The following is a 57,671-nucleotide window of genomic DNA, read 5'->3' as shown; positions in this document are numbered from 1 at the left end:
CGCGCGGGTCGAACGCGGCGACGACCCAATCCAGCAGCTTGCGGACGCGCGGGATCTGGGCAGCTTCCGGATGGTAGGTCAGCCAAATGTCGTAGGGGAAGACATGGTTGATGTTCACCGGAATGACGCGCGCGCCGATCGCCATCGCGTAGGTCGGCAGCCAGCCGATTCCGGCGCCCTTGGCGATCGCCCAGTAGTGGGCGCTCGAGACATTGTTGATCATCGACACGAAGCCGACCTGCGACACACCGGGAAAGAGCTGGTCGTAATAGTGCTGGCCACGGGTCTGGTCGGCCATATGAAACACCATGCGGTGCTTGAGCAACTCCTCGTGCGAGGTCGGGCAGCCATAGGTGTCAACATAGGAGCGGGACGCGAACAGCGAGATGTGCAGGCGTCCGAGACGCACCATCTTCAGGTCGGGGGAGGTCGGCCGTTCGAGCTGGATTGCCGCGTCGGCCTCCAGCCGCAGCACGTCGGCGGACCGCATCGCGCAGTTGAGATCGACCAGGAGTTTCGGATAGGCACGCTGCAGCTCGACGAGGCGCGGCACCACCCAGAACGTGCCGAGACCTTCGGTGACGGTGAGGCGCACGCGGCCCTCAATCGGCTTGCTGCGCTGGCCGGCACGCGTGAAGCCGAAGGCAGCGGCTTCCATCTGCGCTGCAACCGCGAGTAGCGGTCGGCCCTCCGGTGTCACCTGCACACCGGTCACATGCCGCGTCAGCAGCTTCAACCCGAGCGCGTGCTCGAGATCCATGATGCGTCGGCGCAGCAGATTGATGGAGATGTTGGCGTGCTCGGCAGCGGCGCGGAAGCTGCCGTGTCGCGCGACCTCCAGGAACCAGCGGATGCTCTCCCAGTCGGGAGACATTTTCCGAGGAGGCTCGTTGTGTTCTTCGGGCGGAACACGCCGTTGCTGATTTGACTGCATACACTCCCCCGCATTGGGAAATATCTTCGCAAACAATTGCGAAGCCGACAACTGGGGATGGCGACAATGACAGCCCACGACCTGCGAGTGACTGCGGCGGTTCGGTTGATGGCAATGGAACCGCGGCCGGTTCAGTACCCCCTTCAGGACCTTGAAACCCTGCGGCTTGCCCGTCGGCTGGTCGTATTCACGCCCGGCGGCAGCGACATCGACACCCTGGTCGCCCGGGCGGCAGCCGATATTCCGGGCCTGACCGGTTCCGATGTGGTCAAGCGGGTGGTATCCCACAATCCGGACTGCCTGTGGGCCATCGCTCGCCGCGACCATTTCGACGCGGCTGACCCTAAAGGCGAGGGACTGCTTGCCTTTCTGCCCCTGACGGACGAGGGAGTCCGGCAGCTGATCGCAGGAACTTTCAACGCGGCGGATCCGGACCTGCGTCTGGTGACCAGCCAGAACGAGAAGCCGGCTGGCATCTATGTGTGGGCGTGTCATGCCAAGGGCGCGCTGGCGGCCGGAGTTCCACTGGCATTCCAGAAGGTGTGGACACCACTCTACCGTGACGCGGACCTCTACACCCGCTCGATCAATCTTCCGGCGATTCGTTTCGTGGAAAGCATGGGGTTCCGCCGCGGCCCTTGCGTGGGTGGCGTGACCGCCCTGCACCTCCACGTGTTCCGCCGTGCTCCGGCGGCCGAGGCAGATCTGCCGGCCTACGACACCCTTACTGCGAAGCCGAAGCCGCGGGCCCTGTCGGTCTCGGTGGCCCGCTCGATCGAGGACCTGATGCGGGTGATTGCGATCCGCAGCGCGGTCTATATCGCCGAGCAGAACTGCCCGTATATCGAGGAGTTCGACGGCAACGATTTCGCGGCCACCCATCTGATCGGCTACGTCGGCGACGAGCCGGCAGGCTGCCTGCGCATTCGCCACTTCGCTGACTTCGCCAAGATCGAACGCCTGGCGGTTCGCCACGAATTCCGCTCGACGCGCCTGGCCTTCAAGCTGGTGAAGGGGGGAATCGAGCTGTGCCGGATGAAAGGCTATCGGCGGCTGTATGGTCATGCCCAGAAGCGGCTGACCAATTTCTGGAGCCGCTTCGGCTTCAAGCCGCTGCAGGATGCCCCCGAGTTCGTCTTCTCCGACTTCGACTATGTCGAGATGACCGTCGACATCGAACGCCACCCGGAGGCCGTGGCGATCGGTGATGATCCGTTCCGTGTGCTGCGCGCCGAAGGCAAGTGGCACGAACCTGGAATTCTGGAGCAGTCGCGCACGCGCGGCGTCACCCGGCCCTCCGTGGACACGCATTCCCCATGAGTTGCCCCATGAGTTGCCCCATGAGTTTATGCCCCAAGAGTTTTGTCCCATGAGTTTTGTCCCATGAGTTCGATTGTCGATATCCGGAGTTTCTTTGCCCCCCGCGCTGCGCCGACACTGGTGTTGATGGACATGCAACAGGAGTACGTCAGCGGTTCGCGCATGCTGGCGATCAAGGACAATGGAGGCGCGCTGCGCAATTGCCGCAGCGCCCTCGATCATGCGCGGCGCATGGGCTTTCCCGTCGCGTTCGTGCGCTGGTCGGGGCGGTCGACCTTCTTCAATGCCGCCACGCCCTACTATCGCTGGATCGATGATTTCTCGCCGCACGGCTCGGACATGGTGTTCGAGCGTGACCGGCCATCGTGCTTCTCGAGCCCGCATTTCGCCGATGTGATGGCCAATGCGGGCGGCCCGATCATCCTCGCGGGCTTTTCGGGTGAGGGCGCCTGCCTGTCTTCCGCCGTCGACGCCTTTCACCGCAGCATCGATTTCATTTTTCTCGCCGATGCGTCTGCGAGCCACGCGATCGGCGACAAGGCGGAGCATGAAGTGCATGCGATGCTGGCCAACATCATCGGGCTGTATGGCGCCGTCAGCAATACGGCTGACTGGATCCAGAATACGCTTGCCCTCAAATCTCATGAACGTCGCAATGGATTGGCCCCGACCAATGGATGACAACAGCACAGCGATCGTCGCGCGGATGATCGGCGATCTCACCCGCAATATCGAGGTGGCGAGGAGCCAGTCTCACGACCTCGTAGCCCGTCTGCTCGATATGGCGCGCATCGAGCTTCTGACGCGTCACTACGGCATCGACGAACAGGAGTTCGAGGCCTTCTGTAAGGGGATTGAAGGCGAGATGAAGCGGCTGCGGGGCGTACCGATCAATCGGCCCGCGTTCGGGGGCGCGCGTCGGCGCAAGGCGCAGCCGAAGCCCCGGCTCAACGGTCACCTGTATGCGCGGCGTCCGGGGGCGTCGCTCGGCAAATGACCCGTTGAAACCCGGCCACTGATCACGATTTAATATCCCTCTGGCGTGCTGATCGCGAAGTTCGTGTGATTGTGCGGCGAGCTCATTTACGAACTTCGCGATCATAATGCACACTAGAAGCTTAAAGTTGCTAGTGTCCCGATCGCTTCGCAAGTTCGTACAGAGTCCGGCGAGAATTCAACGAGCTTGCGAAGCGGGACACTAGGATTCGGGGGCTATCTCGTGTCATGGGCGGTTTTTCTGGCCGCGCTGGTCAGCGCGGCATTGAATGCAGGCTGGAATGTGCTCGCCAAACGGCAGCAGGTGCCGAGCGAGGCTGTGCTCGGCACGCTGCTGGTCACGGCGTCGGTTTTTCTGGTGGCTGTCCCGTTCATCGGGCTGCCGGCATCTGCGGCCTGGCCATGGTTGGCGGCGGCCGCGGTCTGCAATGTCGCCTATTCCCGGGCGCTGATGGCCGCCTATGATCGCGCGCCCCTCAGCATGACCTATTCGGTCGTGCGCGCGATCATCCCGCCGATGCTGTTCGTGCTCGGGACGTTGTTTTTTGGAGAAAGTGCGACAACGCTGCGCCTTCTGGGCATGGCGCTGGTGGTGATCAGTCTGGTGCTGTTCGGCTGGCCCGGGCGTGGCCAGAGCGCGGGTCATATGTCCGGCTTCATGCTGGCAGGGCTTGCGGGATTGGTGGTCTCGGTGGCGTATGCCTGCGACATCAAGGGCGCGCGGGTGGCCGGAGGGCACGTCCTGGCGATCGTGCAATATGGGGCGGCCAGCTCGCTGCTGTCGACGGCCGGCCTGCTCGCGGTGTCCCTGTTCGAGAAGCGCGCGCCGGTTGCGATCCTCAGGCGAAACTGGCGGCCCTGCACCATTGGCGCGGCGCTGCTGATGGCGTCCTACTTCCTGGCGCTGTGGGCTTATACCCGCGGGCCGGTCGGCCTGGTGGCGCCGGTACGCGAGACCAGCATCCTGTTCGGCGGACTGCTGGCGTTCGTCGTGCTGCGCGAGCGTATTCGTCCGCGGCAGTGGGTCGCGATCGGCCTTGCTGTGCTCGGCGCGATGATTGTCAAGATCCAGTAGGTGAGGCGGGCCTCGCGGTCCGCCTCACAGTGTCAGGGGCGTGGCCTCAGTCGTCCGCCTGCTTCTCGGCCAGCTGTTCACACAGGAACACCACCATGTTCTGCACGCTCGGGTCCTTGATCTGCGCGAAGTGTTTCAGCAGATTGATCGCGCGTGTGCTGGTGATGAATTCCTGCACGTGAAGATCAGATGCTTCCCCGTTCTTGCGCGAGCCGTTGTCGCTCGCATAGCTGTCGTGCCCATAGAATGACACGATGGGAAGTTTCAGGGCGTTTGCGATTTCGCGAAGCCGCGCAGCGGTGACGCGATTTCCACCCTTTTCGTATTTCTGAACTTGCTGGAAAGTGATCCCAAGTCGCTCGGCGAGATCCTCCTGCGACATGCCGCGAGACAGTCGCTGTGCACGGATCCTTTGGCCAATCTCGACGTCGTACGCTCCAGTTTTGCGTGTCATCAGGACCAGCGTATCCTCTCGATGTTCAGATTGATGTTGTGTCGGCACCTCATTGAGCTGCCCGTGATCATTCGCGATCACGAGCGGCAGCTCGATACCGATCTTGTTGAACAATTGAATTTTGTCCAGACCTCGCGAGTGTTCGTTAAAAATATATAGTGTTCCACCAGTGGAACGTTCGCGCCTGCTAAACGACGGGTTGAACAGGCGCGACAGGCGGCGGTCGGCGAAAGCGGTGAGGTCATTGATCCGGCTGCGGAAATATCCGCAGCCCTGACCTCCGGATCATACCGCCCTCGGTTCCACGATCGCGAAAGACGGGCTGAAGCTGTCGAACATCCCCAGCAATTCCACGAGGCGAGCAGGGGCGCCGTCGATGATCACTTTGCCGGAGGCGACGGCCTCGGGAAATGTCGTCTGCTGCAGCATGATCGCGTTCAGTGTCTTGCGTGTGAGCGTGAGCGTCGCGTCGGCATGTACGGCGCGCTGCCCGATCCGATGTGTCAGCGCCGCGTTTTCCAGGTTCAGCGCGATGATCTCGTCGACGTCGGTGAACACCCAGTTCAGCACCATGCGCTTGCCCTCGGCCTTGGCACCGTTGAGGCGAACAGCAAGCAGGTCGAAGAAGGTATCGAGCGGCAGCGCCGCGAGCGCATCGGCGGGAATGCCGCTGCGGCCTGCGAGCTTCGGCGGCCCGTGGCGCAGTTCGTGCGCGGCGAACAGGTAGGAGTTGCGCCAGGTCGCGGCCTCGGCGAGATAGCCGAGCTGCTCATAGGCGTCAGCAGCGAGGTTGCGTGCTTCCTGGTGGGTCGGATCGGCAAAGACGAGGTGATTGGCGACTTCCGCGACCCAGCGATATTCGCCCTTCGCAAAGTCAGCACGCGCCTTCTCCAGCACGGCATCGAAGCCGCCCATATAGGCGACGAATTTCTTCGCGGCCGCCGTCGGCGGCAGCGGGTCGAGATGGGCCGGGTTGCCATCGTACCAGCCAAGATACTTCTGGTAGATCGCCTTGGCGTTGTGCCGGACCGTGCCGTAGTAGCCGCGGGCATGCCACTCGTGCGCGAGGCTGTCGGGCAGCTCCAGCAATTCGGCGATCTCGTTTGGGGTATGGCCGAGATTGATCAGCCGCAGTGTCTGGTCGTGGACGTATTTGTAGAGATCGCGCTGCTTGCTCAAATAGGTGCGCAGGCGCTCGCCGCCCCACACCGGCCAGTGGTGCTGGCCGATCAGCACGTCGGCCTGCTCGCCGAAGTTTGCGAGCGCGATATCGATGTAGCGCGCCCAGGCCCGCGAATCCCGCACCTCGGCGCCGCGGAACGGCAGCAGATTGTGGAAATTGTGCACCGCGTTCTCCGCCATGTTGAGGCATCTGAACGCCGGATAGAACATGTGCATCTCGGCCGGCGCCTCGCTGTCGGGCGCCATCAGGAAAATGATCTCGACGCCGTCGATGGTGCGCCGCTCGTGATCCCGGCGGATCAGGTCGGTCGGCGCGATCAGCGTCACGGTGCCGTTCGACAGCACCTTGCCGAGGCCGGCGTCGACCTGGCCTTGTGGCCCCTTGGGCAGAAGCGGGCCGAACTGATACTGCGCGCGCCGCACCATGGCGTTGCCGGCGAGCACGTTCTCCTGGGCGATCGCCTCGACGAAGCCTTCCGGCGCGATCACCGGCACCCGGCCGCTCGCGACGTCCTCTTCGCTGACCACGCCCTTCACGCCGCCCCAGTGATCGGTGTGCGAGTGGGTGTAGAGCACGGCCATGACCGGGCGGTTGCCACGATGCTGGCGGTAGAGCGCGAGCCCGGCGCGGGCGGGCTCGATCGACACCAGCGGGTCGATGATGATGACGCCGTGCTCACCCTCGATCAGCGTCATGTTGGAGATGTCGAAGCCGCGGATCTGGTAGATCCCGGGCACAACCTCGAACAGGCCGTGGCGGCAATTGAGCTGTGATTGCCGCCACAGGCTGGGATTGACCGTCTCCGGCGCGGCATCATCGGCGAGAAAGGCGTAGTCGGTCATGCTCCAGACCACGCGCCCGGCGTCATTGCTGATGGTGGCGTCCGGCAGGGTGCCGAGGAAGCCCCGTTCTGCATCGGTGAAATCCTGGCGATCGGCGAACGGCAGCTCGGTGAGGACGGAGGCGTTGTGGGCCTTCACCGTCGGTTCGGCGCTCTTGCGGGACATCGGGCGTTCTCCGTGGGGGTGGGAAGGTGGGGCGTTCATTGCCGGGCCATCTGCGCAGCGCCGACGCCGTCGCCGTCGAGCGCCTGGTCGGGATGCATGGTGACATCGACCCGCAGCAGTGTGCCGGTGAATGCGAACGGCGCGTCGTAGTGCGACACCGGGCTGCCGCGGTCGCGGCCGATGTCGAGGCCCGACCATGAGATCAGGTTGAAGAAGCCGAGGCGGGTCTGCAGCGACCCTGCTGCCTCTCCATCGATCAGTAGCGTGTACTGGCTCAGCCCCATGACGAGGCCGGTCTTGCCGAGCGGCTCGCGGGTCAGCCGCTCGACCCGGACGCCAAGCCGGCGTGCGGCCGGCGGCACATCGCGATCGGAGATCAGGATGTGGTGGGTGCCGCCGATGTTGAGATCGTGCACCAGGCGGTTGTTCCTGACGTAGAGGCTGTAGCCCGAGGTGGCGTCGCCGTGCGAGATCAGCACGCCCTCGCAGCCGGCCGCGTCAAGCTCGACGTCGGCCTCGATGGTGTAGCTGCGGCTGCGCACATCGGGCGCGACATCGGTCGGTACATGCCCCATGCCCGCATGGAAGGTGAAGTGATGCCGGGCGCCATGAAACCGTGCCGCGTTCTCGGCGAAGCGCAAGCCGAACCGATCGTCCAGCGGCAGGACATTGTGCTTCTCCGCTTCGCTCCACCACGCCTTGACCATGGTGGCGAGGCGCTCGGGTTCGGCTGCCGCGAGGTCATCGACTTCGGAGAAGTCGTGGTCGAGATGAAACAATTCCCATTTGTCGCCGTCGAACGGCGTGCCCGGGGGATGGTAGGCGACTGCCTTCCAGCCGTCCTGCCACAGCCCGCGATGGCCGAACATTTCGAAATATTGCGGGCGCTTGCGCGGTGGCGCGGTGGGATCGGTCAGGCTACGGGCGAAGCTCTCGCCTTCGAGCGGCATCTGCGGGCAGCCGGCGATCTCCGTTGGCGATTCGACGCCGATCAGCTCCAGCAGGGTCGGCGTCAGGTCGCAGGCATGGATGAACTGGTGGCGCAGTTCGCCGCGCGCCGGAATCTTCGCCGGCCAAGAGATCACCAGCGGATCGCGGATGCCGCCACCATGGGTGTTCTGCTTGTAGCGGCGTAGCGGCGTGTTCGACGCCATGGCCCAGCCATGCGGGAAGTTGGAATGGGTGTCCGGCCCGCCGATGTCGTCGAGCCGCGCGAGCTTCTCCGGCATCGGCTCAGGACGAAAGTTATAGGGGCCCATGGCATTGACCATGCCGAGCGAGCCACCTTCCTGGCTGGCGCCGTTGTCGGACAGCACCAGGATCACGGTGTTGTCGCGCACGCCCGCGCTGTCGAGAAAGGCGATCAGGCGCGCGAGGTGCTGGTCGGCATGGTCCAGCATGCCGGCGAAGGCTGATTGCAGGCGAGTGAAGACCTTCTGTTCGTCGGGGCTGTGCGCGGTCCAGGGCTGTACGCCGTCATTGCGCGGCGGCATCTTGGTGGCGTGCGGGACGAGGCCCATCGCCTTCTGCCGTGCGAGCCGCTGTGCGCGCTCGGCATCCCAGCCGTGGTCGAACAGCGCGTCGTAGCCCTTGATCAGCTCAGTTGGGGCCTGGTGTGGCGCATGGCAGGCACCGAACGCGAGCCAGGTCAGCCAGGGCAGGTCGGGGCGGTCGGCGAGATGGTCGGCGATGAAGCGGATCGACTGGTCGACGAGGTCGGCGGTCAGGTGGTAGCCGCTGGCGTGGGTACCCGGCGGGTCGATCTGTGAATTGTCGCTGACCAGCTCCGGTGCGTATTGGTCGGTCTCGGCATCGAGAAAGCCATAGAAGCGGTCGAAGCCGCGGCCGAGCGGCCAGCCGTCGAACGGTCCGGTCGCGCCGCTCTCTGTCAGCGGCGTGACATGCCATTTGCCGACCATGTAGCTGCGATAGCCGTGCGGTTTCAGCATTTCGGCGAGCGTGCCGGCCTCGCGGGCGATCTTGCCGCGGTAGCCGGGATAGCCGCTGTCGAAGTTGGCGAGGCAGCCGACGCCGACGGAATGATGGTTGCGCCCGGTCAAGAGCGCCGCGCGGGTGGTCGAGCACATCGCGGTGGTGTGGAAGCCGCTGTAGCGCAGGCCCTCCGCGGCAAGGCGGTCGATGGTCGGGGTGCGGATCGGCGAGCCGTAGCAGCCGAAGTCGGAAAAGCCGACGTCGTCGAACAGCACCACCAGGATGTTGGGAGAGCCGGGCTTCGGCTTGGCCTCCGCCGGCCACCACGGCCGGGAGTCGGCGATCGTGGTTCCAATTCTGCCGCCGAACGCGGCACGGTGGTTGCTGGTCATGGTGTCGCTCCCTTTCGGCGCTGCGGCGGTTGCTCCGCCGGCTGGTCGGTCCGGCCCCTCAACGAGGTCCTTGCCAAAAAGATAATTGGAATTATCATTATGATTATTCAAGTCCGGACGCAATGGCCATGAGCTTCCAGTTTTCCGATCTCGATGATCTGCCCGGCGTGACGCCGTCGCGCCAGAAGCGCAGCCGTGAGACCACCGCGGCGCTGTTGCGGGCTGGCGAGGATATGCTGCGTCGCCACAGCCTGGACGAGCTATCCATCGAGGCGCTGTGCGCTGCCGTGGATGTCACGGTCGGTGCGTTCTACAGCCGCTTCGAGAGCAAGGAGGTTTATTTCAATGCATTGCTGGAGCTGGCCGCGCGCGACAGCGAGGCCAATCTCGGGCGCATCCAGGATGCGGTGCTGAATGAGGCCGAGCTCGATGCCGTCTGTCGTGCGCTGGTGCGCGAGATCGCTGCCTGGATGCGCAACCATGAAGGCGTGGTGCGTGCGGCGCTGCAGCACGGTGACACCCGTCCGACGCGCTGGACTCGCTTCAAGGAGCTGGGGCGGCGCACGGTGACCCATGCGACGCCGCTGCTGCTGCGCGCCATGGGCCGCGATCGGAAGGCCGCGAAAACCCGGGCTATCGGCTTCGGATTCCAGGTGGTGTTCGGCACACTGGTCAATGCCGTGCTTAACGATCCCGGACCGCTGAGTATCGCTGATGCCGAGATGGCGGAGCGTCTCGGTGATTGTCTCTATCTGCAGCTCGCCGCCGCTGCCCAGGCGGCGCCAGCCACCAGGGCGCCGCCGGCCAGGAAGGCGGCAGCGCGGTCACTGCGTCGAAAATAATCCGCCATCAGAGCGGAACGACGACATCAGCGACATCAATGATACGACGGGAGCGAGACGATGGACGGGCGGAGAATCGAACCGGGCGGCTGGCTGGTCGTCGGACTGCTGTTCTTCTTCATGCTGATCAATTTTGCGGACAAGGCGATCATCGGTCTTGCCGGCGTGCCGATCATGGAGGAACTGCACCTCACGCCGAGCCAGTTCGGGCTGGTCGGCTCGAGCTTCTTCCTGCTGTTTGCGCTGTCGTCGGTGGTCGTCGGCTTCATCTGCAATCACATCCAGACCCGCTGGGTGCTGCTGGCGATGAGCCTGGTCTGGGCGCTGGCGCAATTTCCGATGATCGGCACGGTGAGCTTCGGCACGCTGGTCGCCTGCCGTGTCGTGCTCGGCGCGGGTGAAGGGCCGGCTTATCCGGTGGCGCTGCACGCCACCTACAAGTGGTTTCCCAACGAATTGCGGACCCTGCCGACCGCGATCATCGCGCAGGGCGCCGGCATTGGCATCATGGTCGCGCTGCCGCTGCTCAATCTGATCATCGTGCGCTGGTCCTGGCACGCCGCCTTCGCTGCGCTCGGCATTGCCGGGTTGGTGTGGTGCGCGGCGTGGGCGCTGCTCGGTCGTGAAGGACGGTTGATCGAGGCGGTCACTGCGCAGGGGGCGGGTGAGCATCTCCCCTATGCCCAGTTGCTGCTCAATCCCACCATTGTCGCCAGCTGGTGCGCGTTTTTCGGCGCCTACTGGGCGTTGTCGCTGAGCTTGTCGTGGCAGGCGGCCTATTTCGTCAAAGGGCTCGGCTTCGCGCAAGGTAGCGCCGGATGGCTCACGGCGCTGACATCGGGGCTCGGCGTCGTCATCGTCATTGCCCTCGGCTGGTACTCGCAGCGGCTGATGGCGCGCGGCGTATCGAGCCGCATGGCCCGTGGCTGCCTCGGCGGCGCGTGTGTGGCGATTGGGGGCCTGGCGATGGCGGCGCTGCCGGTCATCACCGACATCCCGATGAAAGTGGTTGTCGGGATGCTCGGCATGTCGCTGCCCTCGGTCATCTATGTGATTGCCCATGCGGTGGTCAGCGAGATCACGCCGGCAGGCCAGCGCGGCGCGCTGCTCGCGATCGGCAACGCCATCGGCACAATGGCTGGTCTGCTGGCCCCCTATATCATGGGCAGCCTGGTCGAGAATGCGGCAACGCCGCTGGACGGTTTCAATCGAGGCTTCGTGGTCTGCGGTCTTGTGATGCTTGCCGGCGGGATCATTGGTATGATCTTCATTCGGCCCGAGCATGCGATCGGCCGGCTGGAGCTCGGAGCTTCATCCGCCGTCGCCAAGGGCTAGCCAGCGAACCAACACGTCCTCCCCGAACCGGAGACCGACATGGATCAGCCGCTCACCCAGCCGAAGACGCCCGAATTGGACAGTCTGTTCCGCCACCAGTTTGAGCTTTCCCGCACCGCGCCGCCGCCCTCGCTCGCCGAGCGCCTTGATCGCCTGGCTCGGCTGCGCGCTCTGGTCAGCAACAACGAGGCGCGGTTCGCGGCCGCGATCTCCGCCGATTTCGGCCACCGCTCGCCGACCGAGACGCTGATCGCAGAGACCATGTTCGTGCGCGGCGAGATCCGTCATGCGGCGAAACATCTCAAGGCGTGGATGGCGCCGCGGCGCGTCCGCACCCAGCTTCAGTTCCTGCCTGGCAGCAACAAGCTGCTGCCGCAGCCGCTCGGGGTGGTCGGCATCATCGCGCCGTGGAATTATCCGCTGCAACTGACGCTGGCACCGGCGGTGGCGGCGCTAGCCGCCGGCAACCGGGTGATGATCAAGCCGAGCGAACTGGTGCCGCGGTTCGCGGCGCTGCTACAGGAGCTTATCGCAAGCCGTTTCGATCCGGCGGAGGTGGCGGTGACCGGCATCACCGACCACATCGCGGAAGCCTTTGCCACACTGCCGTTCGATCATCTGATCTTCACCGGTTCAACACGGGTCGGGCGGCTGGTCGCCGCAGCCGCCGGCCGCAATCTCACCCCGGTGACGCTGGAGCTCGGCGGCAAATCGCCCGCCATCGTCGACCCCTCGGCGGATCTCGCCCAGGCGGCGGCCCGGATCGCCTATGGCAAGCTGCTCAACGCCGGCCAGACCTGCATCGCACCGGACTATGTCTTCGTGCCGGAGGGGGCGGTGTCCGATTTCGCTGGCCGCCTGCAGGCGGCGATGACCGCGATGTATGGCGCGGATCCGGCCAATCCCGACTACACCTCGATCATCTCGGACCGTCACTATGCCCGGTTGGAGGGGGTGGTTGCGGACGCTGTCGCACACGGCGCGCAGGCGCTGCGGCCGGGCGATCCGGCGGATGCCGCCTGGAAATCGCGGCGCAAGTTTCCGCCGACGGTTGTGACCGGCGTGACGCCCGACATGGCGATTCTGCAGGAGGAGATCTTCGGTCCGGTACTGCCGGTGCTGGGCTATCGCGATCGCGCCGAGCCGATCGCCTGGATCAATGCGCGCGAGCGTCCGCTCGCGCTCTACTGGTTCGGCGAGGATGTCGCGGCGCGCGATGCAGTGCTGGTGCGCACTGTGTCCGGCGGCGTCACCGTCAACGACTGCCTGTTCCACTTCACTCAGGCAAACCAGCCCATGGGCGGCGTCGGCGCGTCCGGTTGCGGCGCCTATCACGGCGAATGGGGGTTCAACTCGCTGAGCAAGCTGAAGCCGGTGTTCTACCGTTCGCCGCTGAACCGGTTTGCCGATCTCTATCCGCCTTATGGCGCCAAGATTGCGCGGCTGCAGAAGCTGTTGCGGCTGATGTCCTGACCATGCGCCGATAGAGCGCGACACTGCCTCAAAGGGGAGGGCAACGTGACGGAAACCTATGACTATATCGTGGTGGGCGGCGGCTCGGGTGGCTGCGCAGTGGCGAGCCGTCTGTCGGAAGCGCCGGATGTGACGGTGGCATTGCTGGAGGCCGGCGGGCGCAACGACAACTGGGTGGTGACGACGCCCGGTGCGTTGATCCTGATGGTGTCCGGCAAGGTCAACAACTGGGGGTTCGAAACCGTGCCGCAGCGCGGGCTCGGCGGTCGTATCGGCTATCAGCCGCGAGGGCGCGGGCTCGGCGGCTCCTCGGCGATCAACGCGATGGTCTACATCCGTGGGCACCGCACCGATTACGACCACTGGGCGGCGCTCGGTAACACCGGCTGGTCCTATGCCGATGTGCTGCCCTACTTCAAGCGTTCGGAGGACAACGAGGAACTCGACGGCGCTCTTCATGGCAAAGGCGGCCCGCTCCATGTCGGCGGCCTGCGCAGCGGCAACCCGGTGCAGGACATCTATCTGCAGGCGGCGCGGGAAGCCCAGTTCCGGATCAATCCAGATTTCAATGGCGAGGAGCAGGAAGGCCTCGGCATCTATCAGGTCACCCAGAAGAACGGCGAGCGCTGGAGCGCCGCGCGCGGCTACATTCATCCGTTCATGGCGAGCCGCCAGAACCTGCATGTGGAGACCGGCGCGCTCGCCACCCGCCTGCTGTTCGAGGGTAAGCGTGCCGTCGGCGTCGAGTATCGCCGCGGCAACGAGGTCCGCACTGTGCGCGCCCGACGCGAAGTGATCCTGAGCCTTGGCGCCTTCCAGACGCCGCAGCTTCTGATGCTGTCCGGCATTGGCGATGCCGCGGCCCTCGGTCAGCATGGCATTTCCGTGCTGCATCACCTGCCCGGCGTCGGGCAGAACCTGCAGGACCATCCGGACTTCGTGTTCGGCTTTTCTTCGGACAATCCCAATTTCACCGGGCTGAGCTGGTCCGGAATCAAGCGCATCTTCAGCGGGATCGCGCAATACCGCCGTGAGCGGCGCGGGCCGATGACGTCCAATATCGCCGAATGCGGCGGATTCCTGAAGACCCGGCCCGATCTCACGGTGCCCGATATCCAGCTGCATTTCTGCATGGCCATGGTCGATGACCATGGCCGCAAGCCGCGCTGGGGCGCCGGGTTCTCTTGCCACGTCTGCCTGTTGCGGCCGGAGAGCCGTGGCAGCGTCTGGTTGCAGAGCGCCGATCCGACCCAGCCGCCGGCGATCGACCCGAACTTTCTCGGCGAGGCGGCCGACATGGAGGCCATGGTGGCTGGCTTCAAGACCACCCGCCGCTTGCTTGAGACCCCGGCGCTGCGGGCGCTGCAGACCGCCGACATGTTCACGGCGGATGTGCGCTCGGACGACGACATTCGCGCCGTGCTGCGCTCCCGGGTCGACACGGTCTACCATCCGGTGGGAACCTGCAAGATGGGAGTCGACGATCCGCTGGCGGTGGTCGACCCCAGCCTCAGGGTCCATGGCATCGAGGGGCTGCGCATCGCCGACGCCTCGATCATGCCGACGCTGATCGGCGGCAACACCAATGCACCGACCATCATGATCGGCGAGAAGGCTGCGGACATGATCCGTGCCGCGGCGCTCAACTGACCTTGGCGGCGACGGTGACAGCGCCGGAGGCGATTGAGGTTGCGGCGCCTGACGTTCGAACCTATGAAGCTGGCGGAAGCGTCCCGAACCGATCGGGGCGCGCCAGCCGTCTGATCGTTCTGGTTCGGGGATTGCAGGTGTTGAAGCTTCCGGGCGTGGGCCGTTTCATCAGCCACGTCGGTGCGAGCGGGGTGACCACGACACTCCGTGCGCTGCTCCGCGGCAACGAGTTCTTCCTGATTCCCCTGGCGCTGCTGGTCGGTGTCATCGCCGGCGCGGTGGTGACGCTGATGAGCGAAATTGCCCAGATCGCTCATGTACTGATCTACGGCATTCCCATTGACGTCCATCTCAGCGCCCATGAGCGCGTCACCCCCTGGGCCGCGCTGCTGGCGCCGACCTGCGGCGGGCTGCTGCTCGGGGTGATGGAATGGTCGCGGCGGCGCTGGAAGATCTCCAGCGCGGTTGATCCGATCGAGGCCAATGCGCTGCGTGGCGGCCGCCTGTCCATTCGCGACAGTGTCGTCGTCAGCGGCCAGACGTTGATTTCCAACGGCTGCGGCGCGTCGGTCGGGCTGGAGGCGGGTTACACCCAGATCGGCGCGGGCGCGGCCTCGCTGCTCGGCCGTTTCCTCAACCTGCGGCGTAACGACCTGCGGCTGATTGTCGGCTGCGGCGCGGCCGGCGCGATCGCGGCCGCCTTTGGTGCGCCGATCACCGGTGCGTTCTATGCCTGCGAGCTGATCGTCGGCGTCTATTCGGTCAGCAGCGCAGCCCCGATCCTCGCCGCGTCGCTGTCGGCGTCGTTGATCGCGCGCTGGCTTGGCGGCGCGCCCTATTCGCTCGATGTACCGCAGGTCGGCATGGTCACGGGTGAACAGTATCTGGCGCTGATCGTGCTGGCACTGATCGTCGCGGCGATCGGCATCGTGGTGATGCGCAGCTCCGTGCTGTTCGAGCGCGTATTCCACCGCCCGTGGCTGCCATTCTGGCTGCGGACAGCGGTCGGCGGCCTGTGCATCGGGGGCCTCGCCATCATCACGCCGCAGGTGCTCGCCGCCGGTCACGGCGCCATGGTGCTCGATCTCCACCGCGACATGGCGATGGGGCTGATCGCCATGATCATCGGGCTGAAGCTCTGCGCCTGCCTGATCTCGCTGGCGTCCGGATTCCGTGGCGGTCTGTTCTTCGCGTCGCTGTTCGTCGGCAGTCTGATCGGCAAGCTCTACGCCATGGTGCTGCAACTGCCGATATTCGACGTCGCGCTCGATCCGCTGGCGAGTTCGCTCGCCGGGATGGCCGCGCTCGGGGTCGCGATCGTCGGCGGACCGCTCACCATGTCGTTTCTCGTGCTGGAAATGACCCGCAGCATCGATGTCACCGCCGCGGTGCTGGCGGCCTGCATCGTCACCAGCGTCTGCGTGCGCGCGCTGTTCGGGCATTCGTTCTCGACCTGGCGCCTGCACCTGCGCGGCGAGACCATCCGCAGCGCCAATGATGTCGGCTGGCTGCGCAACCTGACGGTCGAACGCATGATGCGTACCGACGTCGCGACTACCTCGCCCACGGCGACGATCGCCGAATGCCGCAGCGAGTTCGTGCTGGGATCGCGCCAGGCGATCATCCTGGTCAACGACGCCAAGGATTATTGCGGTCTTGTGACATTGCCGGAGCTGTACTCCGGCGAGCTCGACAGCATCGCCGACGACATCCAGGTGGTCGAGCTTGCTAGGCACTTCGACGACGTGCTGCTGCCTGCGATGAACGTGAAGACCGCGATGAAGATCTTCGATACCGCGGAGGCGGAGGTGCTCGCCGTGGTCGAGGCCGGCGGCAGCCGCAAGGTGATCGGTTTCCTCACCGAATCCTTCGCCCGCCGCCGTTATGTCGAGGAGCTCGACCAGGCAACGCGCGGCATTCTCGGGCCGATCTGACGCCAGCGACCGAGAGGGGCGGGCCGCTGCTCATACTTTTGCTGTGCATGGGCGATGAAGGCTGCAGGGGCGACATTTCGTTCCCGTGGGAACCTGCTATCGTTCGCTCAGCTCGGAACGATATGCGGGCGCCACCGGATCTCGGGAGGCGAAGTCGCGGCAGATCGACGAACCGATGGCGACCGGACGGCAGGCGGACACTGGTGTGGCCGCTGAGGGGCCGGTCATGCCGCAGCGGGGCAGGCCCGGATGGTTCGTGCTCGAGAAGCGCGCGCCCTTTTCCCAATCCCTGATCTGGCAGTTGCAGCAGCGGTACTTTGCAGAACGCGGCGTCGACGCCTGGCGCCAGGGCGAGGTGCCGCATTATGTCACCAGCAATCCCACCATCGCCAACGCCTACGCCGAGATGGCCCTGGCATTCTGGCGCGACCGCCAGCGCCTCGCGCCGCAGTCCGGGCCGCTGACGATCTGTGAGCTCGGTGCCGGCTCCGGCCGGTTCGCTTTCTATTTCCTGCGCCGGCTGGAGAGCCTTTGCGCGGAGGCTGGCGTTCCGCCCCAGGCCTTTCGCTATGTCCTGACCGATGCCGCCGACGCCAACCTCGCATTCTGGCGTAGCCATCCGTGCTTCGAGCCGTTCTTTGCTGACGGTCGTCTCGATCTCGCGCCCTTCGATGTGACGGTGCCCGGGACGCTGGCCCTGCAGGTCAGCGGCGAGGTGTGCGGGCCGGGGAGCCTTGCGCATCCGCTGCTGGTCGTCGCCAACTACCTGTTCGACAGCGTTCCGCAGGATCTGTTCCACTTCAGGGATCGGCGTCTCCAGGCGTGTCGTGTGTCGCTCGCAGTCGATACCGAGCCAGGGGCGCTCGACCTCGCCGAATTGATCGACCAGTTGCAGGTGCACTTTGACGACGAGGACGTTACGGCGCAGCCGTATGACGAGCCCTGGCTGCAGCAGCTGATCTCGTTCTACCAGCGCCAGCTGCGCGACGCTTATGTCCTGTTTCCCGCTGTCGGGTTGCGTTGCGTGCGCGCGCTTGCCGCCCTCTCAGCCCACGGGGCGATGCTGCTGTCCGCCGACAAGGGCCATCATCGCCTCACCGAGCTCGAAGGGCTTCGGCCACCGGGGCTGGTCCGGCATGGCAGCTTCTCGCTGTCGGTCAACTATCACGCTTTTGCTCAGGCCTGTGTCGACGCGGGAGGGCTGGCGCTGCTGCCGGCCGATCACCATGCCAGCATCGACGTCGTCGGCCTGTTGTGGGTCGACGACGCATCGGCGCATGGTGAGACGCAGTCGGCCTATCGCCGTCATGTGCTGGAGTTCGGCCCGGACAGCTTCTATCGCATCACCAAGCATGCGCGTCAGACCATCCCGGACATGACGGTCGACGATATCCTGGCCTATCTGCGTCTCGGCCGGTACGACAGCCACCAGTTCGGCCGTTACCTGCCGCGGCTGCTGGAGCTTGCACCGGCCATGGACGCCGGCGCGCGCCTGGACGTCATGGCGGCGGTGGAGCGGGTCTGGGAGATGTATTTCCCGCTCGGCGAGGATCTCGACCTCGCCAACCGCATCGCCGCCCTGCTCTATGCCATCGACGACCACACCGGAGCACTCGATTATTTCGAACGATCGATGGCCATCTACGGCATTGACACCGGCACGCTGTATAACATCGCGGCGTGCCACCATCTGTTGGGCGCACACGACGTCGCGGCGGCCGTGCTGCGCAAAGTCCTGGACTATGAACCCGGGAACGATGCAGCTCAGCGACTGTTGTCGGAGTGCGAGGCTGTCTCCGAAGCAGCTTCCATGCCGGCCACCGCCGAGGAGGGCCTGTGATGGGCGGCTATGCCAAGGCCGAGCCGTCGCCAATGCGCCGGGAAACCGTGGGCGAAGACGATCATCATGTCGCTACGTTGTCCGTCTCCAACAGTCGCTCGCCCGTCGAAGGTGCCGCTGGCGCGGGGGCGAGCCGGAGCTCGCCGGTCCATGTGCTGACGGCCCAGCAGAGTGCGCTCGATGGCAGGGCCATCGTGCGGTCGCACGTATCCTTGCAGCGCACACTCGATCACCGTGCGAGCGCGTCGCGCCCCGTCGTGCAACGAAAGATCAGGAGTGGCGCTCAGGTTTTCGACGGGACCGCGGCTGCTGCGTCGTTTGGTGAGCCGATGCATGGCCTGCTCACCAGCAATGAAATCCATGTCACGAACAGGGATGGCGGCCGCAGCCTGGAGCATGGCCTGAGAGGCCCCATCAAGATTTTGAGCGCTCACCACCACCTCATCGGTGAGCAACATGACAGAAGCCGTGTCGCATCGATCGAAGGCGATTGGGCGGCGGCGGTCCCCATTCTGTACGAAAGTCTATTTCCGCCATTGGCCGGACCCAGCCTCAAGAGGCCGGTGGCCGACCCCAGGGAAGTGCCGAAAGCAAAGCCGCTGGAAGACATCAGGGTGCGAGCGATCTATACAATCGCTCACGTCTCTGATCTCGTTGCGAAGGCTCAAAAGAAGTTGGATCCGGAACGCCGGACGCTTGTCAGCGCCCTGGCGTGGCTGGCCGAGACATTCAACAGATACAGGAAAGCGGACTTCGACACCGCCGCTGTCCTGGGAGATCAAGGCGATGCAGCGCTTGCTCACGGTGCAAGTGTGCAGAAGATTCGCGATCACACCAAGGATCTGATCGGAAAGCTCGTTGATGAGGCAAAACAGCTGCGGGCAGGGGGGACAGATCTCTCACCGGTAGTTAAGCTCCTCGTACAGCTCGATCCGGTGAAGGAAATGCTTCTCGCCGACGTCGCGGCGGACAAGCCGCAAAGCGTGGCAGGCGGTGGAAACAAACCGAGCCAATGGGATGATGCGAAGACGACTGAGCCGCTGTTTCAAGACCTCAAGCTAGGCCATTCGCCGACCTACGAGCCGCACTACAAGTACAATGCCCTGCGCGATGAACATATGGTGAAGGCGATCCTGGCTGGCGGCCGCCCGTCGATCGCCATCATGGGGCAGGCGCACCTGCGGGCGATTCAGGCGGACTGGAACCACGCAAGCTTCAAGTTCTATTCCGATGTATCGGCCTTCAACAAGGCCATCACGGTGATGATTCCGCTGGCACCGCAGCCGGTTGCTCTCGCCGCAGCGTCGCATGCGGCCGGTGGAGATGCGAAGAGTGTCGTACCGTCGGCAATCGCGGCGGGTGGGGGCGCCGGGGCTGTTCCGCCCGCAAATGCAACGACATCGGCGGCGGAGCCGGCGAAGGCGCCGCAACCCCCTCCCGTGCAGTTCGTGAGACGGACGAACGTTGGGTACTCGTCGATGGAGTCTCGGGCCGCGGTCGGTTCGTCCATGGGAGCGCAGGCCATCGGCGGCTTGCCATTCCGGCTCAAGGTCGGGATCGAGCATTTGTCTGGCTTCGCCATGGATGACGTGCGTGTCCACTACCATTCGCAGAAGCCCGCTGCGGTGCAGGCGCACGCCTACGCGCAGGGTACGGACATCCATCTCGCCCCGGGCCAGGAGAAGCACCTACCGCACGAAGCTTGGCATGTGGTGCAGCAGATGCAGGGACGGGTGAAGCCGACGCTGCAACTGAAAGGTATTGTCATCAACGACGATGCGGGGTTGGAGCGCGAGGCCGATGTCATGGGCGCGCGTGCGGCGCACGGACATGCCGGAGCCGCGGGGATGGAACGGGCCACACGGGCCCGACCTCCGGTTCAGCGGCTTGTCGATGCTCATACCGATAAGGGTCACACCGCCGGTGCTGTGCAAACCATGGATATCGTCCAGCGCAAGCGCGTCGAGACCAACGGTGGTGTGTTCAACTATACGGAATATGCCGCCGTCGTCGACAAGCCGGCTATTGGCGCCAACATCAAGATGACGTTTCTGCCAAAGGGCGCTGGCAAGGGAGGCAATGCGGCCGCCGCCGCCGCGGTGGATGCCAAGGCTGCTGTGAAGGCGGACGTCAAGGCAAACGCCCAGGTCGTCGATCCGGCCGTGCGGAAGGTGGGAATGATCCAGACCAACCGGCGGACGATCATGGTTCATGGCCATGACGAAGGCCCACCGGATCGTCAGCCGTCGATGACCGAGATCGAAGCCGCGCGTGCTGTGGATCGGACTCATATCGACCGTCTGGACTATGACGAAGCGACGTCGACCATGCGACAGAATAACCCGGTCTATCAGTCGGCGGACAACACGCCGGCGAGCGGCGACAAGGGGGCCTGGGTGGCGCAGTCGATCGCCGACATTCCCCAGCCCAAGCATGGTCAGCTCTGGAGTGCGGACAAGCCTCAGGACCCCGCCATTCTGATCGACAAGCCTCGGTATTCTGTCGAAATGAAAAGCCGCACCTCACACAAGGTCATCGACGAATTCGAGACGGCGGCGGTGGTGCTGGAGGGCCAGGCACAGAACACCTATCTGGGATCGGTGAAGTGGGGATGGGAGGCGCAGGGGCTCCAGGTCGCGCTGCGGGATTTCAAGCTCGGCAAGCCGGGCAACCCGAGCGCCCGCTTCCTGGCTGCCGGGAAAAAATGGAACGAGCAGAAGCTCGACGACAAAGATATGAAGATGCCGACCATCAAGGTCCCCATTCCAGGCGAGTGAAGGGGCCGATGTCCCGCGGCGCGGAGAGGGTGCCATGCAGGAATTTGCCAAAGCCACGATCCGCCCGGTTCCGCCGGCATTGGCAACGCCTGAGGCCGCCGCGTCGGTCGACGGCTATGCATCCGGGACACCGTCCATGCAGTTGCTGCAGATGCGTGGTGCTCTCGATCGCGGCCCGTCCGTTCGACCGGGGCTGGTGCTGCAGGCGGCGCTGAACCCTTCTTCTACGATTGTGCGCTCACGACCGTCGCTCCCGGCCGGGGTAACATTGGCCACCTTCGCGCGGGGCATCGTGGCGCCGCCGGACGTGGCAGATCGGGGATGGCGCGGCGGCGCGTTCGTTCCGCGGCGGGAACGGGATCGTCGTTTGAGCGGATGGGCTCCGCTTGTCGATGCTGCTCGATCACAGCCATGGCAGAAACCTGTTCTTCAGAAGAAAGGTTTGCCTGTCGGCAGCGAAGCCATCGGTATCGATGGTCAGGCAGGACCCCTGCAGCTGACGCGGCTCAATTTCGGCAAGTCAGACAAGATTTCCGGCATCTCGGACTGGATACGCAGGCCGAGTTCGAACGCGAAGGGGCAGGGGCAACATCTGACGGCCTATGTTGCGTTCCAGGATATGATTCTGTCGCATGTTCGTGGGCGCACCATTTCGCAGGCCGCGGCGCAGCTCCTGATCGTCATCGACGCTATCAAGGCTCTCCCCGGGGCCGAGCATCTGTATGGGGGCTACGTCGTTGCGTTCGAAAAATGCAAGGAGCGTCTCAAGGAAGCAACGACGATGCTCGATCAGAAGGAAGCCAGGGAGACGGTTGAAGCCGTCATCGGGGATATCCTGTCGTTGCGCAACAAGTTGCCGGATACGGCGCTCACGACGTCGGAGAAGACACCTGGCCATGGCGAGGCCAAGTCGTCCGGAATCCTTAATGTCATGGAGAATACGCTGAGGAAGGCCAAACCGTTCCCGGCAGATTGGGGAGACGACAAGGCAATCGCCAATTCGTTGCTCTTCAGCATGTGGCGGCTGCTCGATTACCAGCCGTCGAGCGGTGCAAGCTCGAACGCTTTCGCGAAGACGAAACAGCGCGTGTTGCGCCACGTCATGCAGATGCGTCTGTCCTATCCGCTCGTGTCGAAATGGCTGACCGAACATGACTGCGACCTGATGACTTATCTGGCGAAGAATTACCGGAAAGGCGAGATGCCGCTCTCCAAGCTGTCCGCCGAAGAGATCGCCGCGCTATCGAGCCACGTGGTTGAAAATACGTCGGACGCGGCGGATGAGAAAATGGCGGAAGCCAGCACCAGCACCACCACGACCACTACCAGCAGCGGTCCGAGCCAGCACACACGCAGCAAGACAAAGGTCACCAAGAAAGGCGATGAGATGGATCTCTGACGCGAGCCGGGACGGTTGCGTCACCCCACGAACTTGCCATCCTTGCGCAGTTCCCGCCGGACACCGGCGACGAGATCGGCCTGCGTGATCGCCTGCGACTCGCGTGTCACGGCCCTCAAGCAGGCGTAGCGCAGCACGTTGACGATGCTGCCGCCCGACAGCTCGTGGTCGCGCGCGAGCCTTGCGAGATCGACGTCGGATGCCAGCGGATAGGGCTTGTCACGAAAGTTGTCCTCCCACAGCCGCAGGCGCTGCTCGGCATTGGGCAGCGGAAACGAGATGATGGTTTCGAAGCGGCGCGAGAACGCCTCGTCGAGATTGCTGCGCAGGTTGGAGGCCAGGATGACAAGCCCCGGAAAATCCTCGATGCGCTGCAGCAGGTAGGCGATCTGCTGGTTGGCGGCGCGGTCATTGGCGGTGCGCGTCTCGGTGCGCTTGCCGAACAGGCTGTCGGCCTCGTCGAAGAACAGGATCATGCCGCCGTGCTCGGCGCGGTCGAACAGCGAGGCGAGGTTCTTTTCGGTCTCCCCAATCCACTTCGACACCACCCGGGAGAGGTCGGTGCGGTAGACCGGCCGGCCGGTCACCTTGCCGATCAGGCTGGCCGTCAAGGTTTTGCCGGTGCCTGGCGGTCCGTGAAACAGCGCGCGATAGCCGGGCTTGAGCCTGCGTGCGAGCTGCCAGTCCCGCATCAGGGCTGTCTCGTGCTGCTGCCAGGCGAGGATATCTTGGACCTCGGACCGCGCCGTCGAATCCAGCACGAGATCCGCCCATTCGTAGGGGGTGGTGAGCTGTTGCGCCGGAAATTCGCTGCTGAAAGTCGGCATGCGGGCCCGCCCGGTGAGCAGGCGTGACAGCGCATCGGGATCGAGCCGCAGCGGTGCGGCAAGCGCAGGTTCATCGGATGATGGCGGCGGGAGCAGGAGATGCCGGGTGAACAGCGACCGGTCCGGTGCAAACAGCGCAAGCCAGTGCAGCCGAGCGGCAAGGTCGTCTCCGGCCAGCAGAAACAGGGCGGTTTGCAGGGTCGGAATGACGCCGGCATGTTCGGGCGCCGTGCGTCCGCCGAATTCCGTGAAACGGCGCTGCAGCGCTTCACTGCGGATCAGCAGCGGATCGAGCGACTCCGGACGGATGTGCGGCAGCAGTGCCAGCACGAGCACCAGCCGTTCAGCAGGATCGAGGCCGACTGAGCGGACGAGGTCGCCATACGCGATACCGGGAGCGGGTAGTTCCGGGGCGGGATGAAGGAGCTCGCCGACATCGCAACGCGTCCCCTCGGCATGGCTCTGCAGCCGGCGTGCGAGCGCGTGGTCGAACCAGGCGACTTCTGTTGCGATGCTTTGGGCGTTCGCTCGGTCGGACATCATCACGCTACCATGTCACATGAAGGGCGCCCGGCATCCAGGCATGAAACACCACGCCGATGCTCCAGGGGATCTGGTCCACCAGCACGTCGAGCGTCTTGCGTTGGACCTGCAATCGCCAGGCGCCATCCGTCAGCGTCAGCTTGCCGTCGCGCTGCAAAAAAGTTTCCCGCAGCCCGGCGATCGACGTGCCGCTCAGGATTGGCCAATTGCCGAGGATGGACCGCAACAGCATGTCGCAGGTGTCATGCTCGTCGTCGGTCAAGGTGATGGCGCGGTCGACGGGCGCCGCGATCGGCAGGCCGCACAGCACTTTGTTGAGCGCGAGCAGCGGCTCGGGCGCATCAGTGCGGCCATCGACCAGGTATTGCAGCAGGTGGACGGCGCGCGAGGCGGCGGCTTCATCGCGCAGGCGCGGCTTTCCCCGCTCGTCGCGAGTGAGCAGTCCGAGGGCTTCGAACAGGTGAGGCAGGAAGGGGTTGGTCAGGACCAGCCCGGCATTGTCGATGAAGATCGGCTCCTGCGAGGCCTCCTCTCCTCCCGCCATCCGGAAGGACGTGCGGCGTTGCTGTGCCCCAGCCGGGCGTTGCGCCGGGGTGATTGCCGCCGATGCCTGCGTTGCGGGCGCGCGCGGCGAGGTCAACGGCTTGAGCATGCTGTCCAGGGCGGCACGGAGCGGGGCATGGCCGGCATCGCGGGCAAGACGCATCGCGGCCCGGACCAGCGCGGTCGAAGCGGCTGTGCGCTCGGCCGGGCTGGCGCCAGGGGCAGCGTGTCCGGCAGCGGCGACCAGGCGGCGTGCCAGATCGGCGACGGTGCTTCGGTTCGCCGGCGCCGCGGCTGTCTCGAACAGACTTTGCCACATGATGGTCCGGTCGAGGGCTGGTCCGGCGGCTTCGGTCAGCAGCTCCGCGGCGTCGAGCAGGTCGGGTCCCGCATGCGGCCGCGCGCGCAGGATCAGCAGCGCGAGCTGGCGCTCCGGCAGCAGACGGATCAACTGGGCGTTGTTGGGCGCCCGGGAGAGGAATGCGAGCAGCCGAAGGATCGGATCACGGCTGGTCTGTGCAAGTATTGCCTGCATCAGCTCATTCAGTAGCTCGGGCGCCTCGTCGCGCGGCGCGGCGCGGCTCAGATCGCAGGCCGCGAGTGCCTGGAACAGCCACTCGGTGTGCCTGCCGGTGCTGGTGCCGGGGGCGTCCAGCTTTTGGGCCCGGTCAGACAAGGCGCGCGCGGAGGGGCCATGCTCGGCCCCGAGCACGGGTTGGAGCAGGTCGGCAATTGGGCGCGGCAGGAGCATCCGCAGATCGTCGCGGACTTCGGCCAGCCCGCGGGCGGCGCCGGAGGCCGCAAGGCGCTCCAATACTCGTTGCAGCAATGCCGCGCTGACGGTCGTTTCGCCGCCGCTGCTGACGACCTCGAAGAGAAGAGCCGCGGTGGTGTCCTGGTGACGCAAGCCGTGGCGCTGGCCGGCGGCCGCGAGCGCTTGTGCGAGCTGGATGAGCGGGGCCGCGGCTGTCGGGGCGAGCGCCTTCAACAGCGCGTGGATCTCGGCCTCGCCGACCGCGCGCGCGATGCGGGCCCATGTCGTCTCGCGTGCCATCGTTCTGGCGAGGAACCGGCGCGCCATTGCCGGATGGTCGTGAGCCAGCAGAACGAGCGTGTCGATCCCATCCGCTTTGGGTGACATCCCGTTTGCCGTTGCGACCGCGAGAGCGGCGAGACGCGCCGCAACGGCGTCCGGCGGCTTGCGTGATGGCTTGGGGGCCGGATCGTCGGCGAGGGCATGGGGCCCGGTCGAGGGCAGGCGGTCGATCCATACGGCGATCGCATCCGAAGGAGAGCGCTCCAGCGCAGCGCGCACCGGGACATGTGCCTGGGTATCGGCGGGCCGCAGGAGCGCGAGCAGGGAGGACACGGTCGCTTCGGGGAGCAGATCGAGCGTATGCCGGACCTGACCCCGGTCGAGCCTGCGGCCTTGCAGTGCGTTGAGCACAAGCCCTGGGCGCAGTTGCCTCAGCCGGGCGATGAGCCCTTCCGGCGTGAGCGTCGGCTCGTCGATGAGGTCCTGCCACGGCAGCGCGGCCGTGGTCAGCAGATGGCGTAGCCGATCGAGGTCGCGATAGGCGGCAGCGGATGTTACGACCGCAGCGCGTGGGATATCCGGTTCGGCGTCGTTCGCAGGCAGAGGAGCAGGCGTGTCCGGAACGGCACGGGGGTCGGGGGCATGAGCCAGTTCGAGGATGATGGCTGCCAACGACGTCGCCGCCGGTGTCGTATCCATCAGACCGGCAAGGCTGGTCGCGAACACGCGTAGCATCGTGCGATAGCTCAGCTGTTCAGCGTCGGCGAGTTCCGCGATCATATGCGCGACGAAGGTCCTCCGGTTGAATTGGGTGCCGGCGTCGTTCAGCACATGGCGCAAGGCGACAAACCACAGCTGGCGTTCGAGGCTGCGTTCGGCGAGCGAGACGACGGGGCGCTGCCGCTGCACATCTCGGACCTCAGCCATATGGGCGACGATGATGTCGCTCGCTGCTGGCGTCAGCAGCCGCAGCAGGCGGCCGAGCGTGGTGGTCGCAAGCGTTTCGGCCAGCCGGCGCAGCGTCGCGTGGTCGCGGCCACGCTGGTGGAGCATCCGGACCAGCGCGACGGCCTCATGGTTCGCAAGGGTCAGCAGAAGGGCATCCGGGCCGCCACGAGGAAGAGCGCCGTGTTCCAGGAAGTCAGAAAATTCCATCAGCGAGGCGGGTGCTGCGGTGGAACGCACGGACTGCGGGGCGGCCGCGACGATCTGTTCGTTCGGTGGCGAGAGCTGCCGTGTCGCAGCGTCTCCCGGTGGCTGTGCCGCTTCGGCGATCGTCCGGATAGCCTGCAGGCGTGCCGATCGACCGCCATTCCCGTCCGGCAGGCTGGCGAGGATGCGCGCGGCTTGCTTTGGAACGAGCGTGCCGAGTTGTCTAAGATCGTCAGCGGTCAACTGCAGCGCGAGGCGCTCGGCTGCGTCCGGCTCCGCTACGGCATCGGCGATCAGGCGCCGGACACCGTCGGGCTCCCGATGGCTGAGGCCGACCAGCAGTGTGATCGGATCCGCGGCGGCACCCTTGCGATAGGGCCAGGTGCCGTTCCGGAGATAGCCGGCGAGAGCGTGAAGCAGCGCCCCGTCCGTGGGCTTGGCTTCGACGACCTGTGTCATGATCTCCGATGCCGCCGTGCTGTTCGCGATCGCTGCGGACAAGGCCTCGCGCAGCGATGTCTCCAGCCGTGCGGTGGCCGCGTCGAGATCGTTCGGAGAGATCGTCCCCAGCTTCAGGTCGAGGCGGTCGATGCGTATGACGGTGTCGGGCCGGTCGAACTCCATCAGCACCCGTTCGATCGTGGGAAGCAGGCGCGTGCGGTTGAGGTCCCCGATCCGGTCGAGCAGATCGGGCGTTGCCTGGTCGTCCGTCACCTCGACATCGATCAGCTGACGGCCGATGACATGCGGCAGCGTTACGATCGTCCGCCTCCTTCGGTCGTTGCGGCACCGGCGTTAACGTCGCCGGTTGGCAGCTTCACAAGCGCATCGCGTAACCTGACGCAACTGCGGACGATGGCCCAGGGATCGCGGGATCGCAGTGCGGTCCGCCAGGCGGTGTGGCGTGGCGTGAACGACTGCATCTCGCTGGCCGTCAGCTGATGGACACGCAAGGCGATATGCGCCGGGGTCCGGGCGCGCAGCAGCGCCACGAAGTGCGCGCGCATGTCGTCGTCGGCACGTGCGGTGCCGGGAAAGTGCATCACGACGCTGACAGTGAACGCGTAGTCGAAGGGTGGGGGCGTCGTTGCATCGCCGCGCAGGCGGCGCGCCGGGCGCAGCAGAACGTGCTCGATCACATGAAGGGTGTGCGGCTCGCCGTGCAAATGCGGGATGCCGCGCGCGAGCCCGGCCTGGTTACGGACGGAGGCTTCGGCGAGATAATCGATGCCGAGACCGCGGTCACGGCTTGCCCTCGCCACGCTGTTCAGCGTGCGGAGCTTGGCAGCGACCTGGCTGTCATCCCGTTGTTCGCGTGTTTGCTCGGTGGCGAGCTCGTGCGTCGGCGGATCGGCGGCGTAGAGCGCGAGCAGGACATCGAGGAAGCGGCTGCGCCGGGGCAAACCCGCGTCGTGTCGCGTGCGCAGGTGATCGATGGCCTCCGCGGTGGGCAGCAGATCAGCCAGGTCGGGGAGCGCCGTGGCCAGCGACTGGCCGGCATAGGTGTGCGTCAGGGTCGGGATGGTCGACAGCAGGTCACGTGCGTGGGCAAGCTGGGCCAGGTAGTCCGCCAGCAGCTGTTCGAACACCAGAAGATAGCCCTTGAGCTGTCGCGCCTGCGCCTGCCGCAGCGGCGAGGCGTCGGCCGGGAGCCCCCGTGCACCGATGCCGTAGGTCTCAGGATAGAGGCCGCGGATCGAGGCGTAGTGTGCGAGGTCGTGACGACGGCCGCGCGGTGGCGCAAAGGCCTGATGATAGTCCCGCGCCAGCGGATGGAGGCGGCGATGGCTGCGCCAGCGTTTCGCCAGTTCCTGCCGCACCCGGTTGGCGTCGAGACGGCAGGGATGGCCGTGGCGGATCAGGCGGATCGGCGGGGTCCTGGCGTCGAGAGAGGGATCGAGCCTGAGGATGTCGGCGTTGCCGACCGGGACGACGTCGGTGGCACCATAGGTCTGTCGGCCGATGCGCAGCGTGAGGTCGCTGATGCCGGAGACGCCGGGGCTTTCGGCCATCGCGCGGATCAGTCGTGTCATATCGATCCGTGAGCTTCGCGGTTGGAGATCCGCATCGTCGATGAAGCCGTTGCGCAACAGCGGCCCATCGAAAATCTGTGAGGTGGTGAGGCCGGCTGCGAGCCGGTTGGCCAGCGGCCGGCGGCGGATTTCCGGCGCCAGAAACTGACCGGCGCGATAGAGCAGGTCGGCGGCGATCGACTCAGGTTCGTCATGGCCGGCGATGTCGGCGGTGGCGCTGAGAGTCGTGCGGACCGGCTGGAGCAGCCTGACGTGCCGGACGTCCTCGCATAGCGCGCGGTGGCGCACGAAGACACCCAGCACCTGCGCAAGACGTGGATCGGCGGGCGCACCCTCGCACCGGCAGCTCTCGAGGTCCGAAGCATGGAGATCAATATCATAGAGGCCGGTGACGGCCTGTTGCGTCTCGACCGGCACCAGCCAGACGTTGGCGAGTCCCGGCACGCGGTCCATCAGCAGCTTGCGATAGTCGTTGAGCGTGACCGGCGCGCTGGGAAGGATGCGCCGCGGCGTGTGCAGCGCCTGACGGCGCATGTCGATCGTTCCGTGCGGGCCGGCCAGCAGGTCGGCAACGGGAAAACCGGCGCGGTAGCCGAGTTCGGTCACCGCGTAACACAACAGCTCCAGTGTGGTGACACCGGGGTCATGCTCGTTGACATCGCTCCAGCTGTCCGAGGCGGTCGTTTCGATGAACTGCAACGCCGCGGCGCGCAGCGTGTCATAGGCGAGGTCGGGATCGGCGGGCTGTCGGGGAATGACTGTGGGGACGGACATGGCGCGCTCGCAAGGTCATGCGGGAAGCGGGGATGGTGGCGCGATCGGCGAGCGCGCGGGGACGGGCGGCGCAGCGGCTGGCCTGGCGGTTGCCTCAGCATGGGCGACACGGATGTCATGGGTGTCGGCCGAGGTCAGGACGCACCACGGGAATGTCGCGATGGGAGGCGCGAACACGAGATTCAGCTGCGCGATCCCCGCAACGTAGGGGCGGCTCGCGATGAAGTTGGCCACCGCGACATGCACGTCGTCGCCGTCGGCGTCCTCGGCCAGGTCGAGGCCGTCGGCGCCGGGAGACAGCAACGTGTGCAGATCCTGCACCAGGCGGGTTGCGCCGTCGCCTGGCGGGCCGGAGCGGAAGACCACGTCGGCCTGAACCCGGACGCGCACATAGTTGGGATCGACCACCTGGATACGGGCGAAGGGGCTGGTCTGCTGCTGCAGGCTTGTCTGGATCTGGCTACGCAGTTCAGCAGGCGTTCGCGGCGTCCATGGATCGGGGGAAGCCGGTTGGGGGCCTGGCACCACCACGGCGAGCAGCTCTCCCGGACCGATGGCTCCGTTGCCGGCCGCGAGCACGCGCACCTTGGCGACGTTCGGAAAGCGTTCCAGCACAAGATGCTCGTGGTCCCAGGCGAGCACCGCGCGCTCCTTGTGGCGCAGCCGTTCGCCGAGCCGGATCGGCAACGTTCCTCCGGTTTCGCCTGCCCGCCCGCCGAACGAGGCGACCGGCTGATCGATCGTGGCAACGCCGGCAAGGGGCGATGCCGCGGCCTTGATGGTCTTCGCGGGGATCGGCGCGACGTCGCCGGGCACGGCATTCAGTTGCCGAGTGGCAGTGACGGCATGAGGTGTGATCGCGGCGATGGCGGCGAAGTCGTCGGGGTGCGCCTTCGGTGTCACACGGAGCCAGGACCAGCGTCCGGGGCTGGCATCGGTGCCCATGGTCGGCAGCTCAAGGGTGATGATGCCGGGTTGCGACAGGCCAAGGCTGGCGTCGTGACAACCGATGCCGTCGACAAGGTCGATCCATCCGGTCTGGCCGAGGGCCTGCCACTGGATGGGCCCGCCGCGTCCGCTCTCGCTGGGGCGTATCAGAAGCGTCAATCGTTGTGCGACCCCGAGGCCCGCGAATGCGAGGTCGAGCTGGGCATGCGGTCCGCAGGCCGGCAGCAGGGACGGTCCTGCCGGCGTCGTCGCCGCAGGAGCGAGTGCGCCCGTGGGCTGCAGGTGGAAAAAGGCGGGTGAGGATTCGCGGCGCAGGTCGAGCGCCTCGGTGGCGTGGTAATCGACCGAGAGCGCGGCGACTTCTGGCTGCCATGGCGGATTGGGATAGAGCTGCGTCACATCTGGAAGTGTCGGCGCCGGTGGCGTGCGCAGCAGGATCAGGTCGAGCAGACGGCAGAGCCAGGGGCGCGGCGGCGGCGGCGCCTGGATCGCGTGAAGCGCATGCAGCACGTTCGGCGAATACAGCTCGTCGCCGAAGCCGTACGGCGGTTCACTCAGTGTGATGCGCAGCGCCGCGCCGGTGGGGCCCCCGGGGACGACAGCAAGCGCCTCCGGCGTCAACGTGATTGTCGTGGTCGGCTGCGGCGGAGCGGCCGGCTCGGGCTTGTCCTGCGTCTCCGCCGTGCGAAACAGCCAGATCGGGATTGTCGTGGCCGGCAGGCCCCAGGGTGCGTGGCCGCTCACGCTGGCAACGGCGCGGAACGATTGGTTGGTGATGGCCGGCGAGTTGGGCGTGCGATCCGGTCCCACCAGGTATTGGGCATAATAGCCGGCGAAGCCGTGCGGGTGTGCGGGCAGGCCGAGCCAGTTGAGCGTCAGGACGAGCTTGTCGAGCGGCTTGCCGCCGATCTCGGGATGCTGGACCTCGAACCATCCGCCCATGCGGGCCGGCGCACCGAACGGCAGGAACGGCACCGTGGCGTCCACGGGGCCGTTGAGGGTGCGGATTGTCAGGCCGGGCAGGCCGGTGACGGCGGTCTCGATGGTGATCCGGCCGATCGGCAGGGCATCGAGCAGGGACAGGGGATAGACCTGCGCGGTCCCGTCCGGGCCGGTGAGCACGACCGGCTCCTGCCGAAGCTGCGCCTGTAGCGCGGGGCCTTGGATCGGTCCCGATGCAGGCGGCGCAAGGGGCGCCAGTGCCGGCGCCTCGGGCGGCAGCGCAAACTGGAAGGAGAGGGCGCGTGTGTCAGGGCCGTTTGGTGCGCTGGCATGGAGCGGCGTGAGGTTGTGCCAACCGGACGGCGTGGTGGCGGTGAAGTCGAAGGCGGCGGCGATGATCTGATCGAATGCCTGGTCGGCGGCGAGACCGGTGGCACCGGCGATGGCCTGTAGCTGTGGATCCAGCATGGATGCTGCGGCGGCAGGATCGAGATGCAAGGTCAGCGTGATCGTGCGTTGGCCGCCCGTCAGCAGCAGTAGCGGCGAGGTGATCGCGAAGCCGATCACCGCAGGCGCAGCGGTCGTGTCGGCCGTGCCGCCGCCGAACGGGGCCCAGGGACGACCGTTCGCCGCTCGTCCGTCCGGACCGATGGCGATCTCGGCCGCATGGATCCGCTGGGGTCGATCTCCCGATGACGGCGCGGTGGGGCCGAGCAGGGGGCCGCGGACCGTACGCAGTGTCCGAGCCTGCACCAGCTGGGCCCGTGTCACGTCGAGGGCCTGGTTGGCGGTGAAGAGGATCGGTTGCCCCTGTGAAGCGGCACCGGCGGGGAAGGCCATGCCGCGCGGCACGCGGGCGGGCGTGATGCCGGGCGCGCGGGTGAAGGTCAGGAACACGCGGTCGGCGACCGGCGGCTGCCGCGCCTCGTGCAGGACATCGTGGTAGTAGAAGTCGACGAGGCGGGACGGCAATGCATTGAGGCGCGTCTGTGCCTTGCGGAACTGGTTGATGAAGGCGGCGTAGAGCGCGATATGTGGTTTGAGCGGCCCCTCGGCGAAGCTGGCATCGACATCGCGCCGGGCATGGTCGGCAAGATCGGTCACGGCGCCGAGCAGCGTATCGTAAAGGGTCGTGACCGGGCCGAGCGCCGCCAGCATCTTCTGACGCCGGAAATGTCCCTGGAAGATCGCGGCGCGGGGGCAGAGAAATTCGGTCTGCCAGATCGCATGGAAGTGCCGGCAGTCGAGCGGGATCGGATGGCCGAGCGCGCCGGGTTGCCCCGCGCCGGCGGCGTAGCCGCGCAGCTCGGCCAGCAGGGGTGCAAACTCGCTCCTGATCGCCGAAGCCAGCAGGCTGCGCAGCGCGCGGGACCGCGGCGCATCACGCAGATGCGTCACGGCGCCATACCAGGCGTCGACGTCCTGCGGCAGCGACAGCACGATGTCGAACACCGCCTGCAGGTGTGTCAGCCGGTCGGCGTCACTGTGATCGCCGTGGACGCGCGCGAGCGCAGTATGGAAACGCCGTGAGTGGCCGGCTGCGTCGAACACCGCGATGCTTGCCTGCACCATTGCGCTGTCGGCGAGAAAGAACGCAGACCAGTCGCCGTCCGGCCGGTTGTCGGGATCGACATAGCGGACATGTCGACCGAATGCCGGGGCGAACGCCACCAGCTCGGCGAAGCTGCGCTCGTCGATGCCGACATAGCCGGGAGCGAGTGCGGGGCGCTGACGTCCCGCGTGGGTGGCCCACCGGCCGATGATGATCGGTGTTCGCGTCGCCATGTCAGTCATCCGGGGTGGCAAGGGTCGCCTCCCTCAGCATGAAGGGATAGACGAAGTTGCCGCGCGTGTTGGTGCGGCGGATTGCGAAGTCGATCTCGATCCGGATCTGACCGTCGCGGTCCGGATCAGGGCCGACATGGAGCGCAAGCAGGTCGATCCGTGGCTCCCACAGCACGATGGCCTGCTCGACCATGTCCTTGATCTCGCTGGTCAGCGTCGTGGTGAGGTCGCGGAACACCATGCGCCACAGATCGCAGCCGTATTCGGGGAGCATGACGCGCTCGCCGAGCGCGGTCGTGAACAGGATGCGCAGGCTCTCGCGGATGTCTTCGACGCCGCTGACCATCTCCACGCCGAGTTGTGGGCGGGAGAAGGTCGGCGGAAAGCTCCAGCCGGTGCCGAGAAATGCGGGATCGTGCGGTCTGGTCATGGTCATCCGCCAATCAGCACGGTCGGAAAACCGACCACGATGGCGCCGCCATGGGCGGTGCTGTCGCCGAGCCGGGCCGCGGGCAAGCCCATGATCAGCACGCTGGTCGAGCCGCTGATGATGCTGTCGGGCGGGCCGACACAGACCGCGAGGTCGCCGAGCTTGGCGGCGGGCAGGCCGCCGATCAGCACGGTCGGGGCGCAGGGGCCGGTGATCGGTCCGCCGACATGGGGGATCGGCGGCAGTCCCGGCGTCACCATCGGGCAGGTATGCATGTCGCTGAGGCGGGCTGCGGGAGGCATCGGCGTCCTTTCCGGTCAGTTGATCTTCACCAGCGCACCGTTGATGGTGACCATAGCGCTGGCCTTCAGTTCGGCGGTGGCATTGGCCACGACCGCGTGTTTCATGTTCGCCTGCTCGGTGATGTTCATGGCCTTGAGCGTCGATTCGGCTGTGGCCTGCATCGCGAGATTGCCGCCCGCCTTGATGGCGATGTCGGCCTTCGCCGACATCGTGATATTGGAGGCGCTGTCGATCGTGATCCCGTTCTTGCCGAGTACGACCGAGTTGCTGTTGCTGTCCTTGATGTCGATCTCGCCGCTGTTGTCGTCGAGCTTGATGGAGTGGCCGCCGGGCGTCTTGATTTCGATGACCTTGTCCTTGTCGTCGAACGTGATCTCGAGCTTGGACCGCGTGACGATCGCCTTCTTGTCGTTCTCCTTGTTGGGCGGGTAGGCCGGCGCACGGTCCTTGCTGTAGACGCTGCCGAGGATGACGGGGCTGCGCGGATCCTCGCTCATGAAGCCGAGGATGACCTCGTCGCCGAGCTCCGGATAGAACACCGCGCCGAACGCCTTCGAGGCATAGAAGCCGCCGAGCCGGGCCCACACGCCGGCGGCGTCGCTGCCGAGCAGCGGCAGCGACACCAGCACGCGATAGTCGCCATCAGGGTCCTCGTCGACCTGCTTGACGATCCCCGTCTGCAGGCCGCGCACCGGCGGCAGCTGGCCGCCGGCGGAGGTGTCGGCGATGAGCGGGGTTTCGTCGGCGAACCGGGCGGTTGGCAGGCCGAAATCGACGCTGGTCAGCCAGCGGTTGTCGCTGATCATGTGATCGACGCTGCTGATGTAGGCGTTGCCGGTGAAGCGTGGTCCGACGCCGGCGAGCTCGATCATCTTGCCGACCTTGGCGAGGCTGCTGCCCTGGAAGCGGACATGGCCGCAGACCTTGCCGAGGCGGCTGCGCAGCAGTTCTGCGGACGACCAGCTGTCGAGCGCGTCCTTGGGCAGCATCGCCGCGCTCTGGAGTGGCGCCTCGGCGAGATTGAAGACCGCGGCGAGCGTTGTCGTCGTGACGTCGCCGGGCGTGGTCACGGATGTATCGGTGGCGACGCCTTCCTGCACTTTCTGGGTGGTATAATCCCACGAGCGGCTCTTGGTCGCCGCCGTCCGGAGCTGGGTGGTGGCGTCGAGTGTGGCTTCGAACGCCAGCAGCGAGTCGCCATACTCGACGATGAGCGCGGCCTGGGCCGAGGTGTCGGGCGTCACCACACTGATGCGGCCGTCCTCGATGATGACCACGAGGCCGTTCGCCTCGGCACGCATCACCAGCAGGTCCCAGTCCGTGGCATGGTATTGGACCACGGTGCTTGCCGTGCTGGGCGCGTCGTTGCGGGTGACCGTCAGGCCGTTGGTGCTGACGAGGCCAGCGATCACGGTATGATCGGAGCTGTCCTTGAACACCGCATTCCGGCGCTGTAGCGTCATCTTCAGCGCGATGTCGGCCATGTCGATGACTAGGCGGGCCGGCCGGTTCGGCCCGATGTCGAGCGCATGCTTGACGATCACGCCCGAGAAAATTGTGCTGCTGCTGTGGCCATAGCCGGCGGCGATGCTGATGTGCTTGCCGGGCAGAAAAGTATCGACCTTGCTCAGCGGAAAGCTCTCGGTCGCGGGGTTGCCGTCGTTGATGACAAGCCGGGCGCGCGGCACGCGGTTCACTCTGGACCAGACCTCCACCGAGACGATGCTGTCGGAATCGAACGGCTCGTGCTCGACCTCGATCGAGACCGTCGGCAGGGCGCTGTCGTTGAGGACGGGGCTCGGCAGCAGCATCACGCGGGCCCCGCGAGTGGAGGAAAGATCAGTTGCTGGCCGGGGCGCAGGTCACGGAAACCGGTGAGGCCGTTGGCCTCGGCGACCTGGCTGTAGTATCGGCTGTTGCCGTAGATCCGGTGACACAGCAGCGGCAGCGTGTCGCCGGCCTGCACTGTGACCATATGGGTCAGGTCGGGCGAACTCTTCTTCATCTTGGCTTGCAGCAGGTATTCGTCGGTGTAGCCGACGAAAGCGGCCGTCGCGCGTGCGCGCAGCGGAATGCCGCTCGGCGCAAACAGGCTGTAGGTCAGGTCGAGCGACTGCAGGCGGCACTTGAACAGGAACGATCCCCAGGCGAGTTTGAGATAGTGCGGGCTGTGGATGTCGCCATTGTAGGCGTAGGCGACCGCCCGCAGGGCATCGATCTGGTCGGCGACGCCGTTGCGCGAGTTGACGCCGCCTGGTTGCGGCACCACGCCGGTCGCATCGAATACCAGCTCGAACGTGACGGTCTCCGGCTCCATGCGGTCGAACACCGGCGAGGCGCCGGCCGCGCCGGCGGCCTTGTTGTCGGTATAGGAGATGCGGCCGTTGCGGCTGTACTTGGCCGGATTGATCGGCACGACGAGAGACGGTACGGGCGCCTGGTTGTTGAAGCGCGAATCCGTATAGGCCTCGATCCTCAGCTTGGCGAGGGTACCGTCGGACAACTCAGCGCTCCTGCCTGGTCTTCAGCATCTGCAGCACGCGGCGGACGCATTCGTCGACGATGTCGTCCCGGCTGACCTTGCTGTCTCTGGGCTGGGGGGCGGTGTTGGCGGCCGGCAGCGCCTGCTCGCCGACGCGCATGCTGATGCCGATCTCGCGAATTTCCAGTGCCATGTCTGTTCCTGACGCGTTGACTGCTATCGTCCCACCGCGGTGACAGGGCGGCGATCGATCACTGCCCGTTCGAAGTAGTGATAGGCGAACTCCATCGTTTCGGTGAGGATGGCATTCTCCATCGCATTCAGCGACGACGTCTCCCATCGCACCGGATAGGCATTGACGAACCGCCAGTTGATCAGCGGATCGTGCTGTTCGTTCTGCAGCGTCACCATCAGCTCGCGCAGCCTGATCGGCCGCGTCAACTGGCTGCCCAGTGTGTTCGACATCCAGCTCGCCAGCGGCGAGGCGGCGACCACGACGCCGCGCTTGAGCACGAGATTGGCGTATTTGGCCTGCGTCGGCAGACGGTGGGCGAACTGGTTCTGTCCGCCCTCCACCACATCCTCGGTGCCGAACTCCACCTTGATGCCGGACACTTCCTGGAAACTGGCGTCCGGCGAGTTGCCGAGCGCGCCGTCCAGCGTGATGCTGAAGTGAAAGGCGACTGGTGGGTAGAAGACGTCCGCCATGGGATCAGGCCGCCTTCACTTCCAGCGTCTCGTAGACGATTTCGACCGATTCCACGGCGACCTCGTTGCCTTCCGACTTGAGATCGGTGCCGGTAATCTTGGTCGGCCAGGCGTTGTGCAACGTCCAGATCATCTTCGGCGCGCCGGTCTCGTCCAGCAGGTTGATGACGACGGCACGGCGCGAGATCACGTTCATCTTGATCTCTGAATACCAGGACCAGAACTTGGAATCCTTGACGAAAATGCCCTTGCGCATGGTGACGTTGCCGACGCTGGACAGGCCCGGCATCTTGATCGGGGCGAACACCTTGCTGTCGCCGTGGCGATACTCGATCACCTTGGTGTCGGCCTCGAGCCCGGACACTTCCGAGAACTTGACGTCCTTGTCGTCGCCGAGCTGGACGGAGAAATAGAATTTTGGCAGCGGCCAGGTGCTGCCCTGCTTGTCGCCCTTGTCGTCAGCCATGTCAGGTCTCCTGATGACGTTCTGTCTATGATGGTGAGCGGCTCGTGATCGAAGGTCAGGCGGCGCCCTGCATCTGCTGCTGGAAGGCGAGCACGATGAACTCGGCCGGATGCACCATCTGCAGTTTGATCTGCACGATCATCCGTCCCTCCAGGACGTCCTGCGCCGTCATGGTGCTGCCGAGGCCGCACTGCACGGTGAAGGCTTCCTGCGGCGTCGCACCCATCAGCCCCCCGGCCGACCACAGGCCGCGCAGGAAGCTGCTGATCATCGACGACACCGTCGCCCAGGTCTGGGCCACGTTCGGCTCGAACACGAACTTGTTGAGCGCCAGCTCGACCGACTGCTCGATGTAGATCAGCGCACGTCGCACCTGGATGTAGCGCCAGTCGTTGCTGTTGCCGTCGAGGGTCCGCGCGCCCCACACGACGGTACCGCGACCGACGAAATCGCGGATCGCGTTGACCGCGAGACCGTCGATCGGCATGTTGAGGTCGTCCTGCATCCGGTTGCTGATGGCGATGGTCGGGGACGTGACCGCGATCAGCCCGACATTGGCCGGGGCATTCCAGACGCCACGGGTGGTGTCGTTGAGGGTGTAGATGCCGGCCATCGCCGCGCTTGGCGGCAGGGTGCCGAGCTTCGCCGCCATGGTGGTGTAGATGTCCTTGAAGACCGGCACCTGGGCGACCAGGTTCTGGTTGAGCTGCTTGAATTTCTGCGTCTTGGCGTCACCGTCGGGCAGCTTGCCGATCGCCGTCAGTTGGTTGGTGAAGTCCGTCTTGAGCTGAGCGATCTTCGTCTGATCGGGAAACAGCTGCGCCAGTTCCGGCTCGATGATGCTGGCGAGGTTGTTGCGGCTCGTCGCGTCGAGATTGAGGAAGGACACTTCGCTCGCGTCGACGATCGAGGTGTTGAGGAACGGCGCATACGCCATGCCGTATTTCAGCCACTGGCTCTCCAGCCCGCTGACGGTGCTGCGGAAATCGGTAATCTTCGCCGTCAGGTCCGCACCGGTGAACGTCGCCGGCAACTGATCGATGCCCCAGACGTCGAGGATGGCGACGCGGTCCTGGCGCTCGTAGCACTGCGACAGCATGGCGGAAGTCAGCGTGGCGCAGTTCGACTTTTCGAGCTGCATGGCTTCAGGAATGACCAGCATGGTCGGTCCGACGAGATCGCGAACGGCATCGAGGCCGCTCTTCAGGGCGTCGAGGGAAATGCCGCCATTCTGGACATCGTCGTAACTCCCGACCGACACGATGTAGCAGTCGCCGCCGCCATTGGCGTAGAACAGCCGCAGGCAGTTGTAGAGATAGGGCACCTTGCCGAGCACGATGCCGTAGGCCTTGCCGCCGATGGTGACGTCATGCGGGACATCGGCGACGGCTGCAGCAGGCGCGGTGTCGGGGGCTTTCGGCGCATCCGGATCGGTCTTGGCGGCGGCCTGGTTCTCGGGTGCGGCGGTGTGGTCGTCCGGCTTTGCGTCGGTGGAGCCGCCCTGTTCGCCCTGATGAGGCGGGTCCGCGGCCGTTGACGCTTTGGTCTCGTCCTTCGGCGCGTTTGGATCGTTCGGTGCGGCGTCATGCGTCTTGCTGTCGGCGGAATTGTCGGCCACCTGCACCTTGGCGGCTGCATCGCCCCCCTGCGCAGCAGGGGGCCCCGCGCTCGCGGCGGCTGGGCCGGCTTTCGCGGCAGGGACCGCCGTGAGTGCGAACTGGTAGGTGGGCGCATCGCCGAAGACAGCGACATACTCGACCATGGAGGAGATGCGGAGCGGCCGCAGTTTCATCGGCCGTCCGGCTTTCTCCGCCGTCCTTGTGTAACCGATGAACACCGGCACGGCCGTCTCGACGCCGACAATCGACGGCGGAAATGCATCGAGCTCCTGAACATAGACGCCAGGGGTCTTGTACTGGACCGTCATGACTTGGTTCCTTTCCGAAGAGGCATGCGTGGGTCACATTCGCGGCAAGCTAGAGGTAGACGAAGACATCGGAGCGCGCTGGTCCGCTGCCCGTCGGTGACAGGCCGCTGAGTTCGGCTGAGGGCAGTGGCAGACGCTCGAGCAGGATACGGCTTGCGCCGCCATCGTGGCCGTTGGAGCCGCGCAGCCGTAGCGCGATGTCCGGTCGCGCTCGCAAGGCACAGGGCGCCTGAGCCGTGAACTGGTAGGCGGTGCGGCCGCCGCCCAGCGGCACGGGATGCGGGCCGTCGAACGTGGGGACGTCTTGCGAGCCGGCCTCGATGGCAAGCTGCCTGATGGCCGTGCTGCTGGACGGAAACACCACGAAATAGGTCCATATGGTCTGGCGCGCCCGGAAGCAGATGTCGTAGTCGACCGGCGTGATGTGCTTCACCGCGTCAGCATTGTCGAAATTGTCCGGCAGCGCGTTCGGGAGGGCGACGGGCAGCCCCGCGGCGCTCGGACCGTCGAGAAACAGATCGGCCAGCAGCAGCGGGGTGTACTGCAGGCCGGGGTAGAGGAATGCGATCTCGGGGCCGGCGGTATCCGTGGTGACGCTGTAGCTGTAGCGCCCGGCATGTTCGTTCGACATGTCGAGATAGACGGCCTGGCCCGGCACCAATGGGATACGCAACGGATACCGCGCCATGCCGGGGCGTGTGGGGCCCGGAGAGACGGAGGTGGCGGACGCGGGCTCCGCCAACACGATGGCGCGGCCGGAGGTGTCGTAGACGATCACGCGCGTCGCATCCTTCGGCGTCGGCAGCGAGACGTAGGCCGGGGAGAAATTGACCTCCTGCAGCGGAACGAGCTGCGACCAGTCCACGGTGAGCTGCCGCGGGCCCGTGCCGGGGGAATGACGCTCGCCGACGGGATCGCTCGCGAGCGCGTGATTGGAGAGATAGAGCGCACAATCGCCGGGCCGGGCCGACAGGGGAATGTCGGTGAAGCTTGTGAACGCGGCATTGCCGAGCGTGAACAGGAAAGTGAGGCGTGTCCAGGAGGCCGTCCGCAAGCGAGGCCTGTCGTATGAGGATGACGCGCCGTGGTTGTGTCCGTCACGGCGGTCCTTGAGATGACGCAGCAGCGCGGCAGCCTGTCCGGTGTGGTAGAACACGTCGATGCCGCCACGGCGCGGCTTGGCAATCAGCCTGAGATTTTGCAGCAGCGCCTGGGTCGCCGCGGTCGGCACGATCGTGAAGTCGCTGCAGGCGTCCGCCAGTCCATGGAATTCATGCCGCACCGTCAGCGACATGAGGCGTTCATAGCGGACCTGCCGCAATTGCGGCGCGGTGGGGGCCGGACGAGCAGCAGGATCGGATCCCATCTCTCTCCTCGAACGCTTCTTGCCCGCCGCGCCACGGCGGGATGTCTATTCCGTCGCCGCGCCCGCGTCGGCCGGTCGCGTGTTGCGGGCCACGGGCACGAGCGCGTCGCTCGCCTCGCCGGCGAAGGTCAGCATGCGCAGCCTGTAAAGGGCGGACGGTAGATATTTCAGACCCAGCATTCCCATCAGGTAGTTGGTCTGCATCAGGTCCAGATTGACGAAATCCAGGACGATCCGGTCGACCTCGCGCGGCAGGCCGGGCAGGCGGTCCGGTGTGAAGACCGGGGACTGCTGGAAGAAGCTGATCGTGCGCGACAGCATGCCGAGACCGGTGGCATAGTTGCCTTCGGTGAAGTTGGCGAGAAACAGCACGAATGCGTTGAGATGCAGCGGCGCGGCGACACGGGCGAAGCGGTCGCCGGTGGCGGGTGAGAAGCCTGGAGACGGTGCTGCGGTGGGCTCGCTCTGCAGCCCCACCAGGGACATGATGACCTTGTTGCGCGCATGTTCGGAGATGCGCCCGTCCAGCTCCACCGGATTGGTGAGCATGACCCAGTCCTCGGCGCGCGGATCCGACACCTGAAAGGCCGCGTCGAGCCGCGCACGCAACAAATCAAGTGTAGACTGCAGGATCGTCATCAGACCTCGCGGCAGCCAAACAAAGAACGTTGTCGCCCGCGGATGTGAGCGCCAAGCACTGAAACTAACGATGTGTCGATGTCTCGGCCCGAAAGCGAGGGCCTGAATAGTCAATGGTGAAACCGTAGCGGTCCCCCAGTGGGCCGGCAATTGCGGCGTACCAAAAAGCTGTGAAGAACTGCTGACAATGCTCTTCAATAAAACGTCATGATTTGCCTTGGAATTGATGCATCTCTGCTCACCCTGAAGGTGCTGGCGATCCATGCGTGAAACACTGCCGCCATGTTTGCGTGGATTGAGAGTCTTGTCGCGGTGACGGTGCCCTGTTTGTGAGCAAGACGCCGTGTTGCCGCGGCTCGGAAAGGCCCCGGCATCGATAGCCACTCGACGCAAGTGATGGGCGGCGATTCAGGCCATGCTCCGCACCGTCTGAGCGTGCGAGCGGGTGCAGGATTGGCCAGCAGTCCCTTTTATACGGCGGATCATCTCGCCTTTCGCGACGTGGTGCGCCGCTTTGTCGAGCGGGAGATCGAGCCTTACGCCCACCAATGGGATGAAGCGGAAGAGTTTCCTCGCGAACTTTATATAAAGGCTGCGGATATCGGCCTGCTCGGCCTTGGCTATCCCGAGGAATTCGGCGGGGTGGAAGCCGATCAGTTCATGCGCATCGTAGCCTCGCAGGAACTGGCGCGGGCCGGCTGCGGTGGGGTCAGCGCCAGCCTGATGAGCCACACCATCGGGGCGCCGCCGATCGCTCGCGCGGCGCGGCCGGAGGTCAGGGCGCGGGTGTTGCCGGACATCCTGTCCGGGCGAAAGATCTCCGCACTCGCCATCACCGAGCCGAGCGGCGGGTCGGATGTTGCCGGTCTGCGCACCCGGGCGCGCCGCGACGGCGATCATTATGTCGTCACCGGCGAGAAGACGTTTATCACCTCGGGAATGCGGGCCGACTATCTGACGGTCGCGGTGCGTACCGGCGGCGATGGCGCCGGCGGCGTCAGCCTGCTGCTGATCCCGGGTGATACGCCGGGCCTGTCGCGCACCCGCCTGTCGAAGATGGGCTGGTGGGCCTCCGACACCGCAACGCTGCATTTCGACGATTGCCGCGTGCCGGCCGAGAACCTGATCGGCGAGGAGGGGGCGGGTTTCAAGGTCATCATGCAGAACTTCAACAGCGAGCGCATGGGGCTTGCCGCGAGTTGTGCGGCTTTCGCCCAGGTATGCGTCGACGAGGCGATCGCCTATGCCCGTGAGCGGCGCACCTTCGGCAAGCCGATCGCCCAGCATCAGGTGATCCGCCACAAGCTGGTCGACATGGCGCAGAAAGTGGCCGCGACCCAGGCGATGCTGGAACTGCTGGCTTGGCGGGTCGAGCAGGGCGAGAATCCGGTGGCTGAAATCTGCATGCTCAAGAACCAGGCGACCCAGACCATGGCCTTCTGTGCCTCCGAGGCGGTGCAGATCTTCGGCGGCGCCGGCTTCATGCGCGGCATCAAGGTCGAGCGCATCTACCGCGAGGTCAAGGTCAATGCCATCGGCGGTGGCACCGAGGAGATCATGAAGGATCTCGCCAGCCGCCAGATGGGTCTCTAGGGCGCGCATTGCGCACGCAACAACCGATAACAGGATATCCTCCATGCTGTTCACCGCCGAGCACGACGAGCCGCGCCGGATTTTGCAGAAATTCATCGCCGCCGAGATCAATCCCCATGTCGACGAATGGGAGAAAGCCGGCATCTTTCCGGCCCATGAGCTGTTCAAGAAGCTCGGCGATCTCGGCTTCCTCGGCCTCAACAAGCCGGTCGAGTTCGGCGGCCAGGGGCTCGACTACAGCTATGCACTGATGATGGCCGAAGAGCTCGGTGCGATCCGCTGCGGCGGCGTGCCGATGGCGATCGGCGTGCAGACCGATATGGCGACGCCGGCACTGGCGCGGTTCGGCTCCGACGAGGTGCGCCGTGAGTTCCTGGCGCCGGCGATCGCCGGCGACATGGTCGCCTGCATCGGCGTGTCCGAGCCGGGCGCCGGATCGGATGTGTCCTCGATCCGCACCGTGGCACGCTCCGACGGTGACGATTATGTCATCGATGGCGGCAAGATGTGGATCACCAATGGCACGCAGGCCGACTGGATCTGCCTGCTCGCCAACACCGGCGACGGTCCCAAGCATCGCAACAAGTCGCTGATCTGCGTGCCGATGAAGAGCAAGGGCGTCACCATCGCCCGCAAGCTCGACAAGCTCGGCATGCATTCGTCCGACACGGCGCAGATCCATTTCGACGGCGTGCGCGTACCCAAGCGCAACCGGATCGGCCAGGAAGGCCACGGCTTCACCTACCAGATGATCCAGTTCCAGGAAGAGCGGCTGTGGGGCGCCGCGGCCTGCCTGAAGGCGCACGAGTTCATCATCGAGGAGACCATCGCCTATACCCGCAACCGCAAGGCGTTTGGCCAGAGCATCCTCGACAACCAGACCGTCCACTTCAAGCTGGCGGAAATGCAGACCGAGGTCGAATTGCTGCGGGCGCTGGTCTACCGCGCGGCCGAAGCCCTGATCGCCGGCGAGGATGTCACCCGGCTTGCCACCATGGCCAAGCTCAAGGCCGGCCGGCTGGGGCGGGAGCTGACCGATGCCTGCTTGCAATATTGGGGCGGCATGGGTTTCATGAACGAGACGCCGGTCAGCCGCGCCTATCGCGACAGCCGTCTGACCTCGATCGGCGGCGGCGCCGACGAGGTCATGTTGATGGTGTTGTGCAAGATGATGGGCACGCTGCCGGACATGACCCGCAAGGACGATAACACTCGATGATTACTCTCTATCATTGTGCGGCTGCCCGCTCGTTCCGCCCGCTCTGGACGCTGGAGGAAATGGGGCTGCCCTACGAGCTGAAGATGCTGCCGTTTCCGCCGCGGGTGCTGGCCAAGGACTATCTCGGCATCAATCCGCTCGGCACCATCCCGTTCCTGGTCGACGGCGACACTCGCATGACGGAGTCGGCCGCGATCTGCCAGTATCTGGTGACCCGCCATGGCCCGACGCCACTGGCGGTCGCTCCTGATGAGCCGGCCTATGGCGCGTTCCTGAACTGGCTCTATTTCGGCGAAGCCACCCTGACGTTCCCGCAGACACTGGTGCTGCGCTACTCCCAGCTCGAGCCGGAGGAACGGCGCAATCCTCAGGTTGCGGCCGATTACGCCAAGTGGTTCTTCGGACGGTTGCGGGCGATCGAGGCGATCACCGCCGAGCGCGAGACGCTGTGCGCCGGCCGTTTCACGGCGGCTGATATTTCGGTCGGCTATGCCCTGCTGCTGGCGGAGCGGATCGGCCTTGCCAAGGATTTTGGTCCGGCGGTCGCCGCCTACTGGCAGCGGCTGCAGCAGCGCGAGGGGTTCAAGCGCGCCCGTGTGGCGGAAAAACGTGCAAGTGAAGAGCAGAACGTTCCGGCTCGGATCTAACAGGTTCCCATCGGTTTCATCCATCATGGGGCGGCATCCCGCCCCATGACAAGCAGTCGTCTTCGTGTATGCTCGCGGCGCCCCATAGAGGGTTCCGTGGCGACACGGCGACACAGACTTCCTGGGAGGAACCGCAGCGATGGACCACCGCTCCGAAACCGGCCATGTCATGTTCCTCAGCCCCGAGCGCGTCTTCTACGCCGGGCTGCTCGGGCGGCCGCGAAATCGGTCGACCGGCTCGCTGCTGATCTATGTCGGGCTCGGAGGGCGGCTGATGCTGACGTGCGGCGGCAGGACCCAAGCCGACCTCGCCATCGCCCTCATCCCCCCGTTCGTCGAACACACCATTGCCAGCGACGCGCGTTCGTCGCTTTGCTTCACGGTCGAGCCCGAGAGCGTCACGCCGGCAGCGCTCGACCTGCTGGCGCGCCGCGCGGCCGACCAAGGTCCGGCGCTCGCCGAGCGGATCTGTGCGGCCTATGTGCGCCTGCGCGAGGGCGGCTGCGGCCCCGGTTTCACCACCGAGGAGCTCGACACCATCGTGCTCGGTGCGCCGCTCGCCCGCCGCCGCCTCGATCTGCGCATCGCAGAGGCGGTCGCCCGGCTGAATGACTTCTCGGGTCCGGCGGCAACTGCGGCGGATTGCGCGGCTGCCGCCCGCCTGTCGCAATCACGCTTCCTGCACCTGTTCAAGCAGCAGACTGGGACATCCTTCCGGGCCTTCCGCGCTCACAAGCGGGCGCGCCATCTCCTGCACTTCGTCAACGAGGATCTCAACTTCGCGCATCTCGCGCAGGACATCGGTTATCCGGACTCGACTCATTTCTGCCATTCGATCCGGCGGTTCTACGGTCTCAAACCGGGCGCGATCTTCTCGGGATCGCGCGACCTGCGCATCTATCGCGGCGCGGCGCAGGCGGAAGCCACGGCGGTCGCCGCGCTCGCCTGACGATCGTCCGCAGGTAGCCAGTCGACGCAAGCAGCCGCGGTCGCCGCTCCCCATCATGCTGACCGTCGCGTGATGTTGCGCGGCGATGGAGATCAGGCGAGCATGTCCGACAAGGCGGTGATCACCTGCGCGCTCAACGGCGTGCTGACCGACCCCAAGCAGCACCATGTGCCGGTGACACCGGAAGAGATGGCGCGCGAGGCGAAGGCCGCCTATGATGCCGGCGCCAGCGTGATGCATATCCATCTGCGCCAGCAAGCGCCCGGCAAGGGGCATCTGCCGTCCTGGGAGGTCGAGGTGTCGCGCGCCATTCAACAGGCGATCCGCGAGGCCTGCCCGGGCGTGATCATCAACCACACCACCGGGGTGGTCGGACCGAATTATGCCGGTGCGCTCGATTGTGTCCGCGAGACGAAGCCTGAGATGGCGGCCTGCAATGCCGGCTCGCTCAATTACCTCAAGGTCAAGGCCGACAACACCTGGGCGTGGCCGCCACACCTGTTCGACAATCCTGTCGAGAAAATTCAGGCCTATATCGATGTGATGAACGACGCCGGCACGCTGCCGGAGTTCGAATGCTTCGATGTCGGCATCGTGCGCAGCGTCGGCATGTACCGCCAGACCGGGATGTACAGGGGGCCGCTCGAATACAACTTCGTGATGGGGGTGGCCTCCGGCATGCCGGCCGATCCCGATCTGCTGCCGATCTTGCTCAAGCTCAAGGCGCCGGACGCCGCCTGGCAGGTGACCGCGATCGGCCGCGGCGAGATCTGGCCGCTGCACCGCCGTTGCGCCGAGCTCGGTGGCCATCTGCGCACCGGTCTGGAGGATACGTTCTATCGTCCCGATGGCAGCAAGGTGACGTCGAACGGTCAGTTGATCGAGACGATCGTGGCCTATGCCCGCGGCGCCGGCCGCGAGATCGCAAGCCCCGCCGAGGCGCGGACCATTTTCGGCATCCGGCGCTGAAGCGCTAGGCGCACGCCCGGCCCCCGGGCCGTACATCCAAAGTGAGCGGCCGACGAACGGTCGCCCTGATCCATCGAGGAGGGAGCAATGACTGATCTGGCGGCGACGGGCGGCGTGCCCGGACCCGGACGCATCGGACGGGTGGCGATCGGTGACCTGCTGCGGCGCGCGGCGCGGCGGTTTCCCGACCGTATCGCGCTGACCGACGGCGCGCGGCAGGTCACGTTCACGGAACTCGATCAGGATGCCAATCGGTTCGCCAACTATCTCGTCGGGCGCGGCCTCAAGCCCGGCGACAAGATCTCGACCATCTGCAACAACTCCGTCGAGATGGTGAAGGCGCTGTTCGGCATCCACCGTGCCGGCCTCGTCTGGGTCCCGATCAACACCATGCTCGGCCCCGACGACATGGACTACATCATGGACCATGCCGGCGTTCGTCACGCCGTGATCGATGACTATCTCCATGCCCAGCCGGAGCGGCGGGCGGCGCTGGAGCGGCGCAAGGTCGACCTGATCGCGATCGATCTCATGGGCAAGGCCAGGGAGGCCGGTCTCGCCGTCTTCAACGACCTGATCGCCGGGCAGTCCGAGATCGAACCGGAGGTTGCCTTCGACGAACGCGACCTTGCGATGATCATCTACACCAGCGGCACCACGTCGCGGCCGAAGGGCGCGATGCACTGCCACATCGCCGTGGTGATGGCGGTGATGAGCAATGCCGTCGAGATGAGCCTGACGCGCAAGGACGGCATCACCGGTCAGTTCCCGCTGTTTCACTGCGCGGGCCATGTGCTGCTGCTGAGCTATCTGTCGGTCGGCGGCCGCATGGCGCTGATGCGTGGCTTCGATCCGGTGGTGGCGATGGAAGCGATCCAGCGCGACAAGCTCACAGTCTTCGTCGGCCTGTCGCTGATGTATCAGGCGATCCTCGACCATCCGCGCCGCGGGGAATTCGACCTGTCGACGCTGCGCACCTGCATCTACACCATGGCACCCATGGGCCGGCCGCTGCTGGAGCGCGGCATTGCCGAGCTCTGTCCCAACTTCGTCCTCACCAGCGGCCAGACCGAGATGTACCCGGCGACAACCATGTCGCAGCCGGATCGTCAGTTGGCCCGTTTCGGCAACTACTGGGGTGAATCCCTGATCGTGAACGAGACCGCGATCATGGACGATGAGGGCAACCTGCTGCCGACGGGCGAGATCGGCGAGCTGGTACACCGCGGCCCCAACGTCATGCTCGGCTACTACAAGGATCCGGCGGCCACCGAGGCCGCGCGCAGGTTCGGCTGGCATCACACCGGCGACCTCGCGCTGATCGACGCGCACGGCGAGGTGTTGTTCATCGACCGCAAGAAGGACATGATCAAGTCCGGCGGCGAGAACGTTGCTTCGGTGCAGATCGAGGAAACGCTGCTCGCTCATCCGGCGGTCGCCAATGCCGCGGTGATCGGCCTGCCGCATCCGCAATGGGGCGAGGCGGTCTCCGCCTTCGTCAAGCTCAAGCCGGGTGCGCAGGCGAGCGAGGCCGACATCGGCGAGCACTGCCGCAAGCATCTCGGCGGCTTTCAGGTGCCGAAGCTGATCCGTATCCTCCAGGAGATGCCGATGACGGCGACCGGCAAGCTGCGCAAGGTCGACCTGCGCGACCAGTATCAGGATCATTTCGGAGCGAACTGACGCGATGGCGCTGATCGAGAACACCGTCGCCGCCGGCGGCGCGGCCTTCCAGGCCAACCGGGACGGCATGCTCGCCCTGATCGGGCGGATGCGCATGCTGGAAGAGCGAGCGCGCGCGGCGTCCGCCGCCGCCAAGGATCGTTTCCACCAGCGCGGCCAGTTGCTGCCGCGCGAGCGGGTGGCGCTGCTGCTTGATCCGGATACGCCGTTCATCGAGCTGTCGACGCTCGCCGGCTACATGTTCGACATTCCGGACGCCGACAAGAGCATCCCCGGCTGTGGCCTGATCGCCGGCATCGGCATCGTGTCGGGGGTGCGCTGCATGATCAGCGCCAGCGATTCCGGCATCGATGCCGGCGCGCTGCAGCCGATGGGGCTCGACAAGCAGCTGCGCGTGCAGGAGCTGGCGCTGGAGAACAAGCTGCCGCTGGTGCAACTGGTCGAGAGCGCCGGCGCCAACCTGCTGCGCTACCGCGTCGAGGACTTTGTTCGCGGCGGCAACATCTTCCGCAACCTGGCGCGGCTGTCGGCGGCCGGGCTGCCGGTGGTCACGGTCACCCACGGTTCGTCAACGGCCGGCGGCGCCTACCAGACCGGCCTGTCGGATTACATCGTCATGGTGCGCGGCCGCACCCGCGCGTTCCTCGCCGGACCGCCGCTGCTGAAGGCCGCGACCGGCGAAATCGCGACCGAGGAAGAACTCGGCGGTGCCGAGATGCATACCGGCATCTCCGGCCTCGGCGACTATCTCGCCGAGGATGACCGCGATGCGCTGCGGATCGCTCGTGACATCATGGCCGGTCTCAATTGGGATCGTCCCTCCGATGACGTGGCTGAATCATTCGCGCCGCCGGTCTATGGCGCCGAAGATCTCCTCGGTATCATGCCGATGGACCACAAGCGGCCGGTGGATATGCGCCAGGTCATCGCCCGTCTGGTCGATGGCTCGGACTTCGTTGCGTTCGGTGAAAATTATGGTTCGGCGACGATCTGCGGCCATGCCAGTATCGAAGGGCATCCGGTCGGCATCATCACCAACAACGGGCCGCTCGATCCTGCCGGCGCCAACAAGGCGACGCACTTCATCCAGGCCTGCTGCCAGTCGCGCACGCCGCTGATCTATCTCAACAATACCACGGGCTACATGGTCGGGCGCGCCTATGAAGAAGGCGGCATGATCAAGCATGGCTCCAAGATGATCCAGGCGGTCACCAGCGCCACGGTGCCGCAGATCACGCTCTATTGCGGCGCGTCGTTCGGCGCCGGCAATTACGGCATGTGCGGCCGTGGCTTCCATCCGCGCTTCTGCTTCTCCTGGCCCAACGCCAAGACCGCGGTGATGGGCGGCGAGCAGGCGGCCGAGACCATGGCGATTGTCACCGAGGCCGCGGCCGCCCGCAAGGGCAAGCCGGTGGACCGCGAGCAGCTCGACAAGATGAAGGCGAAGATCACAGCGGTGTTCGACGGCCAGATGGACGTGTTCGCGACCAGCGCACGGGTGCTGGACGACGGCGTGATCGATCCGCGCGATACTCGCGCCGTGCTGGCCGAGGTGCTGGCGATCTGCCGGGAGGCGGAGCAGCGGCAGCCCCAAGCGATGCAGTTCGCGGTGGCGCGGCCATGAGGGATGCGATGACAAAGCGGACGCCGTTCAGCAAGATCCTGATCGCCAACCGCGGCGAGATCGCGCTGCGGGTGATGCGGACCGCGCGGCGGCTGGGGTATGGCGTTGTTGCTGTCTATTCCTCGGCGGATGCTGGCGCCCGCCATGTGCGGGAGGCCGACGAAGCCGTCTTGATCGGCGATGCTGCGCCGGCGCAGTCCTATCTTCGGGTCGACGCCATCATCGCGGCCGCCAAGGCGAGCGGCGCCGATGCGGTGCACCCGGGCTATGGCTTTCTTGCGGAGAACGCCGCGTTCGCGGCGGCCTGCGCCGAAGCCGGGCTGGTGTTTATTGGCCCGTCGGCGAATGCGATCCGCGACATGGGCGACAAGGCCGCGGCCAAGGACTTCATGGCCAAGGCCGGTGTGCCGTGTGTGCCGGGCTACCAGGGCGCCGATCAGAGCGATGCGACGCTCGCCGCCGAGGCGGCCAGGATCGGTTTTCCGGTGATGATCAAGGCGACCGCCGGAGGGGGCGGGCGGGGCATGCGGCTGGTGCCGGACGCGGCGTCGCTTCCGGATCTGCTGCGCAGCGCCAAGTCCGAGGCCAGGAGCGCTTTCGGGGATGCGACGGTCATTCTCGAGCGCGCGATCGTCGATCCCCGCCATATCGAGATCCAGGTGTTCGGCGATCGTCATGGGCAGGCCATTCATCTCGGCGAGCGCGATTGCTCGGTGCAGCGGCGCCATCAGAAGGTGATCGAGGAGGCGCCGTCGCCGGCGGTGTCGCCGGAGTTGCGCGCGCGGATGGGTGAGGTCGCCGTCGCCGCCGTCAAGGCCATGGGCTACGAGGGCGCCGGCACGCTGGAATTCCTGCTCGATCCGGCGGGACAGTTCTACTTCATGGAAATGAATACCCGCCTGCAGGTCGAGCATCCGGTGACGGAGGCGATCACCGGTCTCGACCTGGTCGAGTTGCAGCTGCGCATCGCCAGCGGCGAGCCGCTGCCGCTGCGCCAGGAGGAGGTGGTGTTTTCGGGGCACGCCATCGAGGTGCGGCTGTGCGCCGAGGACGCGTCGCATGATTTCATGCCGCAGTCGGGCCGGCTGCTGCGCTGGGAGATGCCTGCGGCATTGCGTGTCGAGCACGCGCTGGCGTCCGGCGCGGAGATCCCGCCGTTCTATGATTCCATGGTTGCGAAGATCATCGGCAGCGGCGCGACGCGCGACGAGGCACGGCAGGCGCTGTTGGGTGGGCTGTCGCGAACGATTGCGTTCGGCGTGACCACCAACCAGGCCTTCCTTGCGGCCTGCCTGCGTCATCCAGCGTTCGCTGCGGGGCAGGCCACGACAGCTTTCATTGCCCGTCACGGCGATGATCTGCACGCGCCGGCCTCGGGAACGCAGTCTGCCACGCCTGTGCTCGCTGCCCTGCTGCTGTATGTCACCGCGCGCAATGGAGGGACCTGGCGCAAGGGGCGGGCACTGGCGCCGGCATTTCCCGTGCCGATGCGGATCGCGATCGGCGACGAGGTTCATGACGTCGAGATATTCCGTCGTCGTGACGGCAGTTACACGGTCACGGGGCAGGGGCGTGAGGCCACTCTCGAGATCGACGGGGTCGATGCTGGAACGTTACGGGTTCGCGCCGGGCTGCTTACGGAAAGCGTCGCTTATGCGCGGGCGGGCGATCGGCTGTTCATGCTGGCAAAGGGCGTGCCGGTGGCCGTGCACGATCTGACTTACGCACCGCCCGTCCGTGCCGCCACCGAAGGTGGCGATGGCAAGCTGCGCGCCGCCCTGAACGGGCGCGTGGTCGCGGTGCTGGTCAGGCAGGGTGACCAGGTCGCCGCTGGCCAGCCGATGGTGACGCTCGAGGCGATGAAGATGGAGCATGTCCATGTCGCGCCGGCATCGGGCACCATCGCGGCGATCCATGTCACCGAGGGTGAGCAGGTGACCACCAGCAGCATCGTCGCCGAAATCGACGTCGCCGCCAAAGCTGCGGAGTAGCAACCGATGACTGCATCCTCTCCCGTCCTTCACGACACGCGCGGGCCGGCGTTCTGGATCACCATCAACCGGCCCGACAAGCGCAATGCACTCAACGCCGAGGTGATCGCCGGCATCGTCGCCGGCTATCGCGCTGCCCATGATGATCCGGCGGTGCGGGCGATCGTGCTGACCGGCGCCGGGGACAAGGCATTCTGTGCCGGCGCGGACCTGCAGCCCGGCAAGGCCTTCACCTTCGATTTCGCCAAGCCCAACGTCGACTATGCGGACATGCTGCGGCTGGCGCAGAGTGCCACCAAGCCGACCATCGCCCGCGTCAACGGCGCCTGCATGGCCGGCGGCATGGGGCTGCTCGCCATGACCGACATGGCGGTCGCCGCCGACAACGTCGTGTTCGGCCTGCCGGAGGTCAAGGTCGGGGTGTTTCCGATGCAGGTGATGAGCCTGCTGCAGACCATCGCGCCGCGACGCCTGATCAATGAATGGAGCCTGACCGGCGAGCCGTTCGATGCCGCGACCGCGCAGGCGGCGGGGCTGCTCAACCATGTCGTGCCGGCGGCCGAGCTCGACGCCAAGGTCGACTGGCTGGTCGGACGCATCGCCGACAAGTCGCCGACCGCCATCCGCCGCGGCAAATATGCCATGCGCGCGATCGCTGCGATGTCGTTCGACGAGGCGATCGCTTTCACCGAGAGCCAGATTGCGCTGCTCGGGATGACCGAGGATGCCCGCGAAGGCATCGCGGCGTTCGCCGAGAAGCGCAAGCCGTCCTGGCCTGGTCGCTAGCCTGCTTGCGCTGCAACGCGCCCCGGAAAATACCCGAAGAGAGGGATTTTTGCCTGCCTGATACGGTGCCGTATTGTGCCCCTGCGGTCGATCTGATACGGTTCCGTATCAAATGGGGAGGCGCGATCCATGACTGCGTACGAGCCGCAGGACCCGCACTATCAGTTGCGGGTGAGCGACAGCTTTCGTCGCCAGCAGGCGATGCACACGCTCGGGATCCGTCTCGACCGGGTCGGTCCGGGTGAGGTCGATCTGACGATGTCCTATGCTGAGGCCTATACTCAGCAGCACGGCTTCATCCACGCCGGGATCATTACCACAGCACTCGACAGCGCCTGCGGCTATGCCGCATTCTCCCTGATGCCTGCAGATGCTGACGTCCTGACCGTCGAGTTCAAGACCAACCTGCTGGCGCCGGCGAGTGGCGAGCGCTTCGTGTTCCGCGCCCGCGTGGTCAAGCCGGGCCGGACACTGACGGTCTGTGACGCCCAGGCGCTGGCGGTGCGGGACGGCCGCGAAAAGCTGGTCGCCACCATGTCGGCCACGTTGATGGCGCTGCGTGAGGCCGAACGCGTCAAAGCGCCGACAGCGCGACAGGTCTGAACGATACGTCCGGCCGGGATGCGTGGCGCTGCTGGACGGCCAGCGCGATGCGTGCCGTTTCCCATTGCCTTTCCTCGAAATGCCAGCGGCTGGTATCGCCGAACTGAGGAGCGGCGCGGACCAGCCGGGGCGGGTCGAGTGCGATGGCAAAGCCGTCGAGGCGGGTCTGCAGCCCAAGGCCAGTCGCCTTGACCGCTGCTTCTTTCAGCGTCCAGATCCGCAGGAAGCAATCAGCCAGCGTTGCTGTGTCGACGTCGGTCAGGATCTTTCGCTCCTCGGCCGCGAAGTGCCGGCTGGCGGCCTCGATCACGCCGGAATCTCCGTCCAGCCGTTCGACATCAATGCCGACCCTGGCACCACGCGCGAAGGCCGCGACGACCAGATGGGCGCTGTGGGCGAGATTGAAGTCGATGTCGGCGTCTGCGTCGCGCAGCATCGGCTTGCCGTGCGGCCCGGCGCCGATTGCAGCGGCAGGAATGCCGAACAGTTCGCGCAGGCCGTATCGCAGCAACGAGCGACCGACCACGAACAGCGCCCGATCGCGCTGTTTGCGGAAACGTTCGAGGCGGATCTGTTCATCCGGCTGCAGCGCGTCGACCCGTCGCCGCGATATGGCCGCGTCGCTGCTGGAAATGGCTGTCATCAGAACGGTGACGTCAGGCATGGGATCGCCATTACGTTGTCTCAGGGGACGATGAACTGCCGCTGTGCGACCTGCGCCAGCCGCCACTCCAGTCCGGTGACTTCGCCGGAGGGCGAAAACGACAGGTCACCGAGCACAGTGCTCCAGCGCCGTTCCTTCAGGCGCGCCGCGGCCCGCTCGCCGCCGCAATCCCCGAGATGGTGCAGGACGCCCAACAGCAGGTCGATGGCGGTATAGCTGGTCAGGAAATAGGCACCGGGCGGACGGCCGATCAGGTCGCGGCAGGCGGTCTCGAGACGAGCGGCGACCTCATGCTGGGCCGCGACCGCGATGACGGGGATCAGCACGCCGTCCGCAACTTCACCGGCCTCGTCCAGGAAGGCGACGTGGCAGGCGTCGTCGCCCGCGATCCTGCAGCGCGAGCGATCGAGCCGTCGCAGCACGCGCGCCGAAAACTCGCGGGTTCCAGCGACGACCACGGGGCCGGTACCGGCGGAGACGGTGTCGTCGGCGACACGCGCTACCACCAATCGGGCAACCTTGTTCGCGCGCGTCAGCGCGCGTTGCAGGTGTGCGCCGAGGCTGTGTCCGTAGCGATTGTCTTCGACGTAGACCTCGACATCGCCTTCCTGCTGTTGCAGCCGTTGCACGATGACATCGGCCTGGGTGTCATCCCGGCCAAACAGCCGCAGCACGGTCGAAGATCCGAAAGATGCTGTCAATTCGGGAGCGCTGGCGCCGGGGGCCATGAACAGCATGCCGGCCTCCCTATATATCTGTGCAGCGGTCATGGCGGCGCGCGAACTGAAGTGCCCGACGACGTAGCTGATACCGCGATCGGCGAGGCGCCTTGCTGCTGCATGCCCACCCTCCGCACTGCGTTGATCGTCGTACCAGACGGCCCGAACCGGGATGCCACCGCGCTCGTGGTGTTGCGCGAGTGCGAGATGGGCGGCTGCGATGAGGCAGGCGCCGTGCGCGGCCGTATCGATCGGCAGACCGATCTCGATTTCAGCGCCGAACGAGGGCGGCGCCAACAGATGCAAAGGCAACGACATCTTGGTTGGAAACGACATGGCTGTGACGGATATGGCTGTGACGGATATGGCTGTGGCGGATATGGCTGCAGGAAATCATTGGTTCAGGCGCTGCTGATCGCGTCGCGCAGACATCGCCGTCATTGAAACATCACACCGGAAATCAAGTTTGATGTTGGTTGCAATGATCGCTCATGATATGCTTTCGCGTGTAGTTTTTGAAAATTTTTGTACAAACAATTTATTGGCAGGTGGTCGCCATGCAGGATGAAAACCACGACGGTGAAAACCATCACAACGGTGCCGCTCACCCATCCAGTGACAGCCCGTCGGGCACGGCCGAGACTGGCGTACAATCCTCGTCAACCGCGAGCTCGAACGAAGCGTCGTCCGAGATCGCGCCGGACAGGATCGCAGATCTTCTTAACCGGCTTACGACGCTGGAACTTTCTGTCCAGCAGCTGCGGATTTCGGTGGATGTGCTGGCCGGCAATACCGGCGCATTGCCCGGATCCGTCATCACGATCCTCAACGCCATCGGCACGCTCGCCAATAACATGTCGCATCTGATCACGGTGTCGAACATGCATGGCGCAGCCGCGAGCACGGCTGCAGCGTCGACCGGCAATCTGCTCAATCATGCGGCGATGATCTACGCCGATACCCAGGCCCTGCGACTGTCGCAGGGCGCGGTGGCATCGTGCGCCGAGCGGACGGCAGCAGCGCCTGCCGCCTTTGCTACGATGGCCTTTGCGACTCTATCCGATGCTCCGGGGGAAGTCGGGCGCATCTGATCCCAGAACGTTGCGAAACGGCGGGCGCGATCGTCCGCCGGGCTCGGCATGCGGCTGGCCATCCGCGCGATGATGTCGCCGCGTGGAAACGGCGCTGACGTCAATTTCAATCTGACTGCTGTTGTGATTGCACGGTTTCCGCCCGCACACGGGCGCGATGCCGTCCGTCGGCCATCCTTTCACCAATCCATTTTCGAAACGAGGCGAACCATGTGTCAGACGACAGGAACACCGGCGCCGAGCGCGGCGCCTGCGGTTGCCAAGCAGACCGACGCCGTCGACTACATTGTCATCGGGGCGGGCTCCGCCGGCTGCGTCATCGCCGATAAGCTGAGCACCAATCCCAATGTACGGGTCATGGTGATCGAAGCCGGCCCGATGGACGACAGCGTGTTGATCCAGGACCCCAATGATTATCTGAAAGTACGCAATACCCAATACGACTGGGCCTTCAAGACCACGCCGCAAGCTCATATGAATGGCCGCACGATCGGCTGTCCACGCGGCAAGACGCTCGGCGGCAGCAGCTCCATCAACGCCATGCTTTATGTCCGCGGCAACCGGCTGGACTACGACGGCTGGGCCTACGAGGGTTACCCCGGCTGGAGCTACAACGATCTGCTGCCGATTTTCGTGGCGCAGGAAGACAACGAGCTCGGTCCGTCGCGCTATCATGGTGTCAACGGTCCGCTGACGGTTCGCAATTTTCCTCAGCCCGGCGAGCCAGGCACGGCCTTCATCCAGGCGGGTATGCAATACGGTTATGATGGCCCGAACTGGGACTTCAATGCCGAGCGCCAGGATAACGGCGTCGGCTATTACCAGTTGACGATCCGCGACGGGCTGCGCTGCAGCCTCGCGAAAGCCTTCCTGCATCCGGAGATGTACCGCAAGAATCTGACGGTTCTGACCAACAGCAAGGTGCTGCGGCTGATCAAGAATGGCACCCGGATCGTCGGTGTGGAGTATTTGACCGAGAGTGGCCAGCTGACGCGCACCTATGCCGACCGGGAAACGGTGTTGTGCGCCGGCGCGATCTGCACGCCCTGGCTGCTGTTGCTGTCCGGCATCGGTCCTGCCGACGACCTGCGGCGCCTGCAGATTCCGGTGCTGCTCGATCTTCCAGGGGTGGGGCAGAATCTGCAGGATCATGTCCAGCTGTCGATGTCCTGGGTGGCGGAAGGCAAGCTGGCGCCGATCTATGGCAGCGGCGTGCAGGCCGGCCTGTTCGTGCGCACCCGCCATCGCCCGATTGCGTCGTCACCGGATCTCCAGTTCCACTTCTGGCAGGGCCTCGACGGCACCCAGCCCGTCATGTCGACCACGCCAACGCTGGCGCGTCCATCCAGCGTCGGACGCGTCACCTTGCAGTCGGCCGATCCCAGCACGCCGCCGCTCATCAACCCGAACTATCTGTCGACCCAGTCCGATGTCGATATCCTGGTCGAAGGCGTCAAGCTGTCGCGCGAGATCCTGGCGCAGCGTGCTTTCGACGGTGTCCGTGGCGCCGAACTGGAACCGGGGCCGAACGTCAAGACCGACAAGGAGATCGCCGATTTCGTGCGTGCCAATTCGTACACGATCTATCATGTCTCCTGCAGCTGCAAGATGGGATTCGATGCCATGTCGGTGGTTGATCCGCAGTTGCGCGTCTATGGACTCGAAGGGCTGCGGATCGCAGATGTA

At 65.5% G+C, this 57,671-nt stretch carries 44 protein-coding genes (2 of these 44 running past the window's edge); 24 read left to right on the top strand and 20 right to left on the bottom strand.

Annotated elements, in window-relative coordinates:
* Window positions 1-874: the 5' portion of a LysR family transcriptional regulator gene (locus AB4Z37_RS02225; protein ID WP_441515039.1), read on the bottom strand. It extends 137 nt beyond the left edge of the window; only the first 874 of its 1,011 coding nucleotides appear in the window; it begins with the start codon at window positions 872-874; its stop codon lies off the left edge, out of view.
* A 126-nt stretch (window positions 875-1,000) separates the two neighbouring features.
* Between AB4Z37_RS02225 and AB4Z37_RS02220 the strand changes: the two genes are divergently transcribed.
* The 4 genes from AB4Z37_RS02220 (at window position 1,001) to AB4Z37_RS02205 (ending at window position 4,325) form a co-directional block, all read left to right on the top strand.
* Complete coding sequence (locus AB4Z37_RS02220) at window positions 1,001-2,254, top strand: GNAT family N-acetyltransferase (protein ID WP_441515038.1); 1,254 nt, start codon at window positions 1,001-1,003, stop codon at window positions 2,252-2,254.
* Between the two features lie 63 nt (window positions 2,255-2,317).
* Complete coding sequence (locus tag AB4Z37_RS02215; RefSeq protein ID WP_441515037.1) at window positions 2,318-2,935, top strand: cysteine hydrolase family protein; 618 nt, start codon at window positions 2,318-2,320, stop codon at window positions 2,933-2,935.
* Window positions 2,928-3,251 (top strand): hypothetical protein, encoded by a 324-nt coding sequence (locus AB4Z37_RS02210; protein WP_393013097.1) that lies wholly within the window; start codon window positions 2,928-2,930, stop codon window positions 3,249-3,251. The genes AB4Z37_RS02215 and AB4Z37_RS02210 overlap by 8 nt, the downstream gene beginning before the upstream one ends.
* A 222-nt stretch (window positions 3,252-3,473) precedes the next feature.
* Window positions 3,474-4,325, top strand: a complete 852-nt coding sequence (locus tag AB4Z37_RS02205) for an EamA family transporter (RefSeq protein WP_441515036.1) — start codon at window positions 3,474-3,476, stop codon at window positions 4,323-4,325.
* Window positions 4,326-4,371: 46 nt separating this feature from the next.
* On the opposite strand, the gene AB4Z37_RS02200 is transcribed toward AB4Z37_RS02205, so the two are convergent.
* The 3 genes from AB4Z37_RS02200 to AB4Z37_RS02190 form a co-directional block, all read right to left on the bottom strand.
* Window positions 4,372-4,893: a helix-turn-helix domain-containing protein gene (locus tag AB4Z37_RS02200; RefSeq protein ID WP_441515035.1), complete on the bottom strand. Its 522-nt coding sequence runs from the start codon at window positions 4,891-4,893 to the stop codon at window positions 4,372-4,374.
* A 171-nt stretch (window positions 4,894-5,064) separates the two neighbouring features.
* On the bottom strand, window positions 5,065-6,969 hold the full coding sequence (locus AB4Z37_RS02195; RefSeq protein WP_441515034.1) for an alkyl/aryl-sulfatase: 1,905 nt from the start codon (window positions 6,967-6,969) through the stop codon (window positions 5,065-5,067).
* Window positions 6,970-7,004: 35 nt separating this feature from the next.
* Entirely contained in the window at window positions 7,005-9,293 is a 2,289-nt protein-coding gene (locus tag AB4Z37_RS02190) for an arylsulfatase (RefSeq protein WP_441515033.1), read from the bottom strand.
* Between the two features lie 128 nt (window positions 9,294-9,421).
* Between AB4Z37_RS02190 and AB4Z37_RS02185 the strand changes: the two genes are divergently transcribed.
* The 8 genes from AB4Z37_RS02185 (at window position 9,422) to AB4Z37_RS02150 (ending at window position 22,543) form a co-directional block, all read left to right on the top strand.
* Entirely contained in the window at window positions 9,422-10,135 is a 714-nt protein-coding gene (locus AB4Z37_RS02185) for a TetR/AcrR family transcriptional regulator (RefSeq protein ID WP_441515032.1), read from the top strand.
* Between the two features lie 60 nt (window positions 10,136-10,195).
* Window positions 10,196-11,470: an MFS transporter gene (locus AB4Z37_RS02180; RefSeq protein ID WP_441515031.1), complete on the top strand. Its 1,275-nt coding sequence runs from the start codon at window positions 10,196-10,198 to the stop codon at window positions 11,468-11,470.
* Between the two features lie 39 nt (window positions 11,471-11,509).
* Window positions 11,510-12,943 (top strand): coniferyl aldehyde dehydrogenase, encoded by a 1,434-nt coding sequence (locus AB4Z37_RS02175; protein ID WP_441515030.1) that lies wholly within the window; start codon window positions 11,510-11,512, stop codon window positions 12,941-12,943.
* 45 nt (window positions 12,944-12,988) lie between these two features.
* The gene (locus AB4Z37_RS02170; RefSeq protein ID WP_441515029.1) at window positions 12,989-14,593 is read left to right on the top strand and encodes a GMC family oxidoreductase; all 1,605 of its coding nucleotides are present in this window, start codon (window positions 12,989-12,991) and stop codon (window positions 14,591-14,593) included.
* A gap of 155 nt (window positions 14,594-14,748) precedes the next feature.
* Window positions 14,749-16,527, top strand: a complete 1,779-nt coding sequence (locus AB4Z37_RS02165) for a chloride channel protein (protein WP_441515241.1) — start codon at window positions 14,749-14,751, stop codon at window positions 16,525-16,527.
* Between the two features lie 226 nt (window positions 16,528-16,753).
* Entirely contained in the window at window positions 16,754-18,367 is a 1,614-nt protein-coding gene (locus AB4Z37_RS02160; protein WP_441515028.1) for a tetratricopeptide repeat protein, read from the top strand.
* Window positions 18,367-21,144, top strand: a complete 2,778-nt coding sequence (locus tag AB4Z37_RS02155) for an eCIS core domain-containing protein (protein WP_441515027.1) — start codon at window positions 18,367-18,369, stop codon at window positions 21,142-21,144. The genes AB4Z37_RS02160 and AB4Z37_RS02155 overlap by 1 nt, the downstream gene beginning before the upstream one ends.
* Before the next feature lie 34 nt (window positions 21,145-21,178).
* Window positions 21,179-22,543, top strand: a complete 1,365-nt coding sequence (locus AB4Z37_RS02150) for a hypothetical protein (protein WP_441515026.1) — start codon at window positions 21,179-21,181, stop codon at window positions 22,541-22,543.
* Window positions 22,544-22,563: 20 nt separating this feature from the next.
* On the opposite strand, the gene AB4Z37_RS02145 is transcribed toward AB4Z37_RS02150, so the two are convergent.
* From AB4Z37_RS02145 to AB4Z37_RS02080, 14 genes are read right to left on the bottom strand one after another with little or no spacing between them, the layout of a single operon-like run.
* Window positions 22,564-23,910: an ATP-binding protein gene (locus tag AB4Z37_RS02145; protein WP_441515025.1), complete on the bottom strand. Its 1,347-nt coding sequence runs from the start codon at window positions 23,908-23,910 to the stop codon at window positions 22,564-22,566.
* A gap of 7 nt (window positions 23,911-23,917) precedes the next feature.
* A complete protein-coding gene (locus AB4Z37_RS02140; RefSeq protein WP_441515240.1) occupies window positions 23,918-27,385 on the bottom strand; it encodes a contractile injection system tape measure protein in 3,468 nt (1,155 codons plus the stop codon).
* Window positions 27,386-27,399: 14 nt separating this feature from the next.
* Complete coding sequence (locus tag AB4Z37_RS02135) at window positions 27,400-29,451, bottom strand: hypothetical protein (RefSeq protein ID WP_441515024.1); 2,052 nt, start codon at window positions 29,449-29,451, stop codon at window positions 27,400-27,402.
* Window positions 29,452-29,466: 15 nt separating this feature from the next.
* On the bottom strand, window positions 29,467-33,126 hold the full coding sequence (locus AB4Z37_RS02130) for a hypothetical protein (protein ID WP_441515023.1): 3,660 nt from the start codon (window positions 33,124-33,126) through the stop codon (window positions 29,467-29,469).
* A gap of 1 nt (window position 33,127) precedes the next feature.
* Window positions 33,128-33,556 carry a GPW/gp25 family protein gene (locus AB4Z37_RS02125; protein ID WP_441515022.1) on the bottom strand — a complete coding sequence of 143 codons (429 nt, stop codon included), beginning with the start codon at window positions 33,554-33,556 and terminating at the stop codon, window positions 33,128-33,130.
* Between the two features lie 2 nt (window positions 33,557-33,558).
* The gene (locus tag AB4Z37_RS02120; protein ID WP_441515021.1) at window positions 33,559-33,858 is read right to left on the bottom strand and encodes a PAAR domain-containing protein; all 300 of its coding nucleotides are present in this window, start codon (window positions 33,856-33,858) and stop codon (window positions 33,559-33,561) included.
* A 15-nt stretch (window positions 33,859-33,873) separates the two neighbouring features.
* On the bottom strand, window positions 33,874-35,670 hold the full coding sequence (vgrG, locus tag AB4Z37_RS02115) for a type VI secretion system tip protein VgrG (RefSeq protein WP_441515020.1): 1,797 nt from the start codon (window positions 35,668-35,670) through the stop codon (window positions 33,874-33,876).
* Window positions 35,670-36,362 carry a CIS tube protein gene (locus tag AB4Z37_RS02110; RefSeq protein WP_441515019.1) on the bottom strand — a complete coding sequence of 231 codons (693 nt, stop codon included), beginning with the start codon at window positions 36,360-36,362 and terminating at the stop codon, window positions 35,670-35,672. The genes vgrG and AB4Z37_RS02110 overlap by 1 nt, the downstream gene beginning before the upstream one ends.
* 1 nt (window position 36,363) lies before the next feature.
* Window positions 36,364-36,534 (bottom strand): DUF5908 family protein, encoded by a 171-nt coding sequence (locus AB4Z37_RS02105; protein ID WP_441515018.1) that lies wholly within the window; start codon window positions 36,532-36,534, stop codon window positions 36,364-36,366.
* A gap of 23 nt (window positions 36,535-36,557) precedes the next feature.
* Window positions 36,558-37,049 carry a phage tail protein gene (locus AB4Z37_RS02100; protein WP_441515017.1) on the bottom strand — a complete coding sequence of 164 codons (492 nt, stop codon included), beginning with the start codon at window positions 37,047-37,049 and terminating at the stop codon, window positions 36,558-36,560.
* 4 nt (window positions 37,050-37,053) lie between these two features.
* The gene (locus tag AB4Z37_RS02095) at window positions 37,054-37,515 is read right to left on the bottom strand and encodes a phage tail protein (protein WP_441515016.1); all 462 of its coding nucleotides are present in this window, start codon (window positions 37,513-37,515) and stop codon (window positions 37,054-37,056) included.
* A gap of 55 nt (window positions 37,516-37,570) precedes the next feature.
* Complete coding sequence (locus AB4Z37_RS02090; protein ID WP_441515015.1) at window positions 37,571-39,442, bottom strand: phage tail sheath family protein; 1,872 nt, start codon at window positions 39,440-39,442, stop codon at window positions 37,571-37,573.
* Window positions 39,443-39,491: 49 nt separating this feature from the next.
* Window positions 39,492-40,808, bottom strand: a complete 1,317-nt coding sequence (locus tag AB4Z37_RS02085) for a hypothetical protein (protein WP_441515014.1) — start codon at window positions 40,806-40,808, stop codon at window positions 39,492-39,494.
* Between the two features lie 45 nt (window positions 40,809-40,853).
* Window positions 40,854-41,447, bottom strand: coding sequence for a DUF4255 domain-containing protein (locus AB4Z37_RS02080; RefSeq protein ID WP_441515013.1), 594 nt, complete (start codon window positions 41,445-41,447; stop codon window positions 40,854-40,856).
* Between the two features lie 453 nt (window positions 41,448-41,900).
* Between AB4Z37_RS02080 and AB4Z37_RS02075 the strand changes: the two genes are divergently transcribed.
* The 10 genes from AB4Z37_RS02075 (at window position 41,901) to AB4Z37_RS02030 (ending at window position 53,511) form a co-directional block, all read left to right on the top strand.
* Window positions 41,901-43,040 (top strand): acyl-CoA dehydrogenase family protein, encoded by a 1,140-nt coding sequence (locus tag AB4Z37_RS02075; protein WP_441515012.1) that lies wholly within the window; start codon window positions 41,901-41,903, stop codon window positions 43,038-43,040.
* Between the two features lie 43 nt (window positions 43,041-43,083).
* Window positions 43,084-44,259 carry an acyl-CoA dehydrogenase family protein gene (locus tag AB4Z37_RS02070; protein ID WP_441515011.1) on the top strand — a complete coding sequence of 392 codons (1,176 nt, stop codon included), beginning with the start codon at window positions 43,084-43,086 and terminating at the stop codon, window positions 44,257-44,259.
* Window positions 44,256-44,906, top strand: a complete 651-nt coding sequence (locus AB4Z37_RS02065) for a glutathione S-transferase family protein (RefSeq protein WP_441515010.1) — start codon at window positions 44,256-44,258, stop codon at window positions 44,904-44,906. Before AB4Z37_RS02070 ends, AB4Z37_RS02065 begins: the two co-directional genes overlap by 4 nt.
* A gap of 139 nt (window positions 44,907-45,045) precedes the next feature.
* Entirely contained in the window at window positions 45,046-45,855 is an 810-nt protein-coding gene (locus tag AB4Z37_RS02060; protein ID WP_441515009.1) for a helix-turn-helix domain-containing protein, read from the top strand.
* 102 nt (window positions 45,856-45,957) lie between these two features.
* Entirely contained in the window at window positions 45,958-46,824 is an 867-nt protein-coding gene (locus tag AB4Z37_RS02055) for a 3-keto-5-aminohexanoate cleavage protein (protein WP_441515008.1), read from the top strand.
* Window positions 46,825-46,911: 87 nt separating this feature from the next.
* On the top strand, window positions 46,912-48,507 hold the full coding sequence (locus AB4Z37_RS02050) for an AMP-binding protein (RefSeq protein WP_441515007.1): 1,596 nt from the start codon (window positions 46,912-46,914) through the stop codon (window positions 48,505-48,507).
* Window positions 48,508-48,511: 4 nt separating this feature from the next.
* The gene (locus AB4Z37_RS02045; RefSeq protein ID WP_441515006.1) at window positions 48,512-50,131 is read left to right on the top strand and encodes an acyl-CoA carboxylase subunit beta; all 1,620 of its coding nucleotides are present in this window, start codon (window positions 48,512-48,514) and stop codon (window positions 50,129-50,131) included.
* Window positions 50,128-52,122, top strand: a complete 1,995-nt coding sequence (locus AB4Z37_RS02040; protein ID WP_441515005.1) for an acetyl-CoA carboxylase biotin carboxylase subunit — start codon at window positions 50,128-50,130, stop codon at window positions 52,120-52,122. The genes AB4Z37_RS02045 and AB4Z37_RS02040 overlap by 4 nt, the downstream gene beginning before the upstream one ends.
* A gap of 6 nt (window positions 52,123-52,128) precedes the next feature.
* Window positions 52,129-52,908, top strand: a complete 780-nt coding sequence (locus tag AB4Z37_RS02035) for an enoyl-CoA hydratase/isomerase family protein (protein WP_441515004.1) — start codon at window positions 52,129-52,131, stop codon at window positions 52,906-52,908.
* 129 nt (window positions 52,909-53,037) lie between these two features.
* On the top strand, window positions 53,038-53,511 hold the full coding sequence (locus AB4Z37_RS02030; RefSeq protein ID WP_441515003.1) for a PaaI family thioesterase: 474 nt from the start codon (window positions 53,038-53,040) through the stop codon (window positions 53,509-53,511).
* Here AB4Z37_RS02030 and AB4Z37_RS02025 read toward each other — a convergent pair.
* Together AB4Z37_RS02025 and AB4Z37_RS02020 are read right to left on the bottom strand one after the other, a co-directional pair.
* Entirely contained in the window at window positions 53,483-54,175 is a 693-nt protein-coding gene (locus tag AB4Z37_RS02025; protein WP_441515002.1) for a 4'-phosphopantetheinyl transferase family protein, read from the bottom strand. The genes AB4Z37_RS02030 and AB4Z37_RS02025 overlap by 29 nt on opposite strands.
* 20 nt (window positions 54,176-54,195) lie before the next feature.
* Entirely contained in the window at window positions 54,196-55,230 is a 1,035-nt protein-coding gene (locus tag AB4Z37_RS02020) for an ABC transporter substrate-binding protein (RefSeq protein ID WP_441515001.1), read from the bottom strand.
* 221 nt (window positions 55,231-55,451) lie between these two features.
* Between AB4Z37_RS02020 and AB4Z37_RS02015 the strand changes: the two genes are divergently transcribed.
* Window positions 55,452-55,985: a hypothetical protein gene (locus tag AB4Z37_RS02015; RefSeq protein WP_441515000.1), complete on the top strand. Its 534-nt coding sequence runs from the start codon at window positions 55,452-55,454 to the stop codon at window positions 55,983-55,985.
* Between the two features lie 210 nt (window positions 55,986-56,195).
* Window positions 56,196-57,671 carry the 5' portion of a GMC family oxidoreductase gene (locus tag AB4Z37_RS02010; protein ID WP_441514999.1) on the top strand. The gene runs 93 nt beyond the window's last position, so the window shows 1,476 of its 1,569 coding nt (coding positions 1-1,476); its start codon is at window positions 56,196-56,198; its stop codon lies off the right edge, out of view.

Source organism: Bradyrhizobium sp. 2TAF24 (assembly GCF_052115025.1).
GTDB lineage: Bacteria > Pseudomonadota > Alphaproteobacteria > Rhizobiales > Xanthobacteraceae > Bradyrhizobium_A.
Note: the sequence above shows the minus strand (reverse complement) of the source record. Positions and strands in the feature narration are given on the sequence as shown.

What these genes read in the sequence shown, in the direction of transcription:
- AB4Z37_RS02220 (WP_441515038.1), top strand. Translation starts at nt 1,001, where the DNA reads ATGACAGCCCACGACCTGCGAGTGACTGCGGCGGTTCGGTTGATGGCA.
- AB4Z37_RS02215 (WP_441515037.1), top strand. Translation starts at nt 2,318, where the DNA reads ATGAGTTCGATTGTCGATATCCGGAGTTTCTTTGCCCCCCGCGCTGCG.
- AB4Z37_RS02210 (WP_393013097.1), top strand. Translation starts at nt 2,928, where the DNA reads ATGGATGACAACAGCACAGCGATCGTCGCGCGGATGATCGGCGATCTC.
- AB4Z37_RS02195 (WP_441515034.1), bottom strand. Translation starts at nt 6,969, where the DNA reads ATGTCCCGCAAGAGCGCCGAACCGACGGTGAAGGCCCACAACGCCTCC.
- AB4Z37_RS02190 (WP_441515033.1), bottom strand. Translation starts at nt 9,293, where the DNA reads ATGACCAGCAACCACCGTGCCGCGTTCGGCGGCAGAATTGGAACCACG.
- AB4Z37_RS02185 (WP_441515032.1), top strand. Translation starts at nt 9,422, where the DNA reads ATGAGCTTCCAGTTTTCCGATCTCGATGATCTGCCCGGCGTGACGCCG.
- AB4Z37_RS02180 (WP_441515031.1), top strand. Translation starts at nt 10,196, where the DNA reads ATGGACGGGCGGAGAATCGAACCGGGCGGCTGGCTGGTCGTCGGACTG.
- AB4Z37_RS02175 (WP_441515030.1), top strand. Translation starts at nt 11,510, where the DNA reads ATGGATCAGCCGCTCACCCAGCCGAAGACGCCCGAATTGGACAGTCTG.
- AB4Z37_RS02160 (WP_441515028.1), top strand. Translation starts at nt 16,754, where the DNA reads ATGCCGCAGCGGGGCAGGCCCGGATGGTTCGTGCTCGAGAAGCGCGCG.
- AB4Z37_RS02155 (WP_441515027.1), top strand. Translation starts at nt 18,367, where the DNA reads ATGGGCGGCTATGCCAAGGCCGAGCCGTCGCCAATGCGCCGGGAAACC.
- AB4Z37_RS02150 (WP_441515026.1), top strand. Translation starts at nt 21,179, where the DNA reads ATGCAGGAATTTGCCAAAGCCACGATCCGCCCGGTTCCGCCGGCATTG.
- AB4Z37_RS02145 (WP_441515025.1), bottom strand. Translation starts at nt 23,910, where the DNA reads ATGTCCGACCGAGCGAACGCCCAAAGCATCGCAACAGAAGTCGCCTGG.
- AB4Z37_RS02135 (WP_441515024.1), bottom strand. Translation starts at nt 29,451, where the DNA reads ATGTCCGTCCCCACAGTCATTCCCCGACAGCCCGCCGATCCCGACCTC.
- AB4Z37_RS02130 (WP_441515023.1), bottom strand. Translation starts at nt 33,126, where the DNA reads ATGGCGACGCGAACACCGATCATCATCGGCCGGTGGGCCACCCACGCG.
- AB4Z37_RS02125 (WP_441515022.1), bottom strand. Translation starts at nt 33,556, where the DNA reads ATGACCAGACCGCACGATCCCGCATTTCTCGGCACCGGCTGGAGCTTT.
- AB4Z37_RS02120 (WP_441515021.1), bottom strand. Translation starts at nt 33,858, where the DNA reads ATGCCTCCCGCAGCCCGCCTCAGCGACATGCATACCTGCCCGATGGTG.
- vgrG (WP_441515020.1), bottom strand. Translation starts at nt 35,670, where the DNA reads ATGCTGCTGCCGAGCCCCGTCCTCAACGACAGCGCCCTGCCGACGGTC.
- AB4Z37_RS02105 (WP_441515018.1), bottom strand. Translation starts at nt 36,534, where the DNA reads ATGGCACTGGAAATTCGCGAGATCGGCATCAGCATGCGCGTCGGCGAG.
- AB4Z37_RS02100 (WP_441515017.1), bottom strand. Translation starts at nt 37,049, where the DNA reads ATGGCGGACGTCTTCTACCCACCAGTCGCCTTTCACTTCAGCATCACG.
- AB4Z37_RS02095 (WP_441515016.1), bottom strand. Translation starts at nt 37,515, where the DNA reads ATGGCTGACGACAAGGGCGACAAGCAGGGCAGCACCTGGCCGCTGCCA.
- AB4Z37_RS02090 (WP_441515015.1), bottom strand. Translation starts at nt 39,442, where the DNA reads ATGACGGTCCAGTACAAGACCCCTGGCGTCTATGTTCAGGAGCTCGAT.
- AB4Z37_RS02085 (WP_441515014.1), bottom strand. Translation starts at nt 40,808, where the DNA reads ATGGGATCCGATCCTGCTGCTCGTCCGGCCCCCACCGCGCCGCAATTG.
- AB4Z37_RS02080 (WP_441515013.1), bottom strand. Translation starts at nt 41,447, where the DNA reads ATGACGATCCTGCAGTCTACACTTGATTTGTTGCGTGCGCGGCTCGAC.
- AB4Z37_RS02070 (WP_441515011.1), top strand. Translation starts at nt 43,084, where the DNA reads ATGCTGTTCACCGCCGAGCACGACGAGCCGCGCCGGATTTTGCAGAAA.
- AB4Z37_RS02065 (WP_441515010.1), top strand. Translation starts at nt 44,256, where the DNA reads ATGATTACTCTCTATCATTGTGCGGCTGCCCGCTCGTTCCGCCCGCTC.
- AB4Z37_RS02060 (WP_441515009.1), top strand. Translation starts at nt 45,046, where the DNA reads ATGGACCACCGCTCCGAAACCGGCCATGTCATGTTCCTCAGCCCCGAG.
- AB4Z37_RS02055 (WP_441515008.1), top strand. Translation starts at nt 45,958, where the DNA reads ATGTCCGACAAGGCGGTGATCACCTGCGCGCTCAACGGCGTGCTGACC.
- AB4Z37_RS02050 (WP_441515007.1), top strand. Translation starts at nt 46,912, where the DNA reads ATGACTGATCTGGCGGCGACGGGCGGCGTGCCCGGACCCGGACGCATC.
- AB4Z37_RS02045 (WP_441515006.1), top strand. Translation starts at nt 48,512, where the DNA reads ATGGCGCTGATCGAGAACACCGTCGCCGCCGGCGGCGCGGCCTTCCAG.
- AB4Z37_RS02040 (WP_441515005.1), top strand. Translation starts at nt 50,128, where the DNA reads ATGAGGGATGCGATGACAAAGCGGACGCCGTTCAGCAAGATCCTGATC.
- AB4Z37_RS02035 (WP_441515004.1), top strand. Translation starts at nt 52,129, where the DNA reads ATGACTGCATCCTCTCCCGTCCTTCACGACACGCGCGGGCCGGCGTTC.
- AB4Z37_RS02030 (WP_441515003.1), top strand. Translation starts at nt 53,038, where the DNA reads ATGACTGCGTACGAGCCGCAGGACCCGCACTATCAGTTGCGGGTGAGC.
- AB4Z37_RS02025 (WP_441515002.1), bottom strand. Translation starts at nt 54,175, where the DNA reads ATGCCTGACGTCACCGTTCTGATGACAGCCATTTCCAGCAGCGACGCG.
- AB4Z37_RS02020 (WP_441515001.1), bottom strand. Translation starts at nt 55,230, where the DNA reads ATGTCGTTTCCAACCAAGATGTCGTTGCCTTTGCATCTGTTGGCGCCG.
- AB4Z37_RS02015 (WP_441515000.1), top strand. Translation starts at nt 55,452, where the DNA reads ATGCAGGATGAAAACCACGACGGTGAAAACCATCACAACGGTGCCGCT.